We start from the raw sequence: 56,787 nt of genomic DNA, 5'->3' as shown, positions 1-56,787 counted from the left end.
GATGGTCGCCACGTCGCGGCGCATCATCCGCGCGGCGCTGAGCGCGCGGACCCAGCCCACGTCGCGGCCGCTGCGCAGCGTCTCGCCGCGCAGGTGCAGCCGCCAGGTCGAGAAGCTGTAGCCGAACAGCTCGCGCACGATCGTGCTGGCGATCAGAGTCGCGGCGATGGTGACCCCGGTGATGCTGAAGTCGTGGGTCACTTCCAGCACCAGCAGCGACATCGTCATCGGCCCCCCGACCACAGCCACCGCGAGCGCCGCCATGCCGACCACCGCCGCATCGTCAGGCGCGAGATGGTGGAGGCCGGGAATCTCGGCCAGCGTCAGCTGGTAGAAGCGCCCGATCAGCGCGCCGAGGAACAGCGAGGCGAAGAACAGCCCGCCGCGAAAGCCGAAGCCGAGCGACACCGCCGAACCGAGCAGCTTGAGCAGGATCACCACGCCGAGCGAAGCGAGCGTCGCAGATGCGGCGAGGTTGATGTCCAGCGCGCCGTGGCCGCTCGACAGCACCTGCGGGGATAGCAGGGCGAGCGGCATCATTAGCACGCCGCCGATCAGCGGCGTCCAAGGCGGCGTGATCGGGCTGCGGCGCACCGCCGCCTCGACCAGCGATACCAGCCGCATCAGCGCGATGCCGAAGCCGGCGCAGAGTACCCCGAGCACCGCGTAGAGCAGATAGTCGGCGGTGCCGATCGCATGCGCCCCGCCCGCGCTGATCACATATGGGTGGATGCCAAGCGTGCGCGCGATGGTCGCGGCGGTCAGCGAGGCGAGTACCACCGGCGCGACGATCGCAGGCGTGTAGGCGCCCAGCACGATCTCGAAGGCATAGAAGGCGCCGGTGAGCGGCGCGCCGAACGCCGCGCCCAGGCCTGCGCCCGCGCCGGCTGCCATCAGCGTGCGCAGGTCCGCGCGGCGCAGTTTCAGCCGCTGGCCAAGCAGCGAGGCGAGCCCGCCGCCCGCCTGCGCATAGGCCGCCTCCAGCCCCACCGAGGCGCCGAAGCCGTTGGAGAGCAACGTTTGGCCCACAACGGTGGCCGTATCCCGCGCCGGGATGCGGCCGCCGTGCAGCGCATTGGCCTCGACCACGTCGATGGTCTTGCGACGACGAAGCAGCCACAGCGTTAGGCCGAGCAGTGCACCGCCGATGGGCAGTGCCAGCAACCGCAAGGGCGCGATATGGCTCGCGGCGCTCAGATGCTCGCCGAGCGCCAGCCCGAACAGCACGCGCTGCATCCCGCGCGCGCTTTGTCCGATTGCAATGGCGGCAAGGCTCGCCGCCGCGCCGACGCCGATCGCCAGCAGCAGGAACAGCAGCGTGTTCGAGCGGATCTGCCGGCGCAGTCCGTTCGCCGCGCGCACCGCGTGGAAGGTGGCCGGGTGGCGCGGCAGGCCCATCGCGCGATCAGCCTTCCGGCGGGACGGGCGCGTCCTCGGGCTTCTCCAGCTGCAGGCCGTGGCGGAGCAGCATCGGAATATTGGCGATGGCGAACACCAGCGTCAGCGGGATCACCACCCAGGTCTTGAAGGTCACCCAGCGGTCCCAGTCGAGCATGTGGCGCATGACTTCGTTGAGCACGGCCATCGCGACGAAGAAGATCGTCCAGTTGATCGTCAGCAGCCGCCAGCCCTTGGCGCTGAGCCCCGGATAGGCGGATTCGAGCATCGTCTGGAGCAGCGGCTTGTTGGTGATCAGGCCATAGCCGAGGATCACCGCGAACATCGCATAGACGATGGTCGGCTTGACCTGGATGAAGGTCTGGTCGTGATAATAGAGGGTCAGCCCGCCGAACACGAGCACCAGCACGCCGGTGATCCACAGCATCGGCGAGACGTGGCGGGTCTTCCACCACGACACCGCGATTGCCGCCGCCATCGCGATCATGAAGGCGAGGGTGGCGGTGAAGATGCGCTGGAGCTGGACGCCCGGCGCGAGGCTGTTGACCGCGAAGAACACGATCAGCGGGCCGTAATCCAGCGCCATGCGCAGGCCGGCAGAGGCCTTGGGGCGGGCGGCTGAATCAGCCATGGGTCAGTTCCTCCACGCCGGCGATGATGCGGGCGACCTCGACCGGATCGAAGCCGCGCAAATCGTCGACCTTCTCGCCGACTCCGATCGCGTGGATCGGCAGGCCGTATTTCTCCGCCGCCGCGACGAGCACGCCGCCGCGCGCGGTGCCGTCGAGCTTGGTCATGACCAGGCCGGTGACGCCCGCCACTTCCTTGAACACCTCGATCTGGTTGAGCGCGTTCTGGCCGGTGGTGGCGTCGAGCACCAGCACCACGTCGTGCGGCGCAGCTGGATTGAGGCGGCCGAGCACGCGGCGGACCTTGGCCAGCTCGTCCATCAGCTCGCGCTTGTTCTGCAGGCGGCCGGCGGTGTCGACGATCAGCACGTCGGTGCCGATCTCGGTCGCGCGCTTGACCGCCTCGAACACGATGCCCGCCGCATCGCCGCCCTCTGCGCCCGAGACGATCGGCACGCCGATCCGATCGGCCCAGGTCTTGAGCTGGCCGATCGCGGCGGCGCGGAAGGTGTCGCCGGCCGCGACCATCACGCTGTAATCCTGCTCGAGCAACTGGTTGGCGAGCTTGGCGATCGTCGTCGTCTTGCCCGAACCGTTGACGCCGATGACGAGGATCACCTGCGGGCGCGGGAACGCCTCGATCTCCAGCGGCTTGGCGACCGGCTCCAGCACCTTGGCGACTTCCTCGGCGACGATCACGCGGATGCCGAGTTCTTCGAGGTTGCGCTCGAACTGCCCCTCGGCAAGCCGCGCGCGCACCTTGGCGGCGGTGGCGGGGCCGAGATCCGAGGCGATCAGCGCCTCCTCGATCTCGTCCAGCGTTGCCTCGTCCAGCCGGGCGAGCGACAGGCCGGCGAGGTTGCCGAGCAGCCGATCCGACGTCTTGCGAAAGCCGCCGAGCAGCTTTTCATGCCAGCCGGGCCCGCTCATGCGACCAGCTTTCCGTCTTCGACGCGTGCAATCGTCACGTTCACCGTTTCTCCAGTCTGCCGAGGGGCGGTCAGCCGCACCTCGGCGAAATTCTCTGCATGGCCGCGGTCGCCCGGGCGCTCGACCAGCACCTGCTGGCGGCTGCCGACCAGGGTTTCCAGCCAGCTTGCCCGCTGCTCGGCCGCCGCCGCGCGCAGCCGGGCGGCGCGGTCGCGGATCGTGGCGGGGGCCACCTGCGGCATGCGCGCGGCGGGCGTGCCGGCGCGCGGGCTATAGGGGAAGATGTGTGCATGCACCACGCCGCAATCGCCAATAAGGGCGAGGGTGTTGGCGAACATTGTCTCGTCTTCGGTCGGAAAACCTGCGATCAGATCGGCGCCGATGGCGATCTCGGGCCGTGCGGCGCGGAGACGTTCGGCCAGCACCACCGACTGCGCCCGGGCATGGCGGCGCTTCATCCGCTTGAGGATCATGTCGTCGCCCGCCTGGAGCGAGAGATGGACGTGCGGCATCACGCGCGGTTCCTGGGTAAGAAGCGCGAACAGCCGGTCGTCGACTTCGATTCCGTCGAGCGAGGAGAGCCGCAGCCGCTGAAGGCGGGGTACGTGGCGGAGGATGCGCTCGACCAGCGAGCCCAGCGTCGGGCTGCCCGGCAGGTCGTGGCCGTAGCTGGTGAGATCGACGCCGGTCAGCACGACTTCGCCATGCGCCTCGGCGAGCATCGCGATCCGGTCGATCACCGCGCCCGCCGGCACCGAGCGGCTGTTCCCGCGACCATAGGGGATCGCGCAGAAGGTGCAGCGATGGTCGCAGCCATTCTGCACCTCCACGAAGGCGCGCGCATGGGTGGAGAAGCTGGCGGCGAGGTGCGGCGCGGTCTCGCGCACGGCGAGGATATCCTGCACCTGCACCTTCGCCTCGGACGCCCAGGCTTGCGGAAGCAGCTTCTCGGCATTGCCGATCACCCGGTCCACCTCGGGCATCGCCGCAAAGGCTGCGGGGTCGATCTGCGCCGCGCAGCCGGTGACGACCAGTTCCGCCTCGGGGCGTTCGCGGCGCGCGCGGCGGATCGCCTGGCGGGTCTGCTTCACCGCTTCGTTGGTCACGGCGCAGCTGTTCACCACGATCGCGTCTCGCCCCGTCAGCAGGGCACGGATCGACTCACCTTCGGCTAGGTTCAGCCGGCAACCCATGTTAAGGATGAGAGGCGAGGAGAGGGACATTGGCCAGCGATCTAAGGACGCCGACCGCAGAAGTCCAACACCAGGCGGGCCAAGTGCTGGCCTTCTGGTTCGATGCGCTGCTGCCCGAACAATGGTTCCTGAAGTCCGAGGGCGTGGACCGCGAGATCGCCGACTTGTTCGGAGATCTTCGCGATCGCGTGCTGGCGAGCGACGCGGCGGGCTGGGGCGAGGATCCCGAAACGCTGCTCGCCGCCACCCTTCTGCTCGACCAGTTCTCGCGCAACATCCACCGCGGGCAGGCCGAGGCGTTCGCGGGCGATCCGCTCGCGCAGCAGCTGGCGTCGTCGGCGGTCGAACGCGGTTGGGATCGCCGCATGACCAAGGAGCAGCGCCAGTTCCTGTACCTGCCGTTCGAGCATGCCGAGGATGCCGAGCTCCAGGAACTCAGCCTGCGCTGCTTCGCCAGCCTCGAAGACGACGAACTGATGGCTTATGCCCGCGATCATGCCGAGGTCTTTCACCGCTTTGGCCGCTTCCCGGGCCGCAACGAGGCGCTGGGGCGGATCTCGACGCCCGATGAGCTCGACTATCTCAGCCAGCCTGGAGCTGGCTGGTAGCGTCGCCGCCCTCCAGCCGCGGGCCGGGCTGGAGGATCAGCCGCCGTTCGGCAAGCAGGCGCCGCGCACCCGCGATCGACAGCGGCTTGCCATAGAGCCAGCCCTGCGCCTTGGCGCAGCCGATCGCGCGCAGCCGCTCCTCGATCGCCGCATCTTCCACGCCCTCGGCGGTGATCGGTAGGTTGAGGCTCTCGCCCAGCCGCAGGATGGTGTTGACGATTGCGGCGGAGTCCGCGCTCTGATTGAGCGAAAGAATGAAGCTCTTGTCGATCTTGATCCGGTCGAACGGCAGCGCACGAAGATGGGCGAGTGACGAATAGCCGGTGCCGAAATCGTCGAGCGCCAGCCGTACCCCCTGGTTCTTGAGGCTGCCGACGATCGACTGGGCGAGCGCGAGATTGTCGAACAACGCGCTTTCGGTGATCTCCACTTCCAGCCGGTGGGCGGGGAAGCCGGTCTCGGTCAGCACCTTGATGATCTTCTGCGCCAGCCAGGCATCGCGCAGCTGCACCGGCGAGATGTTGACCGACAAGCTGAGCCCCGGATCCCAATCCCGCGCGGCGTGGAAGGCCTGGCGCATGATCGACAGTGACAGGTCGCCGATCAGGCCGGCGTCCTCGGCGACGGGAATGAACCGGTCGGGCGGGATCATGCCGTGGATCGGATGCTCCCAGCGCGCCAGCACCTCGAAGCCGTGGAGCCGGCCGCTGGCGAGATCGACCTGCTGCTCGAAATAGGGGGTGATCTCCTCGCGCGGGATCGCGACGCGCAACCCGCTTTCGAGCACGCTGCGCACCTGCAGCGCGCGCTCCATCGCCGGATCGAACCAGGCGAAGCGGTTCTTCCCCGCTTTCTGCGCCTGGTGCATCGCGATGTCGGCGGTGCGCAGCAGCGCGTCGATGCTCGGGCAGTCGAAGTCCGAGCGGGCGATGCCGAGCGAGCAGCTGATGTGCAGCACATGGCCCTCCACCTCGAACGGCTCTGCCATTCGGGTGACGATCCGCTCGGCGATGCGCTCGACGATGGCCGGCTCGCGCGGATCAAAGGCGAAGGCGCAGGCGAACTCGTCGACTCCGATTCGCCCGGCCAGTGCCATCTGCGGCAGGGCCTGGGCGATTTCCTGCGCTACGGTGCGGATCAGCGCGTCGCCCACGGCATGGCCGTGCAGGTCATTGATCGCCTTGAACCGGTCGAGATCGAACACCAGCATCGCCACGGCCTGGCTGCGGCGGTGGGCGCGGGCGAACATCGCGGCGCCTTTCTCGGTCAGGCTGTTGCGGTGGAGGAAGCCGGTCAGCGGATCGCGGCTGGCGACGCTCTGTGCGCGTTCGCCGCTGGTGCGGCGCTTTGGGGGCATGACGAGGCGGCGACCGCAGAGGAAAATGAGGACGAGGTTCACGGCCTGCGCCACGAGTAGCCAGCCGCCCGGCACGATCTGTTCGACATAGTCGAATGTCAGTCCCGCGCCGATCGCGAGCGCGAGCAGCGTGGAGGCGACGCACAAGGCGTTGAAGATCGTCGCGGTGCGATCCTTCCGCTCGTTTTGCCGGTCCTGATGCTGCTGCCGCGTCATCGACGCACTACGCCCCTCGTACTAACGAAGCGGTGTTTTCCCATGCAAGGCGTGTAGATCGGGTTAAATCCGTAGAGGTTGCTTTCCGCCGCCACTGCGGTTAAGGGGACCCACCGTTCCTCCGTGGACGCGCAACATTGCCACCCCAAGGGGTGACGCCGGCCGACGAGGTTTCGTCCGCCGGCGTGTTTTGCGTTTGGCGGGACATGGACTGATTTGGAGTGATCTGGACATCATGTTCGAGAGTTTGAGCGATCGGCTGGGCGGCGTCTTCGAGCGCCTGCGCGGACGTGGCGCGCTCGCCGAGGCCGATGTCCGGACCGCGATGCGCGAAGTACGCGTGGCGCTGCTGGAAGCGGACGTCGCGCTGCCCGTCGCCCGCGAATTCGTCGACAAGGTAACCGAGCAGGCCGTCGGCCAGCAGGTGCTGCGCTCGGTCACGCCGGGCCAGCAGGTCGTCAAGATCGTCCATGACGCGCTGGTCGACATGCTCGGCGCCGACACGGCCGAGCTTCACATCGACGTCACCCCGCCGGCCGTGATCATGCTCGTGGGTCTGCAGGGCTCGGGCAAGACCACCACCACCGCCAAGCTTGCCAAGCTGCTGAAGAAGCAGGGCAAGAAGGTGATGATGGCATCGCTGGACGTGAACCGTCCGGCCGCGCAGGAACAGCTGGCGGTTCTCGGCACGCAGACCGAAGTGGCGACGCTGCCGATCGTCACCGGCCAGCAGCCTGTCGAGATCGCGCGCCGTGCGCTCCAGTCGGCGAAGCTCCAGGGCTTCGACGTGGTGATGCTCGACACCGCCGGCCGTCTCCACGTCGACCAGGCGCTGATGGACGAGATGAAGGCGGTCGCCGACATCTCGAAGCCGCAGGAAATCCTGCTCGTCGTCGACTCGCTCACCGGCCAGGACGCGGTGAACGTCGCCAGCAACTTCTCGGCGCAGGTGCCGCTGACCGGCGTGATCCTCACCCGCATGGACGGCGATGCACGCGGTGGCGCGGCGCTGTCGATGCGCGCGGTCACCGGCCAGCCGATCAAGTTCGCCGGCATGGGCGAGAAGCTCGACCAGATCGAGCCCTTCCACCCGAAGCGCGTCGCCGGCCGCATCCTCGGCATGGGCGACGTGGTCAGCCTGGTCGAGAAGGCTGCTGCGTCGATCGAGCAGGAAGACGCCGAGCGCATGGCGAACCGGCTCGCCAAGGGCCAGTTCGACATGAACGACCTGCGCGCGCAGCTGGCGCAGATGCGCAAGATGGGCGGCATCGGCGCGCTGGCGGGGATGATCCCCGGCATGAAGAAGGCGCAGGCCGCGGTCGACCAGGTCGGCGGCGACAAGGTGCTGATCCGCATGGACGCGATCATCGGCTCGATGACGCCCAAGGAGCGCGCCAAACCCGAACTGCTCAACGCCAAGCGCAAGATCCGCATCGCCAAGGGCAGCGGGCTGACCGTGCAGGACGTCAACAAGCTCATTAAGATGCATCAGGAGATGCAGACCGCGATGAAGCGCCTGAAGAAGATGGGCGGCCTGAAGGGCATGCTGGGCATGCTCGCCAAGGGCGGCCCGGGCGGCGGCATGGGCGGAATCGGCAATGCCCTGGGCGGCGCCGAGATGGGCGAGATGATGGACAAGGTGGGCGCCGGCCTGCCGGGTCTGCCGGGCGGCGCCAAGCTGCCGCCGGGCTTCGAGAATTTGCTGAAGAAGAAGTAACTTAACCCAATTTTTTTCAATCGTATCTCTAGAAGGAAGTGAAGTAGAATGGCTCTCTCCATGCGTCTGTCGCGCGGCGGCTCCAAGAAGCGCCCGTACTACCGGATCGTCGTTGCCGACGCCCGTGCGCCCCGCGACGGCAAGTTCATCGAGAAGATCGGCACCTACAACCCGCTGCTCGCCAAGGATTCGCCCGAGCGCGTGAAGCTCGACAACGAGCGCGCGACCTACTGGCTGGGCGTCGGCGCGCAGCCGACCGATCGCGTCCTCCGCTTCCTCGACGCCGCCGGCGTCAAGGAGCGTGCGGCCCGCAACAACCCGAAGAAGGCGGAGCCGGGCGAGAAGGCCAAGGAGCGCGCCGAGGAGCGTGCCGAGAAGGCCAAGGCAGCCGCCGAAGCCGCTGCCGCACCGGCCGAAGAGGCTGCCGAGGCCTGAGGCTGAACATCCCTCCCGCACGCTGGTGCGGGAGGGATGGCTCGTGCGTCGCTGCATCCCATCATGGCAGAACCTTCCGCTCCCTCGACCCGCGGCGATCGCCCGGTGACGCTTGCCGCCGTGATCGGCGCGCACGGCATCGCCGGCGAGGTGCGGCTGAAGGTGTTTGCCGAGGATCTGGCGGCGCACAAGAGCTTCAACGGCGGCAAACTGACGCTCAGGTCGGTGCGCGGGGGATCCAATGGCGTGATCGCCCGCTTCGCCGAAGTGGCCGACCGCAATGCCGCCGAGGCACTGCGCGGCACCGAACTGACCGTGCCGCGTTCCGCCCTCCCGCCGCTGGGCGAAGGCGAATATTACCATATCGACCTGCTCGACCTGCCGGTGACGGGCGAGGACGGGGAGCCGATCGGTCGTGTCGTCGCGATCGACGACTATGGCGCGGGCGACGTGATCGAAATCGAGCGCCCCGACGGCAAACGCTTCATGGTGCCGATGCGGCCCGAAGCGGTGCCTGCTTGGGATGACGAGAAGCTCGTCGTCGCGAGCACCTTCCTGGAAGTCTGACCAGGCTGATCCTGGCGATATGCATGGCTAGTATGGGCCGCGCATCTCTCCCTGCGATCCGCTGAGCGTCGCATTCACTCCCTGAATCGGGGAAATCGTCACCGATATCATGTCGTGCAGCCGGCCCGGCGCACGCTGTTCCACGCCGCGCGGCACATACCAATGCTGGGTGGTGACCGCTCCATGCGCCGTCTCGTCCGGCCGGCCGAACCGCTGCGCCATCGCGGCGGCGAAGCGCCGTCCTTGCGCCAGGTTGCGGTCGCGATCGGCAAGCGGGGATGACCGGTCGTTCAACGCCATCCAGCCCAAGGTCCGGTGCGGCTGCCTGCCGTCGAACTGGAGCATCACCATCCAGCGATCGTGCCGCAGATAGCAGAGGAGGGCGGAAGGGTCTTCGCTTCGGGTATCCTCGGCATCGCTCGCCGTGGTGCATGTCGTCCGCTGGTACCCACGCCGCACCAGCGCCGCGTCGACTGCCGCCTCGGGCATGCGCGGGGCGATACCCTCGATCGCATAGCCACCCCATTCCGCGGCCGAGCCGTGGATCTGCCCGTGGCTGGGATCGGCCGCGCGCGTGTTGCATCCTCCCAGCAGGAGCAGCGGCAAGGCGAGGCAGGGCAGCTTCATCGGCGTCCGGCGCTATCGCACGAAGAGTAGTTCGGCGAGCATAACGCGACCAAGGGCAGTCGGCGAACGATCAACGCCAGAGCGGTGCTTCGGCGTTCAGCATATTCCGGATCGTCGTCGCAGCGACGCCGGCTTCGCCCATCGCATGGCTGATCTGGTCGAGGCCCTTGGCGACATCGCCGGCGGCGAAAAGGGCGGGGAGCGAGGTGCGCTGGTGGTCGTCCACTTCCAGGCATCCGCTGGCGTCGGCGCGGGCACCCGCCTCGACGGCAAGCTCCGAGCGGATGTGGGAGCCGAGCGCGGGATAGAGGCTGTCGAAAGCAAGGTGACCCGCCGCCGTTGACAGCGCAAGCTGCTCGCCATCGATTGCCCAATCGCGCGCCGGGCCGTCGACCAGCGCGATGTCGGCTGCGGTGAGCTGGGCGAGTTGCTTCGGCGGCAGGTCGTGGCGATCGGGGGCGATCAGTGTCACGTCCCTGGTGAAGCTGCGGATGAAGAGTGCCTCGCGTGCGCCATGCTCGCCGGTGCCGTAGACCGCGACGCGCTTGTCGGTGACCTCGTAGCCGTCGCATACGGGGCAGTAGCGGATCTGCCCGTTCGCCAGCGCCGCGTCGTGCAACGCGTCGGGCATCGGTGGGCGATGGTTGATCACGCCGGTGGCCAGCAGCACCGATCGGGCGCGCACCTCGCGCTCGCCGATCCGCGCCGCGAACCCGCCTTCGATCGAGCGCAGGCTCGTTACCTTCGCCGCCTCGCGCACCGTGCCGTATTTCTCGGCCTGGGCGCGCATCGCGGCGAGCAGGTCGAGGCCGGAAATGCCTTGGGGGTAGCCTGCATGGTTGTGCGTGCAGGGGATCAGCGCAGCACGGCTCGATCCGCAATCGAACAAGCGGATCTTCAGATGGTAGCGGCTGAGATAGATGGCCGCGGTGAGCCCCGCCGGGCCGCCGCCGATGATGATGCAATCGTCCATCGCGCGCCAGCGCGTCAGGGCGCGACAGGTTCCGCCGCCCATTGTAGGGCAGGGCATGACCACGCCCGACTTTCTGCTCGATACCTGCGTCTGCATCCGTCTGTTGCGGGGCGGTGGGGCGCCGATCGCGCGGCGGATCGCCGCGACCGAGCCTGGGGGCATTGCGATTTCGGCGATCAGCCTTGCGGAACTGATGGAAGGGGCAGGGCGGGGCAGCGCCGCCGTGGATGCGCTGCTCGAACAGCTGCCGGTGCTGGCCTTCGATGCCTTGGCCGCACGTGCCTTTCCCGCGGCTCGGGCCGCTCACGGTCGGCATGACCGGCTGATCGCGGCGCATGCGCTCGCGCTGGGTGCGACGCTGGTCACCCGTAATGGCCGCGACTTTCGCGCGGTGCCGGGGCTGCGGATCGAAGACTGGTTCTGAGCGCGTTGCACTTCGGCGCAAATGTATATACACCCCGTATATACGGAGGCGATGCATGGGCGAGGAATATCGCGCCAGGATCTTCAAGTCGGGCAATTCGCTGGCGCTGCGCCTGCCCAAGGCGCTGGGTCTGAAGGAAGGCGCCGAAGTGGTGTTGCGCGAGGAACGTCGCGGCTTCTCGGTAGAGCCGCTGGACGGCGAGGAGAAGATCGACCTTGGCGGCATCGCCGGCGCGCTGCCGTGGCTGAAGCCGATCCCTCCGGAGGATCGCGAGATCGAGGAGCGCGAGCTCGATTGGGAAGGGCGCAGGCTGCGGGACGATGGCTGAGCCCCGCTTTCTTCTCGACACGAACATCTGCATCTACATCCTCAGCGACGCGCACGCACCGGCTGCGCTCGCGGTGGAGGCGCAGGCCAAGGGCAGCGTGGTCAGTTCCACGATCGTGCTAGCGGAGGTGCTGAGAGGGGTGCCCGAGAGCCATGCGGACGGACGGCTGGTTGTCGAGCGGTTCTTTCGGCTCGTCGAGCCGCTTCCGTTCGACGCCGCCGCCGCCGAAGCCTATGCCCGGCTGCCCTTCCGCCGCGCGCGGCTGGATCGGCTGATCGCGGCGCAGGCGCTGGCGGCCGGGCTGACGCTGATCACCAATAACGAACGGGATTTCGCCGACATCCCGGACCTCAAGCTCGAGAACTGGACGCTGTGACCTTCGCTGCAACCATCCTGACGCTGTACCCCGAGATGTTTCCCGGGCCGCTGGGCATCTCGCTGGCCGGACGCGGTCTGCGCGAGGGGCTGTGGTCGCTGGAAACGGTGCAGATCCGCGACTTCGCCACCGACAAGCATCGCTCGGTGGACGATACGCCGGCCGGGGGCGGGGCAGGGATGGTGCTGCGCGCCGATGTGCTGGCAGCGGCAATCGACAGCGTTGCCCGCGAAGGGCGCCCGCTCCTGGCCATGACGCCGCGCGGGCGGACGCTGACGCAGGACCGCGTGCGCGAGCTCGCGACAGGTCCAGGTGCGATCGTGCTGTGCGGCCGTTTCGAAGGTTTCGACGAACGCATCTTTGAAGCGCGCAACATCGAGGAAGTCTCGATCGGCGATTACATCCTCTCCGGCGGTGAAATGGCGGCGCTGACATTGCTCGATGCTTGCATTCGGCTCGTTCCCGGCGTAATGGGCGCGGCTTCCAGCGGCATGGACGAGAGCTTCGAAACGGGGCTGCTCGAATATCCGCAATATACCCGACCTGTCGAATGGGAAGGGCGCACGATCCCCGAAGTGCTGCGATCGGGGGATCATGCGAGGATCGAAGCCTGGCGACGCGCCATGGCGGAGACCGATACACGGCTAAGGAGGCCAGACCTTTGGGAACGCCATGAGGGCGTTCGGGTCCAGTCTCCCTCTGGCGCGCGGCGAAAACATGGGACTGACTGAGATGAACCTCATCCAGACGCTCGAAGCCGAGCAGATTGCCAAGTTCAACGAAGCCAAGAAGATTCCGGAATTCCGCCCGGGCGACACCGTCCGCATCGGCGTGAAGGTCGTCGAAGGCGAGCGTACCCGCGTGCAGAACTTCGAAGGCGTGTGCATCGCGCGCGCCAACAAGGGCATGGGTTCGAACTTCACCGTCCGCAAGATCTCGTTCGGTGAAGGTGTGGAGCGCGTGTTCCCGCTCTATTCGCCGAACATCGATTCGATCGAGGTCGTGCGTCGCGGTGTCGTGCGTCGTGCGAAGCTCTACTATCTGCGTGGTCGTACCGGCAAGTCGGCGCGTATCGCCGAGCGCCGTGACACCCGCACCGAGGCGCAGGCCGCCGAGTAAGGCTGGCCTTCCCAGAACGCGAAAGGCGTGCGGACCCCCGCGGTTCGCACGCCTTTTTCGTGTTCGGCACCTTGTGCGACGCGCGGCTTTCTCAAGACAAGTGATACAAAAAAGGCGCCGCGGACGGATTTTGTCGCGGCGCCCCCGACTTCGGCGATGGATCGCGCGGATCAGGCGGCGGCGCGGAAGCCGTCGTTCTGGAGGAGCGCCCGGCCGCGCGCGGTGAGCGCCGCATCGCGCACCTCGGGCCCGCCGATGCCGATCAGCAATGCCTCATAGGCGAGCAGGCCGCGATCGCACAGGCCCTGCACGGCGGCGACGAAGGCGTGATGACGGTCGAGCGATGCTCCAAGGTCGAGCGCCGTCGGGGTCAGCGTGGCGCTGCCCGGCCAGCTGCGCTGCAGCGCATCGGCGATCGCGACAATGCAGCGCGAATCGAGGGCGCCCAGCGCCTCACGATTTTCCCCGCTCACCGACATCAGGTCCTCCTCAGCAACATGGTCCGCATGCCTTTGTGCAACCCGAGGGGCCGTAGCGAACCCACCGAACTCGTGCTCAAAATTGCATTATCAGAACCACGCCATCGACCCTCGGCCGGTTCCGCAACATTCCTATGCACACATACGCCGAATCGGTTTTTTCCGTTCCCGGAGTCGTGCTGTGACGCAGCATTTACGCCACTAGGCAATTTCTGCCTAGACGTGGATTGCATCCGAAACGAATTTACCAGTTGATAACTCCTATCTTCGTCTCGTTCTGAAACATCGACCAAGGCGCTGCCCGGTAGATGTGCCGCTGGTAAAACTCCGTACTGCCCGGAACTGCGCGAGTCGCCTACGATACAACCGTTTTCATCAGGGTGTGGTCATGTCGGATTGGGGCGTTGCAGCGTTGGGACTGGAGAGTCGATTCGGACAGGGTATCGCAGGCGAGATGATGCCCGAGGAAAGCCGGATCGTGCGCGCAGCGGTGCTGTTGCTCCGCGGCGAGGTTGCGGTTCTCCGGACCGGATCGCGGGCCGTGCTTGCCGCCGCGGACGGCGTCGAGGCCGTCGATTCCGCGCGGCGACTGTCCGATCCCCTCGAAGCAATGGTGCTCGGCTATCGCAGCCAGTTATCGGTGCCCTTGTGGCGGGACGGTCGCCGCGTCGGGGCGCTTGCCGTGCTCGGTCGCGACGAGCGCCGTTTCGGGGACGCGGACATCGCGTTGCTGCAGGCGCTTGCCAGTCGCATGGACCGCGCGCATCGCAGCATCCACTGATCGGCGGCGCTACCAGAGTCGGCGCGCCGGCGGGAAGGAAGCGCGCTCAGTTTGCCCGGTTTGCCTCGCTTGCCAGCATGGCGCGCCCGCGCGCGGTGAGGGTGGCATCGACCAGCATCGGGCCGTCGCTGTTGAATACCAGCGCCTCATAGGCGAGGAACCCGGCGTCGCTGAGTGACTCAACCATGCCCAGAAATTCGGCGACCGCAGTTTCCCGGTCGCCCAGTCCGATATCGGCGGGCGTGAGAAGCGTCGAGCGCGGCCAGTTCTTCTCCAGCAAGCGCGTGGCGCATTCTACCGAAACATCCGAACCTATCCTGCCAAGACGGTCCACCGACATGCGGTTCTACTCCTGATCGATCGAGCGCGCCCCGCTTCGCGGCTCCACCGCGGCTGCCGTGTTCCCGGCAACTTGTGTGATCCAGACTTTACCATAATCCGCTCGCGCGTCGAGTATATTCATTCCGAAAATTGAATATGTTTAATTGTGTTTGCCTTTCACTAGCCTTCTAAACGACTTGTTCATGACTTTGCGGACGTGCGCGAACGTTGGCGCAGGCGTGGCAAGGGGGGCGGCTCGGGTCTGTTGCCTCTTTACGCCTCGGCCCGGGTCGATACACCAGCCGCCGCCGGCCATCGGGTGCCGGCAGGCGGAGTGTTGGATGCGCAAATGGATGCTGGGCGTTGCCGGGATGGCGATCGCGATGGGGGTGAGCATGGCTGATGCCGCGGCGCAGGCGCAAACGGGCCAGCCGCTGACGTTGCAACGGATTTTCGGCAGTCCTTCGCTGGACGGCCCGGCACCGCGCGCCGTACAGCTCTCGCCCGACGGCAGGTATCTCACCCTGTTGCGCAACCGCGACGACGATCGCGAGCGCTACGACCTGTGGGCGCTGGATACCGCCAAGGGCCAGTGGCGGATGCTGGTCGATTCGAAGACGCTCGGCTCGGGCGCCGAACTGTCCGAAGCCGAGAAGATGCAGCGCGAACGCGCCCGCATCGGCGGCACCAAGGGCATCGTTTCCTATGACTGGGCGCCCGACGGCCAGTCGATCCTGGTGCCGCTGGATGGCGAGTTGTTCCGAGCGCGCCTGAACGGTCAGGTCGACAAGCTGCCCGCCGCGGCCGGCGCGAAGCTCAACGCGGCACTGAGCCCGGCGGGCCGGTTCGCCAGCTATGTGCAGGACCAGAATCTGGTCGTCATGGACCTGGCCAGCGGCAAGGCCATCCGCGTCACACAGGACGGCGCGGGGACGGTGCATTGGGGCGAGGCCGAATTCGTCGCGCAGGAGGAAATGGCGCGCCGCGACGGCTATTGGTGGGCGCCTAACGACGCCTATGTCGCGGTCGAGCGCTTCGACGAGGCACCCGTCGGAATCGTCACCCGCGCCGCGATCGGTGCCGAGGGGACCAGCATCGTCCAGCAACGCTATCCGAAGGCGGGTACGCCGAACGCGCTGGTAGAGCTTTACGTGCTCGATCCGCGGGGCCAGAAACGGGTGAAGGTGGATCTCGGCGCCGATCCCGACATCTATCTCGCCCGCGTCGATTGGGCGGCGGACGGCAAGACGCTGTACGTCCAGCGCCAGAACCGTGCGCAGACCCAGCTCGACCTGCTCGCGGTCGACCCCGCCACCGGCGCCGCGCGCGTGCTGTTCAGCGAGAAGGCGCCGCCGAAGAGCTGGATCAACCTCAGCTTCGGCCTCAAGCCGCTCGACGATGGCAGTCTGATCTGGTGGTCCGAGCGCGACGGCCACGGCCATCTCTATCGCTGGCAGGCGGGCACCTTTACCCAGCTGACTAAGGGCGCATGGGAAGTGGCGCCCGACGGGATCAGCGTCGATCAGAAGCGCGGGCGCCTCTACTTCCAGGGCAACAAGGACGATCCGCTCGAACGGCATCTCTACTGGATCGACTATCGCAAGCCTGGCGCGATCACCCGGCTGACCGAGCGCGGCTGGTGGAACGCCGCCAGCATGGATGCCAGCGGCACCCGCGCGATCGTCAGCCGATCGAACCCCAGCCAGCCGCGCCAGGTCTATCTCGCCGATGCCGATGGCAAGCGGATCGCCTGGGTGCAGGAAAACGCGGTCGGCGATGCCGGCCACCCCTACCATCCATACCTCGCGGCGCATCGCGAGCGGACCTTCGGCACGATCAAGGGCCCGGACGGCACCGAGCTGCACTGGGAGATGATCACCCCCAAGCTGGAGCCCGGCAAGCGCTACCCGGTATTCTTCCAGCATTATGGCGGCCCGCATGTGCAGACGGTCAGCCGCGCCTGGGGCGGTTCGCTCCAGCAATATCTGGTGCAGCGCGGCTATATCTGGTTCCAGATCGACAATCGCGGCTCGGCCAATCGCGGCGTCGCCTTCGAAAGCGCGATCTGGCAGGCGATGGGCAGTGTGGAAGTCCAGGACCAGCTGGCGGGTGCCGCCTATCTGAAGTCGCTGCCCTTCGTCGATCCGAAGCGCATCGCCACCTATGGCTGGTCCTATGGCGGCTACATGACGCTGAAGATGCTGGAGGCCGCGCCCGGCACTTTCGCGGCAGGCGTCTCGGGTGCACCGGTGACCAAATGGGAACTCTACGACACCCATTACACCGAGCGCTACATGGGCGATCCGCGCCAAGTGCCGAAGGCGTACAAGGCCGCCAGCACCTTGGGCGACGCGGCGAAGATCGCCGATCCGCTGCTGATGATCCACGGCATGTCGGACGACAATGTCGTACTGGAGAACGGCACTGCAATGTACGCCGCGCTCCAGCAGCAAAAAGTGCCGTTCGAGATGATGCTCTATCCTGGACAGACCCACCGCGTCGGCGGGGCGGGGATCAGCGAGCATCTATGGAATACTATCCTGAACTTCCTTGATCGCGCATTGACCAAGTAACGATCCAATAATTCAATAGGATACGTAAAAATCCGGGGGCAGGTCGCGGCAATGCGGCACGCTCATCTTCTATAATGCGCAGGTGGGATATCTGCGCGCCTCCGGGCCGCGCCTTGGAGGAAATGAGCGTGCAATTCCTGGCAAATCTCAAAATACAGTTCAAGATCATGATGATGCTTGGCTTGCTTGGCATCGTTACCCTGGGCGTCGCCTGGTATGGCGGGCGAGTCATGCAGTCGATCGACAATGGCTATTCGCAGCTGACCGACGTGAAGATGCCGGACACCGCCAAGCTGATCCGCGTCAATCGCCTCGGCTTCGCGATGATGTACAGCGGCTACAAGACGCTCGCCTATGACGGCGCCTCGTCGCAGGCGAAGAAGGCGGCAGCGGACGAGCTCGACGCGTACAAGCAGGCGAAACAGTATCTGAACGAAGTGGCCGCCACCGAAAAAGATGCAGCCGCCGACGTTCAGGCGATCGAAGCGGTGCTGGACGAGCTCCAGTCGCAGGTCTTGCCGGCCGTCGAGATGGGCCTTGCCAACAACAACGCGGCTGCGCAGGTGCAGCTCGCCAAGGCCGATCGTCTGGCGGAAGCGCTCACCAACAAAACGCGGGCGTACAATGATCGCCGCGTTGCGGACGGCAAGGCGCAGTCCGATGCCATGAGCGCGACCGTTGCCGGTGCGGTGTGGATGCTGCTGGGCGTCGCCCTGGTCGCGGTCCTCGGCGCGATGGGTCTGGCGGTCTTCGTGACCCGAGGGCAGATCTCGGGTCCGCTGGAGCGGCTGCAGGACTCGATGCGGGGTCTTGCAGGCGGCAACAATCATGTCGAGGTGCCCGGCACCGAGCGCGGCGACGAGGTCGGCAGGATGGCCAAGTCGGTGCTCGTCTTCAAGGAAGCCGCGCTGCGCCAGGAAGAGCTGGCCGAGGCCAAGAAGCGTGCCGATGCCGCGCAGCAGATCGTCGTCGAGACGCTCGAGGATCGCCTGGGCAAGCTCGCCGGCGGCGACCTGACCGCGTCGATCGAAACGCGCTTCGATCCCGAATATGAAGGGCTGAAGCAGAACTTCAACGCCGCCGTCAACTCGCTGCGCGAACTGATCACCGCAGTGATCGAGAGCGCCGAGACGATCTCGACCGGTTCGGCCGAGATCGCCCAGGCCAGCGAGGATCTCGCGCGTCGTACCGAAGGTGCTGCGGCCAGCCTCGAGGAAACTTCGGCCGCCGTCCACGAGATGGACCAGCGCATCAAGGCAACCGCCGCCGCCTCGACCAAGACCGTCGAGCGCGCCACCGGTGCGATCGGCGTGGTCGACTCCGGCCGCAGCGTGGCGGACGAGGCGATGCAGGCAATGAGCCGCGTGTCGGAAAGCGCCAAGGGCATCGACAACGTCATCGAAGGCCTCGACAAGATCGCCTTCCAGACCCGCGTTCTCGCGATGAACGCGGCGGTGGAAGCCGGCCGGGCAGGCGAAGCGGGCCGCGGCTTCGCGGTCGTCGCCGACCTCGTCTCCGCCCTGGCGATGCGTGCCGAGGAGGAAGCCGGCCGCGCCCGCGACCAGCTGACCGCGACGCAGACCGACATCAATGCGGCGGTCGACATGGTTCGCCGTGTGGACAGCGCGCTCGGCGCGATCGTCGGCGACGTCAACGAGGTCCACTCGCTGCTCGAGACCATGGCTCAGGACAACCAGGTCCAGGCCACCGCGGTCACTCAGGTGGCGACAGCGGTCAACAGCATCGACCAGACCACCCAGCAGAACGCCGCGATGGTGGAAGAGACCTCGGCTGCCGCGCGCAACCTCAGCTCGGAAGTCCGCTCGCTGACCGAGCAGGCCTCGCGCTTCAATGCGGGTGACCGCAGCCACCGCAAGCCGGTCCGCTCGAAGGTACATGCGCTGCCGGTGGCTTCCAACCCGGCGCATGCCGCAAGCGTCACCACCGTGCGCTCGACCGGCGCCGAAGTGGAGGAGTGGGCGAGCTTCTAAGCCTCCCTTCTTTGCACTCGACGCGCAGTTGACCACAGTCTAGGCTCGCTTTCGTCTTGGGACGGGGGCGAGCCATGGCGTTGGAGGGGGTGGCTCAACTCGCGCCCGTACAGGGCGGGGCGCGGATCGACGTGCTCGATATCTTGCGTGGACTCGCCATCCTCGGCATCTTTTTCATGAACATTCCATTCGAAGGCCAGACGGCGGTGACGATGCTGCTCGGCCCGCAGATCATCGGCTGGACGCCGCTCGACCGATGGAGCTGGACCTTCGTCGAGGTGGTGCTGGAGGGCACCCAGCGCGGGGTGCTCGAGATCCTGTTCGGCTGCGGCCTGATGGTGCTGGCGGCGCGGGCGATGCGGCCGGACGGGCCGGTGGCGGTGGCCGACCTCTATTGGCGGCGCAACCTGTGGCTGCTCGGCTTCGGGTTGCTCGACATCTTCGTGTTCCTGTGGACCGGCGACATCCTCCACATCTACGCGCTGGCCGCCTTGTTCCTCTTCCCGTTCCGCCTGCTGGGGCCGCGCGTGCTGCTGGCGCTGGGATCGCTGTTCGCGCTGGGCATGGCGGTGACCGGCGCGTCAACCTATGCCGAGCGGGCCGCACTGGTCGCGGCGGTGCCGGTCATCGAGCAGAAGCTGGCCGCCCACCAGCCGCTGACCCAGGACGAGCAGGCCAAGCGGAAGGAGTGGCAGACGCTGCTCGCGCGGCGGGCGACCGGCGGCGAAGAGGTCAAGAAGGTTCGGGAGATGGAGAAGCGGGGCCATGGCGGCGGCTTCCTCGCCTACGCCGCGATGAACATCGGCTTTTATGTCGAGTTCATGCTGCCCGAGCTGGGTCTGGCGATTGCCGAGGCCTTTTGCATGATGCTGGTCGGCATCGCGCTGTGGAAGTGGCGAGTGGTGCAGGGCGGTCGCAGCACCCGCTTCTATGCGATCCTGATGCTGTGTTGCTACGTGCCGGGCATGCTCGCACGCGGGATCGGGGCGCAGGAGATGCTGTCGCCGGTGCCGATCGTCCACACAGCCTGGATCACCGAGGAGCCGGCGCGGATCCTGGCGTCGATCGGCCATGTCGCGCTGGTCAATCTGATCGTGCGCAGCGGGGTGGGGCAGGCGGTGCTCGCGCCGTTCAAGGCGGCGGGCCGGACGGCCTTCTCGCTCTATTTCCTCCAGCAGTTCATCGCCATCTACATCCTGTTCGCGCCCTGGGGGCCGGGGCTGTTCGGCAAGCTCGGCTGGAGCGGGCTGTACGGCGTGGCGCTGGCGGTGCTGGCGTTCGAGGTGGTGCTCGCCAATCTCTGGCTGCGGGCGTTCGCGATGGGGCCGATGGAATGGGCGTGGCGGTCGCTTGCCTATGTCCAGCGGCAGCCCTTCCGCCGGCCGCGCCCGGGGGCGGGGGATGGCGTGCTCGCCGCGGCATGAAGTTGCGCGAAATTGGGCTCGCCACGCAGCTTTCTTTCTGCTAGCGGAAGCCGCGATGCTTCGAAAATGCGCCAAATCCACGCGAATTACACCGCGCCCGTAATCCGGGCGCGATAGCTGCGCTTTATGCAGCGAAGCAGCGGAATGCTGGTGCATTCCACCCTCCATCCCCACTAAAGAGCCTCCACGCCGCAGGTGTCGGCGCGGGCAAGAAAGAGGTACAAATGGGTTACCGTGTCGTCGTCGCAGGCGCCACCGGCAATGTCGGTCGCGAAATGCTCAACATCCTGGCCGAGCGGGAATTCCCGATCGACGAGCTCGCCGTGCTGGCGTCGTCGCGCTCGACCGGCGACATGGTCGATTATGGCGAGACCGGCAAACAGTATAAGGTCCAGAACATCGAGCATTTCGATCCCACCGGCTGGGACATGGCGCTGTTTGCGATCGGCTCCGAAGGCAGCGCCAAGTACGCGCCGAAGTTCGCCGCCGCCGGCTGCACGGTGATCGACAATGCCTCGCTCTACCGCATGGACCCGGACGTGCCGCTGATCGTGCCCGAGGTGAACCCTGAGGCGATCGACGGCTACAAGGCGCGCAACATCATCGCCAACCCGAACTGCTCGACCGCGCAGATGGTGGTGGCGCTCAAGCCGCTGCACGACGCTGCCAAGATCAAGCGCGTGGTGGTCGCGACCTATCAGTCGGTCTCGGGCGCGGGCAAGGCGGGGATGGACGAGCTGTTCAACCAGAGCCGCGCGATCTTCGTCGGCGACCAGGTGGAGCCGGCCAAGTTCACCAAGCAGATCGCGTTCAACGTGATCCCGCACATCGACAGCTTCCTCGACGACGGCTCGACCAAGGAAGAGTGGAAGATGGTGGTCGAGACCAAGAAGATCCTCGATCCCAAGATCAAGGTGACCGCCACCTGCGTGCGCGTGCCGGTGTTCGTCGGCCATTCGGAAGCGATCAACCTCGAGTTCGAGGGCGAGCTGTCGGCGGAGGACGCGCAGAAGATCCTGCGCGAGGCGCCGGGCATCATGCTGGTCGATAAGCGCGAGAATGGCGGCTATGTCACGCCGATCGAAAGCGTCGGCGAGTACGCCACCTATGTCAGCCGTGTGCGCGAGGATTCGACCGTGGAGAACGGCCTGTCGCTGTGGTGCGTGTCGGACAATCTCCGCAAGGGCGCGGCGCTGAACGCGGTGCAGATCGCGGAACTGCTCGGCCGGCGGCACCTGCAGAAGGCCTGATCTTTAGCGTTTCCTCCCCCGCTTGCGCGGGGGAGGAAACGCTCAGTTCAAAGCCGCGGCAGGGTTACCCCGCGCTGGCCCATGTACTTGCCCGCCCGGTCGGCATAGCTCGTCTCGCAGGGCTGCTCGCCCTTGAGGAACAGGAACTGGCAGGCGCCTTCATTGGCGTAGATCTTGGCCGGCAGCGGGGTGGTGTTGGAGAACTCCAGCGTCACATGGCCCTCCCATTCGGGCTCCAGCGGCGTGACGTTCACGATGATCCCGCAGCGCGCATAGGTCGACTTGCCGAGGCAGATCACCAGCGTGTCGCGCGGTACCCGGAAATACTCCACCGTCCGCGCCAGCGCGAAGCTGTTGGGCGGGATCACGCAGACATCGGTCTTGCGGTCGACGAAGCTGTTCGCGTCGAAATTCTTCGGGTCGACCACCGCGCTGTCGACATTGGTGAAGATCTTGAACTCGTCGGCGACGCGGGCGTCATAGCCGTAGGAGGAGAGACCGTAGCTGATGCAGCCTTCGCGGCGCTGGCTCTCGACGAAGGGCTCGATCATGCCGTGGTTGAGCGCCTGCTCGCGAATCCAGCGGTCGGATAATATGGACATGGGCGCGGGTAGTGCGGGGCGGGGCGGCCCCCGTCAAGCGGACCGCCGCGCAAACCGGTTCTCCTCCCCGCGGCCGCAGGGAGGGGAGGGATCGATCAGAGTTTGCTCAGCACATATTCCGCCGAGCTGACTTCGAACGCGCCCGGCGCCTCGACGAACAACTGCTCGACGACGCCGTCGTTGACGATCATCGCGAAGCGCTGGCCGCGCGTGCCCAGGCCGAAGGCCGAGCCGTCCAGCGTGAGGCCCAGCGCCTCGGCGAAGGCGCCATTGCCGTCGGCGAGCATCGTCACCTTGTCGGCCACGCCATTGGCCTCGCCCCAGGCCTTCATTACGAAGAAGTCGTTGACTGCGGTGCAGGCGATCTCGTCGACGCCCTTGGCCTTGATCGCCTCGGCCTTCTCGACGAAGCCCGGCAGGTGCTTGGCCGAGCAGGTGGGGGTGAAGGCACCGGGCACCGAGAACAGCGCGACCTTGCGGCCGGCGAAATAGGCGGGGGCCTGGACCTGGTCCGGACCCTCGGCGGTGACCTTGACGAGCGTGGCGTCGGGGATGCGATCGCCGGTCTGGATCGTCATGCTGTTCTCTCCTTGTACGAATCCTGCGACCGCACGGCCGCGCCGCCTCCATCGCATCCCGCGCAACAAATTCAAGCGTGGCCCGTAGGGAGGGCGAACGATATGGTGGATAGCATGGATTCGACGCCTTCCCTTACCGGCCAGTTCCTGCTGGCCATGCCCGGCATTGGCGACCCGCGCTTCGAGCGCGCGGTGATCGCGATGTGCGCCCATGATACCGAGGGCGCGCTGGGCATCGGCATCGGCGCGACGATCGAGGGGCTGGGGCTGCACGATCTGCTCGAACAGTTCGAGATCGATCCGGGCGACGTGCCCGACGTGCCGGTGCATTTCGGCGGCCCGGTCGAGCCGCGCCGCGGCTTCGTGCTCCACTCGGCCGATTGGAGCGGGCAGGACACGATCGACGTCGCGGGGCGCTGGCAGCTCTCCGGCACGATCGACGTGCTGCGCGCCATCGCCGAAGGAAAGGGCCCCAGCCGCTGGCTGGTCGCGCTCGGCTATGCCGGCTGGGGCGAGGGGCAGCTGGAGACCGAGCTGACCCGCCATGGCTGGTTCAACACGCCCGCCAATCTGGCGCTGCTCTACGACACCGATGTGTACGAGCGCTGGGCCGAAGGCTTTGTCGGCGCGGGTATCGATCCGCGGCTGCTGGCAAATAGCACGGGTACCGCTTGAATTTGGCCGAACGGCATATAAAGATATCTTTATATTAACATTGCGCGCCTGACCCGAAGGGGCTAGGGGGCGCACCCATGCGGCCGGGAGGAATCCCGGTGCGCCAGCATTTGCCTGCAACTGGAGAAGCAGCCCGTGGCTAAGAACGACTATGTCATCAAGGACATCGCCCTCGCCGATTTCGGCCGCGCCGAAATCAACATCGCCGAGACCGAGATGCCCGGCCTGATGGCGCTCCGCAAGGAATTCGGCGCATCGCAGCCGCTCAAGGGCGCGCGCATCACGGGTTCGCTGCACATGACGATCCAGACCGCCGTGCTGATCGAGACGCTGACCGCGCTCGGCGCGCAGGTCCGCTGGGCCACCTGCAACATCTTCTCGACGCAGGACCACGCCGCCGCCGCGATCGCCGCGACCGGCGTTCCGGTGTTCGCAGTGAAGGGCGAGAGCCTGGCCGACTATTGGGACTATGTCGGCGACATCTTCAACTGGGGCGCCGATGGTGACGGTACCACCGCCAACATCATCCTCGACGACGGCGGCGACGCCACCATGTTCGCGCTGTGGGGCGCCAAGCTCGAGGCCGGCGCGACGCTGGGCGAGCCGGAGAATGACGAGGAAGTCGAGTTCCAGCGCGCGCTGAAGGCGTTCGTCGCCAAGTATCCGGGCTATCTCACCAAGACCGTGCAGAACCTGAAGGGCGTTTCGGAAGAGACCACCACCGGCGTGCACCGCCTGTACGAGATCGCCAAGAAGGGCGAACTGCCGTTCCCGGCGATCAACGTCAACGACAGCGTCACCAAGTCGAAGTTCGACAACCTCTATGGCTGCAAGGAATCGCTGGTCGACGCGATCCGTCGCGCCACCGACGTGATGCTCGCCGGCAAGGTTGCCGCGGTCGCCGGCTTCGGTGACGTGGGCAAGGGCTCGGCCCAGTCGCTGCGCAACGGCGGCGCCCGCGTGCTCGTGACCGAAATCGATCCGATCTGCGCGCTGCAGGCGGCGATGGAAGGCTTCGAGGTCGTCACCATGGACGAGGCCGTCAAGCGCGCCGACATCTTCGTGACCGCCACCGGCAACGCCGACGTGATCACCGCCGATCACATGAAGGCGATGAAGCCGATGTCGATCGTCTGCAACATCGGCCACTTCGACAGCGAGATCCAGATCTCGGCGCTGTCGAACTACAAGTGGACCGAAGTGAAGCCCGGCACCGACCTGGTCGAGTTCCCGGACGGCAAGCAGATAATCGTGCTCGCCAAGGGCCGCCTGGTGAACCTGGGCTGCGCCACCGGCCACCCGAGCTTCGTGATGTCGGCCAGCTTCACCAACCAGACGCTGGCGCAGATCGAGCTCTGGACCAAGGGCGAGAACTACAAGAACCAAGTCTACGTCCTGCCGAAGCACCTCGACGAGAAGGTCGCCGCGCTCCACCTCGAGAAGCTGGGCGTGCACCTGTCGAAGCTGAGCGAGAAGCAGGCGGCGTATATCGGCGTGCCGGTCGAAGGCCCGTTCAAGCCGGACCATTACCGCTACTGATCGACGCGAAAGCGCCGCTTTTCCGGAAGGTCGTTCCCGCAAGGGAGCGGCCTTTCGCCGTTCCAGGGGTGTTACAATTGTGTGGCAGAACGGCAACGCTATCCGGAGAACCGTGCATATTGTGTCCGTGGCGGCCACGGACGGGGGGAGTTGCGCGTTGCTGGAAATGATTCTGCAAAATCGGTAATATCCCAGATGCTTCGATGGGCTGGACCGGCAGCAGAACCGTACCAAAGTGTACTGGGAAAAGGGGTTCGTTCATGCGTTTCAAGGTTTTCGGCCGGAGTCTCGGCCTGCGTCTCACCGCTTCCGTCGCCGCGATTACGCTCGCGCAGCTTGCCACCCCCGCGCTCGCGCAGACCGATGCGCCTGCCGGCCAGGACGACAGCGGCGCCCAGGCGCAGGAGCCGGCCGAGATCGTCGTCACCGGCTCGCGCATCGCGCGTCCAGAGTTCGATACGGTCCAGCCTACCCAGGTGGTCGGCGCCGCGCAGATCGAATCGCGCGGCTACACTAATGTCGGGCAGGCGCTGCGCGAGATCCCCGCCTTCGGCCCGCCTGGCAACAGCTCGGTCGGCGCGCAGTCGTCGTTCGGCCCGTCGCAGACCTTCGTCGACTTCTTCGGTCTCGGCAGCCAGCGTACGCTGGTGCTGGTGAACGGCCGCCGCTTCGTCTCGTCGAACACCGCCAGCATCTTCGGCCCGGTGAACCCGGGTACCCAGGTCGACCTCAACAACATCCCGACGACGCTGGTCCAGCGCATCGAGACCGTGGCGATCGGCGGCGCGCCGATTTACGGCTCGGATGCGATCGCGGGCACCGTCAACATCATCCTCAAGAAGGATTATCAGGGCCTGGAGGTCGGCGGCCAGTATGGCGTGTCCGAGCGCGGCGACGCGCCCGAAGCACGGCTGAACTTCCTAGCCGGCAAGAACTTCGCCGAGGGCCGTGGCAACATCGTGGTGTCGGGCGAATACAACCACACCAGCGGCCTAGTCGCCAATGATCGCGCGATCACCGCGCGCGGTAATTTCTTCGGTACGCCGCCGGCGTCGGCTGGCTCGCCGTTCGCGCGCCTGCTCTACCCGCAGCAGCGCTATTCGGCGTTCACCTCGGGCGGCGTGCCTTTCGTGGATGACGACTATTCGGTGCAGCGCTCCGGCCTCCAGAACGCCGCTGGCCAGTATCTGCAGTTCGGCCCCAACGGCACGCTGGTGCCGCTCGACCTCGGCACCGTGCTGCGCCAGGGTTACATCAGCAGCGGCGGCAATGGCTTCAACCTGCCGGCGCAGAACAACCTGCTGACCAGCTCGGAACGCTACATCGCCAGCGCCCAGCTCAACTATGCCTTCACCGATCATATCCGCTTCTTCGGCGAAGGCTGGTACACGCACACCAAGGGCGTGAACCTGATCGATCAGCCCAACTATAACACGGCGCTGTTCGACGCTGCCGGTACCCCCGACGGCAACCTGATCGTCTCGCTCGACAATCCGTATCTGAACGCCGCGGACCGAGCGACGATCGCCTCGCAGCTGCCGGCTGGCCAGAACGAGTTCTATGTCGGCCGTGCGCTGAACGACCTCACCACCGGTCGCGCGGAAGCGCGGATCGAGACCTATCGCTTTGTCGGTGGCCTCGCGGGCGACTTCGGTATCGGCGACCGCAACTTCACCTGGGAAGCGTCGGTCAACTATGGCCGTTCGCAGACCCGCGGCCGTAACTACGAGCTCGACAACCAAAACTTCTTCAACGCGATCGACGCGGTCGCGGACGCCAGCGGCAACATCACCTGCCGCCCCGGCGTGACCAACTCCACTGCCGACACCATCAGCAAGACCTGCGCGCCGCTGAACGTCCTGGGCTCGGGCCAGGCGAGCCAGGCCGCGCGCGACTATATCTTCGCGATCGCGCGTCCGGTCTCGACCAACGAGCAGCTGGTGTTCAACGCCAACGTGACCGGCGCCGTGGCCAAGCTGTTCGGCAACGACGTGAGCATCTCGGCGGGCTATGAGCATCGCCGCGAGAAGACCTCGTTCGATCCGGGCAGCTTCTATTACGGCCAGGACAATGGCGACGGCACCCGCACCCAATATGGGCGCAGCATCCCGATCGACCCGATCAGCGGCCGCTTCCACACCAACGAAGCGTTCGGCGAGCTCGTCGTTCCGTTCGTCACCGCACAGAACGGGATCAACTGGCTGAAGACCGTCGAGTTCGACGGCGCGGCGCGCTATGTCGACAACTCGCTGTCCGGCGGCGACTGGGCCTGGACCGCAGGCGGCCGTCTCGGCTTCATCTCGGACCTGACCTTCCGCGGCAACTACACGCGCTCGATCCGCTCGCCCGCGATCACCGAGGCGTTCAACCCGACCTCGCGTGCGTTCGACAACGGTCGCGATCCGTGCGACGCGAATTATTCGACCAGCGGCCCGAACCCGTCGGTGCGCCAGGCAAACTGCCGCGCCGCCGGCATCGACCCGACCACCTTCGTGTCGAACTACAGCAACTTCACCATTCCGGTGACGGTGTCGGGCAATCCCGGGCTGCGCAACGAAGTGGCGAACAGCTGGACCGTCGGCGCGATCGTGCAGCCGCGCTTCGCAAAGAGCCTGACGGTGGCGGTCGACTGGATCAACATCAAGCTGAAGGACGCGATCGTCTCGCTGGGCGGTGACGACATCCTCAACGCCTGTTATGATTCATCCTCCTATCCGAACAGCTTCTGCGGCCTCGTCACGCGTGACGTGAACGGCCAGATCACCGGCATCCAGGAAGGCTATTACAACGCGTCGTCTTACGAGACGACGGGCCTGACGGTCACGGCCGCCTATCGCCTGCCGCTGTCGCGGCTCGGCATGTCGAGCAACGGCGTCGCCGGGCTGTCGGTGAACTATTTCTACCGCGACAAGCTGCAGCAGCGCGTCGGCATCGGCGACATCAACCATCTCGCGGGCGAGATCGGCTATCCGCATCATTCGGGTACCGCCAACCTCACCTATGAAGGCGATCGGTTCAACGGCCTGATCCAAGCCCAGTACATCGGCAAGGGCGCCTATGACGTCGACGAGGCGGCGAACGCCCGCAATATCATGGGCGTGAGCGACTGGTGGGTGTTCAACGCGACGTTGGGCGTGCGCGTGAACCAGCAGTTCGGCATGAAGCTGATCGTCGACAATGTGTTCGACGTGAAGCCGCCGTTCCCGGCGCCGGCCGGTGCCGGCACGACCACCTACTTCTCGGGCATCCTCGGTCGCTACGCGCGTGTGGCGGCGAGCGTGAAGTTCTGAGTCACGGCCAGAAAACAGGTGCAGAAGGGGTCCGGCATCGCCGGGCCCCTTTTCGTATGGGGGTGCGATCGCCTAAGGGTGGAACGATGGCTTGCCGGCGTCTTCCCCGATGATCGTAGTTTCGCAGAGTGGCGCGGCCATCGTCGGCGCGGTGCTGGCGTTCGTGCTGATCGCGGCGGTGTGGGCGCTCTACGCCGGGCTCGCGGCCCGCGCCGCAGCACGCACCGCCTATGAGCAGAACCGCCGGCTGCTGCGCTTCTCCCGCACCTCGCCGGCGCTGCCCATGCTCATTCGCGCCGATGGCCGCATTGAAATGTCGCCACGCCTCGCCGCCTGGCTCGGACTTGAGAGGCCGGTCGAATCGCTCGCACGGCTGTCGCAGAAGGATGCGGGGCTCGATCCCGAGGATGTCGCCTTGCTCGGCGAGCAGGTGGAGGCGGCGCAGCGCGCGGGACAATCCTTCCGCCTGTCGCTGCCGGTGCGCGGCTCCGAGCGGATGCTGCTGGTGCTCGGCGAGCGCGCCTCCGAAGCGGTGGAGACACCGGGCAGCGTGCTGCTCTGGGTGCTCGATGCGACCGACAGCCAGGCCGAGGTCGGATCCCTCGAACGCGAGGCCGATCGGCTGCGCGCCGCCTTCGACGCGCTGACTGCGCTGATCGAGGCCGCGCCGATGCCGATGTGGTATCGCGGGCCCGATCTGCGGCTGCTGATGGTCAACACCGCCTATGTCCGCGCGGTCGAGGGCCGCGACGCCGAGGACGTGGTGTCGCGCGGGGTGGAACTGGTCGATGGCGCGGGGCTGGGCGGGCCGCTCGCCAACGCCGCGATCGCGCGCGATACGCAGGAGCCGCAATCGGCGGCGATGCCCGCGACGATCGCCGGCGCGCGGCGGATGCTCCGCCTCCACGACGTGCCGCTGCCGACCGGCGGCATCGCCGGCTTCGCGGTCGACATCGAGGAGCTGGAGCGCGCCCGCGGCGGCCTCAAGCGCTTCGCCGAGGCGCAGCGGGCGATGCTCGACCGCATGTCCGCCGGCGTCGCCCAGTTCGGCTCGGACCGCAGCCTGGTCTTCTGCAACCAGCCCTTCCGCCGCCTGTTCGCGATGAAGAACGAGTGGCTGGCCGATCGCCCCGAATTCGACCGCGTGCTCGAGCGGATGCGCGAGGCGCGCAAGCTGCCCGATGTGCGCGACTTCCCGCACTGGAAGGCCGAGCGCCGCGAATGGTTCACGTCGCCCGAGGCGGTGGAGGAAAGCTGGAGCATCGGGACCACCCATCTGCGCGTCGTCGCGCAGCCGCTGCCCGAGGGCGGGCTGCTGCTGATCTTCGAGGATCAGACCCAGCAGCTCGAACTCCAGCGCGAGCATGGCGAGATGCAGCAGGTCCGCACCGCGACGCTGGACAGCCTGGCCGAGGCGGTCGCGGTGTTCGGCAAGGGGCGGCTGCAGCTGTGGAACCGCAAGTTCCGCCAGGTCTGGGGCTTCGAGGACGGCTTTCTCGACGGCCACCCGCAGATCGCCACGATCGTCAAGGCGGCGGGCGGCAAGCTGGTCAACGCGGCGCGGGCGGAGATCATCGGCGACCTGATCCGGCTCGCCGCCAAGGACCGCCAGCAGCGCGGCTCCAGCATCACCTTCGCCAATGGCCGCCATTTCGACATCGCCGCGGTGCCGCTGCCCGACGGCAATGCGCTGGTGACGATGCTCGACACCACCGATCGCCAGCGGGTGGAGCGCGCGCTGCGCGACCGCAACGAGGCACTGGAGGCCGCCGACCGCGTCCGCACCGCCTTCGTCGCGAACATGAGCTATGAGCTGCGCACGCCGCTCACCTCGATCAAGGGGTTCGGCGAAATGCTGCAGGGCGGGTTCGCCGGCAAGCTGAGCGCCGACGGCAAGGAATATGTCGAGGCCATCCTGATGTCGGTCGATCGGCTGGGCGGGCTGATCGACGACGTGCTCGACCTGACGCAAAGCGAAGGCCAGCCGATCGAACGCGAGACGGTGGATGTGGAACTGGCGGCGACCAGCGCGGCGGACGTCATCGCGCCGCTTGCCAAGGGCAAGGCGATCGAGCTGGTAATCGAGGATGCCGGCACCGCCGGCGTGGTGCAGGGCGATGCGCGCCGCATCCGCCAGACCGTCGAGCATCTGCTGCGCCATGCCGTCTCGCACACGCCCGAGGGCGGCCGAGTGCTGCTCCATCTCGACGGCAATGCACGGGTGGCGCGGGTGATCGTCAGCGATGACGGTCCCGGCATGGCCCCGGAGGCGGTGGCGCGGGCGTTCGATCGGTTCGCACAGGTCGGTACCTCGCGCGGGGGCGACCGTGCGCTCGGGCTGGGGCTGCCGCTCGCGAAGCAGTTCGTCGAGGCGCATGGCGGGCGGATCGAGCTGATCTCCGAGCCGGGGCAGGGGACGCTCGTCACGGTGGAGTTGCCGCGCGGATGACCAAGAACAGGATCGTGCTCGCCTCGCTGGAGGAGGCGCTGGCACTGGGCGCCAGGCTGGCGGCGGTAGCGGGCCCGGGCGACGTCATTGCCCTGTCCGGCCCCCTGGGCGCCGGCAAGACGAGCATCGCGCGTGGGCTGCTCGCGGCACTGGGGCTGGAGGGCGAGGCGCCGTCGCCGAGCTTCGCGATCGTCCAGCCCTATGACGTGCCCGAGGTGCGGCTGCCGGTGCTGCACGTCGATCTCTACCGGATCGAGGACCCGGACGAGGCCGAAGAATTGGGGCTCGACGATGCGCGCACCGACTCGCTACTGCTGGTCGAATGGCCCGAGCGGCTGCCCGCATCGGCATGGCACGATGCCCTGTGGCTGACGCTCGCGGTCGCGGCGGACGGCACCCGCGCCTTGACAGCGCGCGTGCCGGCGGCATGGGAAGGCCGATGGCCGTTGACATGACTCCGCCGCCTGCGGCGCCCGCTTTTCTCGCTTCTGCCGGTTGGGCAGGGGCCGACATCCTCCCCGTCGCCGGCGATGCCTCGTTCCGCCGCTATTTCCGCGTGGTCGAGGGGCACCGCAGCGCGATCCTGATGGATGCACCGCCCCCGCACGAGGACCCGCGTCCGTTCCTGGCGGTGGCGCGTTGGCTGACCGAGCATGGCTTTGCCGCGCCTGCGATCCTGCACGAGGATCTGGCGCAGGGCCTGGTGCTGCTCGAGGATTTCGGCGACGTCCGGCTGCGCGAGACCGTCGATGCCGAGCCCGCGCGTGAGCTTGGCCTCTACGGCGCCGCGGTGGATCTGCTGGTGCGGCTCCACGATACGCCGGCCGGCGTGGAGGCGCCCTATGATCTCGCCGTCTACCAGCGCGAGGCGGCGCTGTTCGTCGAATGGTATTGCCCGGCCGTCGGGCTGGAGGTCGATGCCGCGGGCTATCGCGACGCCTGGGATGCGGTGCTGGCACCGCTGCTCGATGGTCATCGCCCCGTCACGGTGCTGCGCGACTACCATGCCGAGAATCTGATGCTGATCGATGGTGGCGAAGGCTTGGGACTGCTCGACTTCCAAGATGCGCTGGCCGGGCACCCCGCCTACGACCTCGTCTCGCTGCTTCAGGACGCGCGCCGTGACGTGCCGCAAGCGACCGAGGCGGCGATGCTGGCCCGCTACCGCGACGCGACCGGCGCGGGGGAGGCGTTCGACATCGCCTATCACGTGCTCGGCGCGCAGCGGAACGCCAAGATCCTCGGCATCTTCACCCGGCTGTGGAAGCGCGATGGCAAGCCGCGCTACCCAACGCTCTGCCCCCGCGTCTGGGCCTATCTCGACCGCGACCTCGCCCATCCGGCGCTCAAGCCCGTGGCCGACTGGTTCGCGGCCAACGTCCCGCCCGAGAAGCGCGGCGATCCGATGCAGGTGGCGGCATGACGATCTATTCGCTCCGCCCGCAACCGGCGGCGCCCGTGCCCAAGACCGCGATGGTGATGGCCGCCGGCCTCGGCAAGCGGATGCGCCCGCTCACGGTCACCCGGCCCAAGCCGCTGATCGACGTGGCCGGCAAGCCGCTGATCGACCATGTCTTCGATCGCCTCTCGGCCGCGGGGGTCGAGCGGGCGGTGGTCAACGTCCATTACCTCGCCGACCAGCTCGAGGCACATCTGCGCGCACGGGTGAAGGGCATCGAGCTCACGATCTCGGACGAGCGCAAGCAGTTGCTGGAGACCGGCGGCGGCCTCGTCCAGGCGCGCGCGATGCTGGGCGATGCGCCCTTCCTGTGCGTCAACAGCGACAATCTGTGGGTCGACGGCCCCAGCGACGCGATCCGTCTGCTCGCATCGCAATGGGACGATGCCAAGATGGACGCGCTGCTGCTGCTGGTGCCGCTGGCACGCGCGACCTGCCATCGGGGGCAGGGCGACTTCCGGCTCGATGCCTTCGGACGGATCACCGAGCGGCGCAAGCCCGGCCGGCTGGCGCCCTTCGTGTTCACCGGGATCCAGATCCTGTCGCCGCGCGTGATCCGCGACTGGCCCGAGGGGCCGTTCTCGACCAATTTGTTCTGGAATCGCGCGATGGAAGCCGGGCGGCTCTGGGGCGCGGTGCATCAGGGGCTGTGGTTCGACGTCGGTTCCCCCAAGGCGATTCGCGCGACCGAGCTGGCGCTCGCCGAGCTTTGAGGCCGCCATCGCCACCTCCGCCCCGGGGGCGGTGACGGGCTCCCCGTCGCGGCTGGTCAGGTTCGGCGGCGCTTCACGGCTCGAGCGTCAGGAGCGCCGTCACTCCCGCCGCGACCGCCAGCCCCGCGCACACCAGCGCCGCGACGTGGAAGCCGCCGACCAGCGCCGCGCCGGTCTGCGACAGCACCGCACCAGCCAGCGCGGTCGCGACCAGCCCGCCGGTGCGCGCGATCGCGCTGTTGAAGCCCGAGGCGGTCCCCGTGAAGCGATCGTCGACCGAGGCGAGGACTGCCGTGGTCAGCGGCGCCACCGCGCCCGCCATGCCCAGCGAGAGCACCAGCATACCCGGCAGGATGCTCGTCCAATAGCTTGCCTGCGGATCGGCACCCGAGAGTAGCCAGAATCCGAGGCCGGTAACGATCGGCCCAATCGAGAGCGGCCAGCGCCCGCCGATCCGCGCCGCCAGCCGCCCGGCGAAGCGCGAGGAGACGCCGATCACGATCGAGAAGGGGAGCAGCGCGAGCCCCGCCTGCGCGGGCGGATAGCCGCCGCCGACGATCAGCAGATAGGGCAGCAGCAGGATAAGCCCGCCCAGCGCGCCGTAGAGCAGCAGCGTCAGCACGGTCAAACCGACGAAGGGCAGCGATCCGAACAGCGCCAGCGGCATCATCGCCCGCTCGCCCAGCCGGTGCTGGTGGAGCACGAAGCCGCCGAGCAGCGCCACGCCGCCGATGAGGCCGACGGTCGACGGGGTGGAGACCGCATGGCTGCTCGACCAGAGGGTGAGCGCCCAGGTCAGGCTGCCCAGCCCGGCGGTGGCCAGCGCGGCGCCCAGCCAGTCGAGCCCGCCCTTGCCACGCTGGCTCTCCGGCACGAAGCGCCAGGCGATGGCGATCGCAGCGGCCGCGACGGGCAGGTTGAGGTAGAAGATCGCGCGCCAGCCGACCGCGTCGACCAGCCAGCCGCCGAGCGGCGGGCCGACGGCGGAGGCGATCGCCCCGGCCGAGGCCCAGGTGCCGATCGCGCGTCCGCGTGCCTCGCCGTGGAAGCTGCTGCCGAGCAACCCGAGGCTGTTGGGCATCAGGATTGCCGCGCCGATCCCCTGCAGTGCTCGGGAAGCGAGCAGCAGGTCGGTGCCGCTCGACAGCGCGCAGCCGAGCGAGGCCAGGGCGAAGATCGCGACGCCCAGGATCAGCATCCGTCGCCGGCCGAAATAGTCGCCGGTCGCGCCCCCGAACAGCAGCAGCGCGGAGAGCGGCAGGAGATAGGCGTTGATGATCCAGGGCAAGGTCGCCGCGTCGGCGGCGAGCGTCCTGCCGATCGTCGGCAGCGCGACATTGGTCACCGATCCGTCGAGAAAGGCGAGGCTGGAGGCGCACATGCACGCCGCGATGATCCAGCCGCCATTACGCGGGGCGGGCGGGGCGGTGTCGCTCATCGGCGGGTCTGGCGCTGCATGGCGCCGGCTCTAGCGGGGCAGGCGGGCGAGGGCCAGCCGGGCCGACGGTCTCGTGCCCTCGCATGCTAACGGATGACGCCGCCGCAATCGCCCGCTACACCCCGGCCCCCATGTCGATCCACATCCTCCATCTTCATTCGACCTTCGCGCTCGGCGGCAAGGAAGCGCGGGCGGTGCAATTGATGAACGCCTTTGGGGACCGCGCCCGGCACACCATCGTCTCGGCGATGCCCGACCAGCTCGGCGCCCGCGAGGCGATCGACCGCCACATCAAGTATGAAATCGCGCTCGATCCACCGCCGCTCGCCGGCAAGCCCTCGGTCAAGCGCTACGAGCAGATCGCGCGCTTCATGCGCCGCTTCGACCTGGTGCTCACCTATAACTGGGGGGCGATCGACGGGGTGATGGCGGCGCGGGTGTTCGGCAAGGGCCTGCCGCCGATCATCCACCATGAGGACGGGTTCAACGCCGACGAGGCCGAGAAGCTGAGCACCGTGCGCAACATGTATCGCCGCATGGCGCTGCCCGCCGCCAATGCGCTGGTGGTGCCCTCCGAAAAGCTCGAGCAGGTCGCGACCAAGTTCTGGAAACAGCCGGCCGAGCGGCTGGTGCGCATCGCCAATGGCGTGCCGACTGGGCGCTACACCGGCCAGCTCGACTCGTCGCTGCTGCCGATGCTGGACAAGCGCCGCAAGGGCGAAGTGTTCATCGGCTGTCTCGCCGGGCTGCGGCCGGTGAAGGACCTGCCGATGCTGGTCCGCGCCGCGGCGGGGATGTCGTCGCGCTTCAAGCTGGTGATTCTGGGCGAGGGCCCCGAGCGCCAGGCGATCCTCGATCAGGCAGAGGCGATGGCGATCGAGGACCAGGTCTTCCTGCCCGGCTTCATCGCCAATCCGCATCGCTATCTGGGGCTGTTCGACATCTTCGCGCTGTCGTCGAAAAGCGAGCAGGCGCCGGTTTCGGTGCTGGAGGCGATGGCGGCGGGGCTGCCGATTGTCGCGCCGCAGCTAGGGGATATTGCGGCAATGGTGTCCGAACCCAATCACAAGTATCTTTCGGTCGACCGCACCGAAGTGTCGCTGCGCGATCGGCTCGACATCCTGGCGCAGCATCCCGACGAACGGAAGCGGCTGGGCGAGGCGAACCGACTGCGGGCTGCGGCGTTGTACGACGAGGCCGAGATGGTTGCGGCCTATGCGCGGCTCTATTCCCAGGCGATGGGGCGGCCGGGCACGCTGGGCTGAGACGGGGCGGGGTTGATTTGTTACTCGCTTGTCGCAGCCAATCCGGCTAGCGTCGCGCGGCAATTTTTGTGGAGGCAATGTGTTCAAGGGTCTTTCGCCCATCAACTACAACGGTCGTGAAGTATGGCCGCTGGTCGAGGGCGGGAAGGGCGTCGCAGCGACCAACCATGCGAGCGCGGGGGCCTGGGCGGCCGCCGGCGGCATCGGCACGGTCAGCGCGGTCAACGCCGACAGCTATGATGCGGATGGCAAGATCATCCCGCAGATCTATCGTGCCCTCACACGCCGCGAGCGCCATGAAGAGCTGATCCAATACGCGATCGAAGGCGCCGTCCAGCAGGTCAAGCGCGCCTTCGAGATCGCCGGCGGCAAGGGCGCGATCAACATCAACGTGCTCTGGGAAATGGGCGGCGCGCAGCGCGTCCTCCAGGGCGTGCTGGAGCGGACCAAGGGCATGGTGGCGGGCGTCACCTGCGGCGCCGGTATGCCCTACAAGCTCAGCGAGATCGCGGCGCACCACGAGGTTAGCTACCTGCCGATCGTCAGCTCGGGCCGTGCCTTCCGCGCGTTGTGGAAGCGGGCCTATTCGAAGGCGCAGGAATGGCTGGCGGCGGTGGTCTATGAGGATCCCTGGCTCGCTGGCGGGCATAACGGCCTGTCCAACGCCGAGGACCCGCGCGCGCCGCAGGATCCCTATCCGCGCGTCAAGGCGCTGCGCGAGGTGATGCGCGAAGGCGGCCTGCCGGACAGCGTACCGATCGTGATGGCCGGCGGCGTCTGGTATCTGCGCGACTGGAACGACTGGATCGACAATCCCGAGCTGGGCGCGATCGCCTTCCAGTTCGGCACGCGCCCGCTGCTCACCCGGGAAAGCCCGATTCCCGATGGCTGGAAGGCCAAGCTGATGGAGATCGAGGAAGGCGACGTGCTACTGCACCGCTTCTCGCCGACCGGCTTCTATTCGAGCGCGGTGCGCAACCCGTTTCTGCGTCACCTGGAAGCGCGCTCGGAGCGCCAGATTCCCTATTCGACCGAGGCTGCGGGGGATCACACCTTCCAGCTCGACGTCGGCGTGAAGGGCAAGAATTTCTGGGTGACGCGCAACGACCTGCTGCGCGCGCGCGAATGGTTCGGCCTCGGCTTCACCAGCGCGCTCAAGACGCCGGACAACACGCTGGTGTTCGTAACCCCCGAGGACCAGCAGGTGATCCGCAAGGATCAGGCCGACTGCATGGGCTGCCTCAGCCAGTGCCAGTTCTCGTCCTGGGCGGATACCGAGACCAACTCGACCGGCCGCCTGGCAGATCCGCGTAGCTTCTGCATCCAGAAGACGCTGCAGGACATCGCTCATGGCGGCGATACCGACAAGAACCTGATGTTCGCCGGCCACGCCGCGTACAACTTCAAGCGCGATCCGTTCTATTCGAACGGGTTCGTGCCGACGGTGAAGCAGCTGGTGGACCGGATCCTAACCGGGGATTGAGGAAAGCACGTCTACCCCCTCCTCCTTGGACGGGGGGTGGGGTGGAGGGATTCCGGAACGCCTGTTGGTCTCTGTGAGACACAGCCCCACCCCAACCCCTCCCCTGAAGGGGAGGGGCTAAAGTTCAGGTCAAAGCCACCCTTCGAACACTTGGTCTGGCGGGCGGTGCCCGTCGGCCCAGCTGCGGATATTGGCGATGACCTTCATCCCCATCGCCTCGCGTGCCTCGAAGGTCGCCGAGCCGAGGTGCGGCAACAGCACGACATTTTCCAGCGCGATCAGCCGTGGATCGACCCTGGGCTCGTCGACATAGACGTCGAGCCCGGCCCCGGCGATCCGGCGTTCCTGCAGTGCCGTCACCAGCGCGTCTGGCTCGACGATCTCGCCGCGCGCGGTGTTGACCAGCCAGCCATCAGGCCCGAGCAGGTCCAGCCGCCGCGCGCCGATCAGCCCGTTGGTGGTCGCGGTGTGCGGGGTGTGGATGGTCAGGATGTCGACCGCTTCCAGCATCGCGTCGAGATCGTCGTGATAGGTGGCGCCGAGCTGATGCTCGAGCACCTCGTGCACGCGGTGCCGCCCGTGATAATGGATCTGCAGCCCGAAGGCGCGGGCGCGCTGCGCCACTGCCTGGCCGATCCGGCCCATGCCGAGGATGCCGAGCTTGCGCCCGCCGATGCGGTGGCCGCGCATGCTGGTCGGGCTCCAGCCGCGCCAGACGCCGGAGCGGACGAGTTTGTCGCCCTCCACCAGCCGGCGCGGCACGGCGAGGATCAGCGCCATCGTCATGTCGGCGGTGTCGTCGGTCAGCACGCCGGGGGTGTTGGTGACAACGATGCCGCGGGCGCGCGCGGCCTTGAGATCGATATGGCCGACGCCCGCGCCGTAATTGGCGATGAGGCGGAGACGGTCGGGCGCGGCGGCGAGCAGGTCGGCGGTAATGCGGTCAGTGACGGTGGGGACCAGCACGTCCGCATCGGCCATGGCGGCGGCGAGCGCGGAAGCTTCCATCGGCGCGTCGTCGGGGTTTGGGACCGAGTCGAACAGCGCCGCCATCCGCGCTTCGCTGGCGTGCGGCAGCGCGCGGGTGAGGATCACCCGGGGGCGGGACGGTCGCTTGGGATCGGCCATGGCAAAGGATTGGCCGGTGGCGCGGATACAGTCAACGGTTGAAGCGCAGGGCCGGCTGGTCGATAGACGCGGCATGCAGCAGCGGCGTTTCTCGATCGGTATCGCAGCCCTGGCGCTCGTCGCCCTGGCCACCCCCGCACATGCGGAGCGCAAGCCGCCTTATTATGCCTCGCTCAAGGCTAGCAAGGCGCGGATGCGCAGCGGGCCGGGGCGCAACTATCCCACCAACTGGTTCTACCAGCGGCGCGGCCTGCCGGTGAAGGTGCTCGCGAGCTATGGCGCCTGGGTGAAGGTGCGCGATCCTGATGGCGCGGAAGGCTGGATGCAGGCCAATCTGCTCGACGACAAGCGTACGGCGATCGTCGCGGGCGGGATCGCCGAGCTGCACAGCAGCCCGTCCGGCGACTCGCACATCAGCTGGCGCGCAGCGCCGGGCGTGGTCGGCAAGATCAGTGCGTGCAGCGGCGGCTGGTGCTGGTTCGATGCCGCAGGACGTGCCGGCTATGTCGAGCAGGCGCGGATCTGGGGGACCGAGCCGGGCGAAACGGTGCGGTAAATTACGACTCTTAAAGTCCCTCCCCTTCAGGGGAGGGGTTGGGGTGGGGCTGTGCCTCACCGAGACCCATGCACGTTCTGGAAACCCTCCACCCCCAAACCCCTCCTCCCAGGAGGAGGGGCTCAGGAAGAGTGGCTCAATCCATCAGCTCCACCGCCACCGCGGTCGCCTCGCCGCCGCCGATGCACAGCGAGGCGAGGCCGCGCTTTTGGCCCTTGGTTTCCAGCGCGGACAGCAACGTCGCCAACACCCGCGCGCCGCTGGCGCCGATCGGATGGCCGAGCGCACAGGCGCCGCCATGGATGTTCACGGCGTCGTGGCTGAGGCCCAGTTCCTGCATCGCGATCATCGTCACGCAGGCAAAGGCCTCGTTGACCTCGAACAGGTCGACGTTGCCGGTTTCCCAGCCCGCCTTTTCCAGCGCCTTGCGCATTGCGAATACCGGCGCGGTGGTGAAGCGTGCGGGCGCATGGGCATGGGCGGCATGGGAGACGATCCGCGCGATCGGCGTCAGCCCCAGTTTCTCCGCCACCGAGGCGCGGGCCAGCACCAGAGCTGCCGCGCCGTCCGAGATCGACGAGGCATTGGCCGCGGTGATCGTGCCGTCCTTGGCAAAGGCGGGCTTGAGCGTCGGGATCTTGGCCGGATCCGCCTTGGTCGGCTGCTCGTCGAGCCCCACCGTGACCACACCCTTGCGACCCTGCAATTCGACGGGGACGATCTCCCGATCGAAGGCGCCGCTGGCCTGCGCCGCCCTGGCGCGCTCCAGGCTGGCGATGGCAAATTCGTCCTGCGCCTCCCGGGTGAACTGATATTCCTTCGCCGTCTCCTCGGCGAAGCTGCCCATCAGCCGGCCGGGTTCATACGCATCCTCCAGCCCATCGAGGAACATGTGGTCCTTGAGCACGTCATGCCCGATCCGCGCGCCGCTGCGGTGGCGCATCGAGAGATAGGGGGCGTTGGTCATGCTCTCCATGCCGCCGGCGATCAGCAGGTCGACCGAGCCCGCAGCGAGCGCCTCGGCGGCCATGATCGTCGCCTGCATGCCCGATCCGCACATCTTGTTGACCGTGGTCGCTTCGATGTGCTGGGGCAGCCCGGCCTTGAGCGCGGCCTGGCGGGCAGGGGCCTGGCCGAGCCCGGCGGGGAGCACGCAGCCCATATAGATGCGCTCGATCGCCTCACCTTTCAGCCCGGCGCGCTCGACCGCGGCGCCCACCGCGGTGGCGCCGAGATCGGTGGCGGACGCCTCGGCGAGGCTCCCCTGGAAGCTCCCCATCGGCGTGCGGGCATAGGACAGGATGACGATGGGATCGGCGGACATGCAGGTTCCTCTCAGAGTGTTTGGCGCCGATCTAGGGCCTCGGCGGCAGGTTTGCAAAAGCCCGGGCGTTCCCGCAGGAAGGCCACGTGCGTACCGATTGCCGACCCCTTCAGACGCGACGCGCCGACAGGCGCTGGGCCGCCGCATGACACCGATGGAACTATGGGGATGGCCGATCCTGCTCGGCGTGCTGGGCGCGGTGTTCGGCAGCTTCATCGCCACGATCGCGATCCGCTGGCCGGAGGGGCGGGGCGTCGCCCGCGGGCGCTCGGCCTGCGATTCCTGCGGCATCCCCCTGGGCGCAGCCGAACTGGTGCCGGTGCTCAGCTATCTCGTGCAGCGGGGACGGTGCCGCCATTGCGCGGCGCGCATCGCGCCGAGCCACTGGTGGACCGAGGTCGTGGGGCTGGCGATCGGCGGGATCGCGGGGCTCGCCGCGCCGGGCGTCGAGGGGGCTGCAGGGGCGGTGTTCGGGTGGCTGCTGCTGGCGCTGGCGGCGCTGGATCTTGCGGCCTTCTGGCTGCCGAACGGGCTAAATGCGGCGCTCGCCGTCGTCGGGCTTGGCGTCGGCGCGGCGGGCATTGGCGCGCCGCTGGCCGAGCGCGTGCTCGGCGGGGTTGCCGGCTTTGCGGTGCTGTGGCTGGTGGCGCGAGGCTACAGGGCGCTGCGCGGTCGGCAGGGACTGGGCGGAGGAGACCCCAAGCTGTTCGGGGCGATCGGCTGTTGGCTCGGCTGGGAAAATCTGCCGGTGGTGCTGCTCGCCGCCAGCCTGATCGGGCTAGCGGCGGTGCTGGCGATGCTGGTGGTGGGGCGGCGGGTCCGGGCAAGCGACCGGCTCCCCTTCGGGGTGATGCTGGCGCTGGGGGCCTGGATGGTGTGGCTTGTCCCGCAGTTGCTGCCGCCGCCGGCCCCGCCGGGGGAGGTGATGACATGGCAGCTCGCGCCGATCGACCATTGATCGCCGGCCTGCTGCAGGCCAAAAAAAAGGCCGCCCCGGAGGACGGCCTTTGAAAGTCTTAGGAGAGGATGCCTGAAAGGCCCGATCTTTCTGCATCGCGAGGGCATCTGCTGCAAGTGCGAACTGTTACCGGTATCATTGCAAAATTTGCAACCTGCCAGCGTTGTCACATGCGTAAAGGTTAATCACACCTTAGGGGGCTAGATGACTGCATTGAAATTGAACGACTTTCTTCCGTATCGAATGTCGATTGCCTCCAATGCGGTGTCGGATGCGGTGGCCACCGCCTATCGGAACCTCTTCGGCTTGCGCATTCCCGAATGGCGTCTCGTCGCAGTGCTGGCCGAGGGCGGGGCGATGAGCCAGCAGGCGCTGTGCGGCCGAACCCGCATGGACAAGGTGACGGTGAGTCGCGCCGCGATCGGCCTGGTCGAGCGGGGGCTGATCGCACGTGCGGCAAATCCGATCGACCAGCGCTCGCATCTGGTCGCGCTCACACCCGAGGGCTGGCAGCTGTACGAGCAGGTCGCGCCCAAGGCGCTCGAGCTGGAGCGGCGCCTCTTCGCCAGCTTCTCCGAGGAGGAGAAGACGCAACTGGCGGCGATGCTCGCGCGGATCGAAGACGCGGCTACGGCATTCGACGGGGGTTGATCGCGCCGCCCGGCCTCGCGTAAGCAGGGAGGGCCCTCCCCAGGCGTGTAGCGAAGAACCGCAAGGAGGACTCCGTTGACTGACTATGCCGATCGCGCCGGACTGCAGGTTGCCACGACGCTGGCGCGTTTCGTCGAGGACGCGGTGCTGCCGCCGCTCGGCATGGATGCGGACGGGTTCTGGGCCGGCGCCGCGAAGATCTTCGCCGAGCATGCACCGGTAAACCGCAACCTGCTGGCCAGGCGCGACGCGCTGCAGGCCGCGATCGATGCGCGGTTGGCGAGCGGCGCGGCGGCCGACGAGGCGTTCCTGCGGGAGATCGGCTATCTGGTTCCTGAACCGGTGCCGTTCGCCATCGCGACCGAGCATGTCGATGCGGAGATCGCGACGCTGGCCGGGCCGCAGTTGGTGGTGCCGGCGCTCAATGCCCGCTTCGTGCTCAACGCGGCCAATGCGCGCTGGGGCAGCCTGTACGACGCGCTGTACGGCACCGATGCGATCCCGGGCACGGCAGGCCCCGGCGGCTATGATGCGGCGCGCGGCGCGCAGGTGATCGCCTGGGCACGGGCATTCCTCGACCAGGTGCTGCTGCCCTCCGCCACCGAGATCGGCAGCACGGCGGAAGGCGCGCGACAGACCATCTATTATCGCGGCGCCAACGGCCTGCACTTCGCGATCGTGCGCGATTCCGGCCACCCGATCGGTCGCAACGATCCCGAGCATGTCGCCGATGTCCTGCTCGAATCGGCGCTGACCGCGATCGTCGATCTCGAGGATTCGGTCGCCGCGGTCGACGCCGAGGACAAGGTTCAGGGCTATGCCAATTGGCTGGGGCTGATGCGCGGCGATCTGGCCGAGACGTTCGCGAAGAACGGCCGCAGCCTCACCCGCACGCTGGCGCCCGATCGGGAACTGGCCGAAGGCATCACGCTGCCCGGGCGCGCGGTGCTGCTCGTCCGCAATGTCGGTCATCTGATGACGACGCCGGCGGTGCTGCTGCCCGATGGCAGCGAGGTGCCCGAGGGCATTCTCGACGCGATCGTCACCGGCGCGATCGGACTACATGACCTCAGGGGCCTCGGGCGCTTCCGCAACAGCCGGGCGGGCTCGATCTATGTCGTCAAGCCGAAGATGCACGGGCCGGACGAATGCGCCTTTGCCGATCGGCTGTACGGCGCGGTGGAGGGGCTGCTCGGCCTCGCGCCCAACACGATCAAGATCGGTCTGATGGACGAGGAGCGGCGCACCTCGGCCAATCTCGCCGCCTGCATCCACGCGCTGAAGGACCGGCTGTTCTTCATCAATACGGGCTTCCTCGATCGCACCGGCGACGAGATCCACACCAGCATGCGCGCGGGCGCGATGGTGCCCAAAGACGAGATGAAGGTCGCGCGCTGGATCGCCGCCTATGAGGCGCGCAACGTCCGCATCGGTCTCGACTGCGGGCTGGCCGGGCGCGCGCAGATCGGCAAGGGCATGTGGGCCGCCCCCGATCGCATGGCCGACATGCTCGCGCAAAAGATCGCGCACCCGAAGAGCGGCGCCACCACCGCCTGGGTGCCGAGCCCCACCGCCGCGACGCTGCACGCGACGCATTACCATCAGGTCGACGTCACCGCCTGCCAGCGGGCGCTCTCGTCCGAGGTGCCGCCGCTCGCCGATCTGCTGACGGTACCGCTCGCCGAAGGACGCAACTGGAGCGCCGAGGAAATCGAGCGCGAGTTGGACAACAATGCCCAGGGCATCCTCGGCTATGTCGTGCGCTGGATCGACCAGGGCGTCGGCTGCTCCAAGGTGCCCGACATCCATGATGTCGGGCTGATGGAGGATCGCGCGACGCTGCGCATCTCCTCGCAGCACATTGCCAACTGGTTGCTTCACGGCGTCGCCACGCCCGAGCAGGTCGACGCTGCGCTGCATCGCATGGCGGCGAAGGTCGATGCGCAGAATGCCGGCGATGCGCTGTACCAGCCGATGGCGGGGCGGGAGGCGCAGCGCCTCGCCTTCCAGGCGGCGCGGGCGCTGATCTTCGAGGGCGTCGACCAGCCGAGCGGCTATACCGAGCCGTTGCTGCACCTCTATCGGGCACGCGCCAAGGCGCTCGAACCTTGCGTTTGATCGCAAGCGTTGCTTGGAACGACGGAAGCGGGGAGCCAAATCGGCAACGGACCGTTACGGAAGCGGGAGGGCCGGATGCAGTCGCGGCTCCCGAAGGAGGCGCGTGGGTAAAGGGGTTCGGGTGGTTTGGGTCGCGGCGCTGGCCGGGGCGGGGTTCGTGCCAGCAGTTGCGCATGCCCAGCTGAACGATCCCAAGCCGGGGCAGGGTGCGCCGCAATCTGCTCCGCAAGCCCCGCAGGATGCGACCGCCAGCGATCCGCAGCAGGCTGCGCCGATCGTCACCGACAAGGCGTTCGAGGAAGCCCTGCCCAAGCTGAGCGACGACATCAACGCGCCGCTGGAGCCGCTCGGCGGTTTCCAGAAGCCGGCGGCGACGCCGAATGCCGCCCCCTCCGCCGCGCCGACCGCGCCCGCCACCCCGGTGCTGCAGGCTCCGGCGGTCGTCGATGAGCAGGGCTTTGCCGCGGCAGGCCCCGAGGCGCCCGAAATGGCCGCACCCTTGCCGCCCCTCGCCGAATTCAAGGTGGCGCCGGTCGCCGACACCGCCGACGACAGCGACAAGGCGCCCACCATCCGCTACACCACCGAAGTCGACGGCCTCGCCGAACTGCGGCTCGACGACGAGTTCCGTAGCCTTTCCGCGCTCCAGCACGGCAAGGGCAAGGCGGCCAATGCGGCGATGGTCTCGGCCCGCGCCCGCGAAGACGAGAAGCTGGCGCTGCGGCTGATGAAGTCGCTCGGCTATTATGACGGCACCGCATCGTCCTCGATCGCGCAGAACCCGCCCAACTCGGGCAACCTCCGCGCGACGATCGTCGCCTCGCCCGGCAAGCTCTACCGCCTGGGATCGGTGCGGATCAAGAGCGATCCGACGAATCCGCCGGGGCTGCTCGACCGCGAGCTCAACCTCAACCCGGGTGACCCGATCCAGGCCGATCGCGTGCTCGGCGCCGAGGCCAATGTGTCGCTGCGGATGCCGCAACAGGGCTATCCGTTCATCGAGCTGGGCCAGCGCGACATCGTGCTCGACGATGCCACCCACAAGGGGGACTATACGCTACCGGTGACGCTGGGCCCGCGTGCGAGCTTCGGCGAGATCCAGACGGCGGGGCGCCGGCAGGTGTTCACGCCCGAGCACATCAACATCTTCCGCCGCTATCGCGAGGGTCAGATCTACGACAGCCGCAAAATCGACGACCTGCGCCAGGCGCTGATCGCGACGGGGCTGTTTTCCACCGTCTCGGTCGAGCCGCAGCGCACCGGCAAGCCGGGTCCGGACGGTACCGAGCAGGTCGACCTGCTGGTGCGCCAGGTTGCGGGCAAGGCCCGCACGCTGGCGGGCGAACTGGGCTACAGCACCGGCCAGGGCATCAAGGCCCAGGCGAGCTGGGCGCACCGCAACCTGTTCCCACCCGAAGGCGCGCTCACCGTCAGCAGCATCCTCGGCACGCAGGAACAGGCGCTGACCACCACCTTCCGTCGCTCCAATGCCGGCAAGCGCGACCGCACCTTCCTGCTCACCGCGTCGCTCAACCACCAGGATTACGACGCGTTCGAGGCCTTCACCACCACGCTATCGGCCCGCATCTCGCGCGATTCCACGCCGATCTGGCAGAAGCGCTGGACCTATTACTACGGCGCCGAGCTCGTCGGCTCGAACGAAGACCGCTACAATTACAGCCTCGGCAAGCGCGATCGCGGAACCTGGCTGATCGCGGCGATCCCGACCTTCCTCGGCTATGACACCTCGGACGACCTGCTCAACCCGACGCGGGGCTATCGCATCAAGGGCAATCTGAGCGCGGAGACCTCGGTGCGCGGATCGGTGCGCCCCTATGCGCGGGGGATGCTGGAGGTGGACGGCTATTACCCGGTCACCAGCAGCATCGTGCTTGCCGGCCGAGTCCGCGCCGGATCGATCACCGGCGTGTCGCGCGACGACCTGCCGCCTTCGCGGCGCTATTATGGCGGTGGCGGCGGCTCGGTGCGCGGCTTTGGCTATCAGGAACTCGGGCCCCGATCGCCCGACGACAAGCCGGTCGGCGGCCGTTCGTTCAACGAGTTCGGGATCGAGGCGCGCTACCGCTTCGGCAATTACGGCATCGTGCCGTTCCTCGACGCCGGCCAGGTCTATGAGGGCACCATGCCCACGGGCCGCAACCTGCGCTTCGGCGCGGGCATCGGCGGCCGGCTCTACACCAATTTCGGGCCGCTACGCATCGACGTGGCGACCCCGATCGCGCGCAAGCCGGGTGAATCCAAGATCGCGCTCTATATTTCGATCGGACAGGCATTCTGATGGTGGACGACGTGCCTGAAACCGAGACCGTCACGGTCGTGCGCGCCGGCAAGCCGCTCTGGGTGAAGGTCGCCCAGTGGGTGGCGCTGGGGCTGGTGTCGCTTGCGGCGCTGGCGGGGTTGGCGGTGCTGGGGCTCGATACCCAGCCGGGGCGGCGGCTGATTGCGGATCAACTCGCCCGGCTCAAGCTCGAGTCCGGCCTCGGCTTCCGCGTAGGGCGGATCGACGGCTCGATCTATGGCGGCATGGTGCTGCGCGACGTGCGCGTGAGCGACACCAGGGGCGTGTTCGCCACCGCCCAGGAGATCAGGCTCGACTGGCGGCCGCTCTCCTATCTCAACAACCGGATCGACATCCGCAACCTGGAGAGCCCGGAAATCCGGCTCGCGCGGCTGCCCGAACTCAAGCCTTCGGGTGATCCGAACGCCCCGCTGCTGCCCGATCTCAACATCGACGTCGCGCGGCTGAACGTCGCGCGGATCGACATCGCGCCGGCGGTGGACGGCCAGCGGCACATCGCGCGGCTCAGCGGATCGGCGCATCTGTCGGACGGGCGTGCGCAGTTGGTCGCTGATGCGGGCACGATCGCGGCGCGCGGCGTGGCCGGCGGCGACCGCGTGACGCTCAAGCTCGACGCGGTGCCGGCAGCCAATCGGCTCGACATCGACCTGCGGCTGCATGCTCCCAAGGGCGGCCTCGTCGCCGGTCTCGCCAAGCTGCGGGCGCCGCTGGTGGCGACCGTCCAGGGCGCGGGCGACTGGAAGCATTGGGCCGGCAAGGGCGTCGCGACGCTCGGCGGCAGTCTCGCCGATCTCGACGTGACCGCCGATAGCGGCCGCTTCCAGATCCGCGGCATGACGCATCCGGGCCTGTACCTGCAGGGCCCGGTCGAGCGCCTGACTGCGCCGGGGCTGCGGCTCGACACCGACTTCCGCTGGGCCGACCGCAAGGCCGACGGCGTGATCAAGCTCAAGTCCGATGCGCTGTCCGCGCAGGCCCAGGGGCTTGTCGATCTCGGCAACAACCAGTTCCGCGGCGTGCATGTCGACGCACTGCTGCTCAAGCCGGGGACGATCGCACCCAAGCTGGTCGGCCGCTCGGTGCGTGCCTCGCTGGCACTGGAAGGCGCCTTCGCGACCCCCATGGTCGACTACAAGCTCTCCGCCGGCGCGATCGGCTTTGGCGAGACGGTGGTCGAGCAGCTCTATGCCGAAGGCCGCGCCCGCGTCGATTCGGATCGCATCCTGGTGCCCGTGCGTGCGCGGGCCGCCCGGGTTTCCGGCCTGAATGCCGCTGCTGGCGGGCTCGTAACCAACGTGACGGTGAATGGTGACATCGCCATCTCGGGCAGTCGCATCCTTTCGGACAACCTCCGGCTCAAGTCGGACAAGATCGACGCCACCGCAATCGTCGCCGCCGACATGGCCACCGGCCGCTATGCCGGCGCGCTCAAGGGCCGGATCAACGACTATACCATCGCCGGGGTCGGCGTGGTCGACCTCAACACCGATGCCGAGCTCTACACCGCCCCTGGCGGCGGCTGGGGCATTCGCGGCAAGGTCGCGGGGCGGTCGCGCAAGCTGTTCAACGAAGGCGTCCGCAACTTCCTGGGCGGCAACACCGTCGCCTCGGCGCGATTGAACCTCGATCCCAAGGGCGTGATCGGCATCGCCGATGTCCGTCTGAAGGCGCCGCAGTTCCGCGTGCTGCGCGGGCAGGGGAGCTATGATCCCGCGGGCGCGATCCGGCTCACGGCGGACGCCGTCTCCGATCAGTACGGCCCGCTCAGCGCCCGCGTGACCGGCACGCTCAACGCGCCGCAGCTGCTGCTGCGTGCCGAAAAGCCTGGGCTGGGCGTGGGGCTCGCCAAGGTCGAGGCCAAGGTCGTCGGCCGCGGTGACGCCTATGCGGTGACCGCCACCGGCGAGAGCAATTACGGGCCGTTCAACGCCGATGTGCTGGTCCGCACCGGCACGGCACTGGCGATCCAGGTCAATGCCGCGCGCTTCGCCGGCATGGATATTGCCGGCCAGCTTCAGCAGACCTCGGCCGGGCCCTTCGCTGGCCAGCTGACCTTCCGCGGATCGGGCGTGAACGGCCTCGCCACGCTGGGCGCCGAGGGCAAGTTCCAGCGCGCCGACGTGCGGGCGACCGCGGCCAATGCCGCGATCCCCGGCGTCGCCGAGCTGACCATCGGCCGGGCCATCGCCAATGCCAGCATCGTGCTGGCGGACCAGCCGCAGGTCGTCGCAGACGTGCAGATCGCCAACCTCAAGCGCGGCGAGTTCCTGCTGCGCACCGCGCGCGCCAAGATCGATTATCGCGGCGGCAATGGCACCGTGCAGGCGGTTGCCAGCGGCTCGTCGGGCGTGGCGTTCGACGTCGCGCTCAACGGACGGATGACCCCGGCGCTGTGGACGGCCGCGCTCCAAGGCCAGGCGAGCGGGGTCAAGTTCCGGACGCTGCAGGCTGCACGGATCGCGATCGAGAACGGCACCTATCGCCTGCTGCCGACCCAGATCGATTTCGACCAGGGCAGCCTGCGCCTTGCCGGCCGCTATGGCGACGGCACGGTGCTGCAGGCGCGGCTCGACAAGCTCGACTTGGCGATCATCAACGCCTTCGTGCCTGATCTCGGCATCGGCGGGACTGCCACCGGCAGCCTCGACTTCGCCCAGACCTCGGCGGACGCGTTCCCCAGCGCCGACATGCGGCTGGAGATCGACGATCTGACCCGCTCCAGCCTCGTCCGCGTCTCGGCGCCGGCGCATATCAGCATGGTCGGCAAGCTGCTCCCCGACGGTGGCGACCTGCGCGCGCTGATCCGGCGGGGCGACGCGACGATCGGTCGCGTTGTCACGACGTTGCGCCCGCTGGGACCGGGTGCGGGCAGCTGGACCGAGCGGCTGATGGCGGCCCCGCTTTCCGGCGGCATTCGCTATAACGGCCCGGCAGCCTTGCCTTTCGCCTTTGCAGGGTTGCCCAACCAGCAGCTCACCGGCGCGATCGGCATGGCGGCGGACTTCACCGGCCGGGTCGATCGCCCGCAGCTCAACGGCGTCGTCCGCGCCGACAACCTGACCTATGACAATGAAGGTACCGGCACCCGCCTGACCAACCTCAAGATCGACGGCCAGTTCTCCAACGACGCCTTCGTGCTCAATCAGGCGAACGCGCGCGCCGGTGACGGCAGCGTGAGCGCCAGCGGGCGGGTCGGTCTCTCCTCGGCGGACGGCTTCCCGATGGCGATCAACGTCAAGCTCGACAACGCCCGACTGGCGCGCAGCGAGGCGTTGGGCGCGACGGCGAGCGGCACGCTCACCATCACCAAGAGCGTCGACGTCCAGAAGATCGAGGGGCAGATCAACATCCCCGAGGCGAACTATCAGATCATCCGCCAGGGCGCGGCCGAGATCCCGGAGCTCAGCGGCGTGCGGCGCAAGGGCGATATCGATCCGAACCAGCAGGCGCAGGCGAAGAAGCCGGCGCGCGCCTTCGGCAATTTCGACCTCGCGATCCGCGTGCGAGCCGACAATCGCCTGATGGTGAGCGGCATGGGGCTCGAGTCCGAATGGCAGGCGAACATCACCATCGGCGGTACGACGCTCGCCCCGCAGATCCGCGGCACGATGGAAGTGGTGCGCGGCACCTACAGCTTCGCCAGCCGCCGCTTCGAGCTGACCAAGGGCATCATCAGCTTCCAGGGCGCGGAGCTGACCAACCCGACGATCGACATCTCGGCGAACACCACGGCGGAGGGCGTGGCGGCGATCCTCAACATCACCGGCACCGCGCAGAAGCCGCAGATCGCCTTCACCTCCAACCCGGCGCTGCCGCAGGACGAGGTGCTGTCGCGGCTGTTCTTCGGCACCAACGTGACCAACCTGTCCGCCACCGAGGCGATCCAGCTGGCCGCGGCGCTCAACTCGCTGCGCGCCACCGGCGGCGGGCTCAACCCGCTCGGGCAGCTCAAGTCCGCAACGGGCATCGATCGGCTGCGCGTACTTGGCGCCGACGATACCACCGGGCGGGGGACCTCGCTCGCGGCGGGCAAGTACATCACGAACAACATCTATATCGAGATCATCACCGACGCTCGGGGCTTCACCGCAACGCAGCTGGAGGTGTCGCTGTCGCGGGCGCTGAGCGTGCTTTCGCAGACGAGTTCGTTCGGCGGATCGGGTGCGACGCTGCGCTACTCGCGGGATTATTGAGGTGGCGCGGGCCCGATAGTCGTGCAACCATGCCTCGCGGAGAGGCAGAAAAGATGCGCGAACATTTCGACGTGCTCGTCGTCGGCGCGGGGATATCGGGGATCGGCGCGGGCTATCACCTGCAGACGCAGAGCCCCGGCCGCACCTATGCGATCCTCGAGGCGCGCGAGCGGATGGGGGGCACCTGGGACCTGTTCCGCTACCCCGGCATCCGTTCGGATTCCGACATGTACACGCTCGGCTTTCCGTTCCGGCCTTGGACCGATGCCAAGGCGATCGCCGATGGCGACGCGATCCTGCGCTACCTGGTCGACACCGCCCGTGAATTTGGGATCGATCGGCATGTTCGCTATCGCCACAGGGTCGTCGGTGCCGCCTGGTCGAGCGTGGAGGCGCTGTGGACGGTCACCGTCGAGGCGGGCGGGCGGACCCGCCTGTTCAGCTGCAGCTTCCTGTTCCTCTGCGCGGGCTATTACAACTACGAGCGCGGCCATCTGCCGGACTTCCCAGGGCGCGAGGCGTTTCACGGTCGTATCGTTCATCCGCAATTCTGGACGCCCGATATCGATTATGCGGGCAAGCGCGTCGTCGTGATCGGTAGCGGGGCGACGGCGATGACGCTGGTCCCAGAACTCGCGCGGGAGGCGGCGCATGTCACCATGCTGCAGCGCTCGCCCAGTTACGTCGTGGCGCGGCCCTCGCAGGACCGCATCGCAAACTGGCTGCGGCGTATCCTTCCTGCCAAGGCGGCCTATGGTCTGACGCGATGGAAAAACGTACTGATCGGCCAGTATTTCTATGGGCTGGCGCGCAAGCATCCGGCCAAGGCGAAGGCGCGGCTGGTCGAGATGGTCCGTGGTGAGCTCGACCCAGGCTATGATGTCGCCACCCACTTCACGCCCAGCTACGATCCGTGGGACCAGCGGCTGTGCTTGGTCCCCGACGCCGACCTTTTCGCCGCAATCCGCAAGGGCAAAGCCGATGTCGTCACCGATCGGATCGATCGGTTCACTGCCGACGGGCTCAAGCTGCAATCCGGTCGCGAACTGCCTGCCGATCTCGTGGTCACCGCGACGGGGTTGGAAGTTCAGCTGATGGGCGGCGTGCCGGTGACGGTGGACGGCACGGCGGTCGATTGGTCGCAGCGGCTGACCTACAAGGGGATGATGTTCGCCGGCGTGCCGAACTTCGCCATCGCTTTCGGGTACACCAATGCCAGCTGGACGCTGAAGGCCGACCTCACTGCGCGCTATGTCACCCGCCTGCTGGCCGCGATGGCGAAGCGCGGCATGCGGCAGGTGACCCCGCAGCCTTCCGCGCCGGTAGAGCCGCAGCCCTTCCTCGATTTCACCTCGGGCTATGTCCAGCGCGCGATCCACCTGCTGCCACGCCAGGGCCATCGCAAGCCTTGGCGGGTGCACCAGAGTTACACTCGTGACCTGCTGGCGCTAAAATATGGCGGGATCGACGACGACATGGTCTTCTCCAACCCCGAGCCTGCCAAGCGCAGCGCTGCCTAGCCGAGCAGCGCGCGGGCGGCGGTGACGCCGGTCTTGTAGGCGCCGTGCGCGGTGGAGAACTCGGTAGCCGAGCACGCCTCGCCCGCGAAGCGAATGCGCGGATCGATCGGGGTGCTGAGCACCTGCCGGGCCGAGGCGCGGCCGGGGAGGGCATGGCTGTAGCTGCCGCGGATATGCGTCTCGCGACTCCATGCCGAGCCCGCGAGCAGCCGCAGCCGCTTCCGCCACTGGCCGCCGAGCAACGCGCACAATTCCTCGATCGCGAAGTCGGCAGCGCCCTGCAGCCCGCGCGCGGCCAGTTCGCGCGCACCCTCGCCACCGAACATCGCCTCGACGATCGGGCGTCCGAAGGGGCGAAGGGTATAGGTGCCGGTGATGACGCTGCGCGGATCGCCGAGCAGATGCGCATTGGCCTCCAGTTCGTCGGCGCCCTGGTCGATCGCGAGGAACAGCTTGTCGGCCAGGCCCAGCGGCAGGGCGGCCGCGGCATGGAGCAGGTCGTCATGGCCCGCGAGCATGATGTCGCCGCGCGCCAGGATGTCGGTGGAGACGGTGACGATGACCTGCGCCGCCTCCAGCGTGCCGCGCGGCGTCTGCAGCTTGAGGCGGATGCTCGAACGGTCGATCGCGGTGATCGGCGTGGCGAGCGCGGTACGCAGGAATCCCGCCTGTGCGGTCACCAGCGCGCCATAGCCGGCGGGCACGCGCCAGTCGGTCTCGGTCGCGGCATCCTCATAGGCGAGATAGTCGGCGATCGAGAGCTTGGCGGTGTCGACGCCGTTGACGAAGCCGCTGATCGCATCGATCCAGGCGCTCCAGGGACTATCCGGCACCAGCGCTGCGCCCGCGCGATCGCCCGGCGGCGGATCCTTGCGCAGCCGGGTCTCGAACGCATCATAGGCCCGGGCGGCGTCGCGCTGCTCGGCCTGCGAGAAGCCGAGTTCGCGCCATTGCTCGCGCCAGCGGGGCGGCGTCTGGTCGAGTTCAAAGCCGTGCAGCGCGGCGATCTCGACCCAGGGGTTGTGCTCGGCCGAATGGAGCCAGCCCGCCCCCAGGTCGAGCGCCATGCCGTCGACATGCTCGGTCCGCGCCCGCCCGCCGAGGCGGGTGTCGGCCTCGACCAGCAGCACCTCCTTGCCGGCATCGGCCAGCGTGCGGGCGGCCCCAATGCCGGCGGCGCCGCCGCCGACTACGATCACGTCAAACTGTTGCATCCCCTGCCGAACGCGCGTCAGGCCGAACGGCTGCGCAGCAAGGCCGATCGCAGGCATTCGCACACCAGCTCGTCACGCTGGTTGTGCATCTGGTGCCGCCAGGTGACGATGCCCTGGCCTGGGCGCGACTTGCTGGCACGCAGTTCGACCACCTCGGAACTGGCGCGCAGCGTGTCCCCGAGGAACACCGGCTTGGGCATCACCAGCTTGTCATAGCCGAGATTGGCGACCAGCGAGCCGGCGGTGGTGTCCGCCACGGTGACGCCGATCATCAGGCTGAACGTATAGGTGCCGTTGACCAGGATCTGCCCGAACTCGGAGGCGCGCGCCGCCTCGGCATCGAGGTGCAGCGGCTGGGTGTTGTGGGTGAGGGCGGTGAACAGGAGATTGTCGGTCTCCGTCACCGTGCGGCGCAACGCGTGCTCGATGCGGTCGCCCAGCTGCCATTCGTCGAAGAAGCGTGCCATTCAGCCTTCGTCCTGATCGAGCTTCAGCTTGAAGCCGGCATGGCTCTTGGTCCAGCCGAGCTTCTCATAGAAGCGGTGCGCATCGGTGCGGTCGTTCTTGGAGGTCAGCTGCACCATCCGGCAGCCGCGGGCGCGGCTTTCTGCTACCGCCCATTCTATCATTTGGCTGCCAAGTCCTTGGCCACGAACGGAAGACGCGATGCGCACCGCCTCGATCTGGCCGCGCCAGGCGCCGCGAAAGGCGATGCCGGGAAGGAAGCTCAGCTGCATCGTGCCGATCACCGCGCCGTCGCGTTCGGCGACGATCAGCCGCTGGTTGGGGTCGCGATCGATATCGGTGAACGCCATCTCGTAGCGCGGATCGAGCGGCAGCGAGGCGTCCTCGCGGCCACGGCTGAGCGCGTCATCGTCGAGCATCGCGACGATGGCGGGGAGGTCGGCGAGCGTGGCGTCGCGGAAGATCATGCCGCCTTCTCCACCCGCACGAGCAGCGAGCCTTCGGTGACCTGCCCGCCGGCGGCGACGGGGAGTTCGGCAACGGTGCCGTCGAACGGCGCGGTGAGCGCATGTTCCATCTTCATCGCCTCCAGCGTGACGAGCCGCTGGCCCTTGGTGACCTGCGCGCCGGCCGCGACGTCCACCGCGGTGATGCGGCCCGGCATGGGGGCGAGCAGGGCGCCGTCGGCGGCTGTGCCGGAAGCGCCACCCGAATATCGATCGCGTTCAAATAGGAAGCTCTGGCCCATGTCAGCCACTAGCACCTTGTCGTCCTTTACAATCGTGCTGAGTTGCGCCGGTTTTTCGACGAGATGATCGAGCGTGTAGCGCTCATTCTCATGCCGAAGTGCAATGTGGATGCGGGGCGCCGCATTCAGGCGGAAGCCGACAATGTCTCTCCATGTTGCGCCAGCCACGGGCTGCGGCTCCCGTCGGCTTTCGTGGCGCCATAGCTGTACGGCTTCGCCATCGCCCATCTCGTCGTGAAGGACCGCCATTGCGGCGGCTTCGATCACGGCCTGACTGGGCGAGGAAGACCCGATCAGATCGGCTTCATTCCTTGCGATGAACCCGGTGTCGAGCGTGCCTTCGATGAAGTCCTTGTGCCGAAGGCACCGCCAGAGGAACGCCGCGTTCGTCTTCACAGGCGCCACGATCGTGTTGTGACACGCCGCGGCGAGCTGTGATCGCGCCCGCTCGCGGGTCGACCCCGAGCTGACCACCTTCGCGATCATCGGATCGTAGAAGGGGGAGATGCTGGTCCCGAGACCGACCCCGGTTTCGATCCGGACGATGTGGCTTTCTCCAATGCCGAAGAAGTCCAGCCTCCCCACGCTGGGCAGGAACCCCTTGGCCGGATCCTCCGCATAGAGCCGCGCCTCCATCGCCCAGCCGTTGATGGAGAGCTCCTCCTGCCGCCTGGGCAGCGGCTCGCCGCTCGCGACGCGGAGCTGCCACTCCACGAGATCCTGCCCGGTGATCTCCTCGGTCACCGGATGCTCGACCTGGAGCCGGGTGTTCATTTCCATGAACCAGATCCGGTCGGCGCGCAGGCCTTCGCTGGCGTCGGCGATGAACTCGATCGTGCCTGCGCCGACATAGTCGACCGCCTTGGCCGCGCGCACAGCCGCCGCGCAGATCGCTTCGCGCGTCTCGGCGTCCATGCCGGGGGCGGGGGCTTCCTCGATCACCTTCTGGTGGCGGCGCTGGAGCGAGCAGTCGCGTTCGAAGAGGTGGACGACATTGCCGTGCGTGTCGCCGAACACCTGCACTTCGATGTGCCGGGGGCTGAGGATGTACTTTTCCAGCAGCACCCGATCGTCGCCGAACGAGGAGGCGGCCTCGCGCTTGCAGCTGGCGAGTGCGTCGGCGAACTCGGCGGCGCTCTCGACCCGCCGCATGCCCTTGCCGCCGCCGCCGGCGACCGCCTTGATCAGCACCGGATAGCCGATCGCATCGGCCTCGGCCCGGAGCCGCTCGGGCGACTGGTCCTCGCCGAGATAGCCGGGCGTGACCGGCACCCCCGCCGCGATCATCCGCGCCTTGGCGGCGTCCTTGAGGCCCATCGCGCGGATGCTCTCCGGCTTCGGCCCGACCCAGACCAGCCCGGCGGCGAGCACCGCCTCGGCGAAGTCGGCATTCTCGGAAAGGAAGCCATAGCCGGGGTGTATCGCCTCGGCGCCGGTTGCCTTGGCCGCGGCGATGATCTTCTCAGCCACCAAATAGCTTTCGCGCGCCGGCGAGGGGCCGATATGCACGGCCTCGTCGGCCTGGCGGACGTGGAGTGCGTTCGAGTCGGCGTCCGAATAGACCGCGATCGTGCGCAAACCCATCGCGCGGGCGGTGCGGATGATCCGGCAGGCAATTTCGCCGCGATTGGCGATGAGCAGCGATTTCAGCATGATAGGCGCTCCCGAACCGCACGAACTTCACGAAGTTCGCACATGTCGATCAAGAAAATAACAGCGGTTTGCGGTTCGCTAGCCATGGCCAAGCCTAGGCAGATTCCGCGCGTGTAGGACAGCCCCTCACGGGTGGCGCTCCGGAAAGCCGTGGCGGGTGTGGAGCGCGGCGAGCACGCCCTCGATGTCGTTCGCTAAGCCGCCCTCCGCAAAGGCGAGCGCGGGGAGGTTCTGGTTTTCCTCGCCCAGCCGCGCCACCACCGCCGTGCGGGGGCGGGGCCAGGGGACGCGCACTACCTCGATGTTCGCAGCGCGCTCCGGGAAGGCGGCGAGCAGGCCCTCCACGGTGATGCAGTCCTTGCAGTAGAAGCGGCGCGTGCCGCCATAGGCCGGGTCGGCCCAGTCGGCGTCGAGGACGAACAGCGTGTCGCGGCTCATGCCGGGCATCCCGTGGTGCGCGAGGTCCAGGCGAGGCTGGCGATCTTCCAGGCGCCGTTTTCACGGACGAGGCTGAAATGATCGGTGCCGCAGTGATGCACCTTGCCGTTCAGCCGGAACACATAGGGCGCCCACACCATCGCAAGGTCGCCGTCGATCTCGACCGCGGGGCCGGAAATGCGCTCGTCGAACGTCTCCGGGCCCGGCCGGAAGCGGGCGAGCAGTTCGGCGTTGGTCAGAGTGCGGACCGTCGTGGCGCCGTTCTCCGCTTCCGTGACGACGGTGGCGCCGCCC

At 67.6% G+C, this 56,787-nt stretch carries 49 protein-coding genes and 1 pseudogene (1 of these 50 only partly in view); 30 read left to right on the top strand and 20 right to left on the bottom strand.

From position 1 onward, the window contains the following. The 4 genes in view from CA234_RS06205 to mtaB are tightly spaced (at most 7 nt apart) and all read right to left on the bottom strand, a layout consistent with a single transcriptional unit that may run on beyond the window. On the bottom strand, positions 1 to 1,398 hold the 5' portion of the coding sequence (locus CA234_RS06205) for a chloride channel protein (protein ID WP_125973420.1). 360 nt of this gene lie to the left of the window's left edge; only the first 1,398 of its 1,758 coding nucleotides appear in the window; the start codon lies at positions 1,396 to 1,398; its stop codon lies beyond the left edge, outside the window. A 7-nt stretch (positions 1,399 to 1,405) separates the two neighbouring features. Then, entirely contained in the window at positions 1,406 to 2,029 is a 624-nt protein-coding gene (locus CA234_RS06200; RefSeq protein WP_125973418.1) for a septation protein A, read from the bottom strand. After that, positions 2,022 to 2,957 carry a signal recognition particle-docking protein FtsY gene (gene ftsY / locus CA234_RS06195; RefSeq protein ID WP_125973416.1) on the bottom strand — a complete coding sequence of 312 codons (936 nt, stop codon included), beginning with the start codon at positions 2,955 to 2,957 and terminating at the stop codon, positions 2,022 to 2,024. Before ftsY ends, CA234_RS06200 begins: the two co-directional genes overlap by 8 nt. Continuing rightward, entirely contained in the window at positions 2,954 to 4,180 is a 1,227-nt protein-coding gene (gene mtaB, locus CA234_RS06190) for a tRNA (N(6)-L-threonylcarbamoyladenosine(37)-C(2))-methylthiotransferase MtaB (protein WP_125973414.1), read from the bottom strand. The genes ftsY and mtaB overlap by 4 nt, the downstream gene beginning before the upstream one ends. On the opposite strand from mtaB, the gene CA234_RS06185 reads away from it, so the two are divergent. Beyond that, complete coding sequence (locus tag CA234_RS06185; protein ID WP_126001148.1) at positions 4,180 to 4,758, top strand: DUF924 family protein; 579 nt, start codon at positions 4,180 to 4,182, stop codon at positions 4,756 to 4,758. The two genes, mtaB and CA234_RS06185, sit on opposite strands and share 1 nt — an antisense overlap. Here the strand turns inward: CA234_RS06185 and CA234_RS06180 are convergent. Then, entirely contained in the window at positions 4,733 to 6,331 is a 1,599-nt protein-coding gene (locus tag CA234_RS06180; protein ID WP_126001147.1) for an EAL domain-containing protein, read from the bottom strand. The genes CA234_RS06185 and CA234_RS06180 overlap by 26 nt on opposite strands. Positions 6,332 to 6,566: 235 nt before the next feature. On the opposite strand from CA234_RS06180, the gene ffh reads away from it, so the two are divergent. The 3 genes from ffh (at position 6,567) to rimM (ending at position 9,050) form a co-directional block, all read left to right on the top strand. After that, on the top strand, positions 6,567 to 8,048 hold the full coding sequence (gene ffh, locus CA234_RS06175) for a signal recognition particle protein (protein WP_126001146.1): 1,482 nt from the start codon (positions 6,567 to 6,569) through the stop codon (positions 8,046 to 8,048). A 48-nt stretch (positions 8,049 to 8,096) separates the two neighbouring features. Continuing rightward, positions 8,097 to 8,483 carry a 30S ribosomal protein S16 gene (gene rpsP / locus CA234_RS06170; RefSeq protein ID WP_206431099.1) on the top strand — a complete coding sequence of 129 codons (387 nt, stop codon included), beginning with the start codon at positions 8,097 to 8,099 and terminating at the stop codon, positions 8,481 to 8,483. A 63-nt stretch (positions 8,484 to 8,546) separates the two neighbouring features. Continuing rightward, positions 8,547 to 9,050, top strand: coding sequence for a ribosome maturation factor RimM (gene rimM, locus CA234_RS06165; RefSeq protein WP_125973406.1), 504 nt, complete (start codon positions 8,547 to 8,549; stop codon positions 9,048 to 9,050). A gap of 27 nt (positions 9,051 to 9,077) precedes the next feature. Here rimM and CA234_RS06160 read toward each other — a convergent pair whose 3' ends face one another. After that, on the bottom strand, positions 9,078 to 9,677 hold the full coding sequence (locus tag CA234_RS06160; protein WP_126001145.1) for a hypothetical protein: 600 nt from the start codon (positions 9,675 to 9,677) through the stop codon (positions 9,078 to 9,080). 70 nt (positions 9,678 to 9,747) lie between these two features. Continuing rightward, the gene (locus tag CA234_RS06155) at positions 9,748 to 10,650 is read right to left on the bottom strand and encodes an NAD(P)/FAD-dependent oxidoreductase (RefSeq protein WP_126001184.1); all 903 of its coding nucleotides are present in this window, start codon (positions 10,648 to 10,650) and stop codon (positions 9,748 to 9,750) included. 55 nt (positions 10,651 to 10,705) lie between these two features. Between CA234_RS06155 and CA234_RS06150 the strand changes: the two genes are divergently transcribed. Genes CA234_RS06150 through rplS form a run of 5 tightly spaced genes read left to right on the top strand, consistent with a single transcriptional unit; the run spans position 10,706 to position 12,897 of the window. Continuing rightward, positions 10,706 to 11,074, top strand: coding sequence for a type II toxin-antitoxin system VapC family toxin (locus CA234_RS06150; protein WP_126001144.1), 369 nt, complete (start codon positions 10,706 to 10,708; stop codon positions 11,072 to 11,074). Positions 11,075 to 11,129: 55 nt separating this feature from the next. After that, positions 11,130 to 11,402: an AbrB/MazE/SpoVT family DNA-binding domain-containing protein gene (locus CA234_RS06145; protein WP_125973398.1), complete on the top strand. Its 273-nt coding sequence runs from the start codon at positions 11,130 to 11,132 to the stop codon at positions 11,400 to 11,402. After that, positions 11,395 to 11,778, top strand: coding sequence for a type II toxin-antitoxin system VapC family toxin (locus tag CA234_RS06140; protein ID WP_126001143.1), 384 nt, complete (start codon positions 11,395 to 11,397; stop codon positions 11,776 to 11,778). Before CA234_RS06145 ends, CA234_RS06140 begins: the two co-directional genes overlap by 8 nt. Then, positions 11,775 to 12,509 carry a tRNA (guanosine(37)-N1)-methyltransferase TrmD gene (trmD, locus tag CA234_RS06135; protein WP_125973394.1) on the top strand — a complete coding sequence of 245 codons (735 nt, stop codon included), beginning with the start codon at positions 11,775 to 11,777 and terminating at the stop codon, positions 12,507 to 12,509. The genes CA234_RS06140 and trmD overlap by 4 nt, the downstream gene beginning before the upstream one ends. Position 12,510: 1 nt before the next feature. Then, positions 12,511 to 12,897, top strand: coding sequence for a 50S ribosomal protein L19 (gene rplS, locus CA234_RS06130; RefSeq protein WP_064309669.1), 387 nt, complete (start codon positions 12,511 to 12,513; stop codon positions 12,895 to 12,897). Between the two features lie 170 nt (positions 12,898 to 13,067). On the opposite strand, the gene CA234_RS06125 is transcribed toward rplS, so the two are convergent. After that, on the bottom strand, positions 13,068 to 13,376 hold the full coding sequence (locus tag CA234_RS06125; protein WP_241213281.1) for a hypothetical protein: 309 nt from the start codon (positions 13,374 to 13,376) through the stop codon (positions 13,068 to 13,070). A 388-nt stretch (positions 13,377 to 13,764) separates the two neighbouring features. On the opposite strand from CA234_RS06125, the gene CA234_RS06120 reads away from it, so the two are divergent. Continuing rightward, positions 13,765 to 14,157, top strand: coding sequence for a GAF domain-containing protein (locus CA234_RS06120; RefSeq protein WP_125973390.1), 393 nt, complete (start codon positions 13,765 to 13,767; stop codon positions 14,155 to 14,157). Positions 14,158 to 14,203: 46 nt separating this feature from the next. Here the strand turns inward: CA234_RS06120 and CA234_RS06115 are convergent, their stop codons facing one another. Further along, positions 14,204 to 14,497 (bottom strand): hypothetical protein, encoded by a 294-nt coding sequence (locus CA234_RS06115; RefSeq protein WP_125973388.1) that lies wholly within the window; start codon positions 14,495 to 14,497, stop codon positions 14,204 to 14,206. Between the two features lie 376 nt (positions 14,498 to 14,873). Here CA234_RS06115 and CA234_RS06110 point away from each other — a divergent pair, with 376 nt between their 5' ends. The 4 genes from CA234_RS06110 to CA234_RS06095 all read left to right on the top strand — a co-directional run bounded on the left by CA234_RS06110 (position 14,874) and on the right by CA234_RS06095 (position 21,716). Then, complete coding sequence (locus CA234_RS06110; RefSeq protein ID WP_241213312.1) at positions 14,874 to 17,051, top strand: S9 family peptidase; 2,178 nt, start codon at positions 14,874 to 14,876, stop codon at positions 17,049 to 17,051. A gap of 122 nt (positions 17,052 to 17,173) precedes the next feature. Further along, on the top strand, positions 17,174 to 19,042 hold the full coding sequence (locus CA234_RS06105; protein ID WP_125973384.1) for a methyl-accepting chemotaxis protein: 1,869 nt from the start codon (positions 17,174 to 17,176) through the stop codon (positions 19,040 to 19,042). A 74-nt stretch (positions 19,043 to 19,116) separates the two neighbouring features. Then, positions 19,117 to 20,466 (top strand): DUF418 domain-containing protein, encoded by a 1,350-nt coding sequence (locus CA234_RS06100; protein WP_126001140.1) that lies wholly within the window; start codon positions 19,117 to 19,119, stop codon positions 20,464 to 20,466. Positions 20,467 to 20,690: 224 nt separating this feature from the next. Further along, complete coding sequence (locus CA234_RS06095; protein WP_125973380.1) at positions 20,691 to 21,716, top strand: aspartate-semialdehyde dehydrogenase; 1,026 nt, start codon at positions 20,691 to 20,693, stop codon at positions 21,714 to 21,716. 47 nt (positions 21,717 to 21,763) lie between these two features. Here the strand turns inward: CA234_RS06095 and dcd are convergent, their stop codons facing one another. Beyond that, complete coding sequence (gene dcd, locus CA234_RS06090; RefSeq protein ID WP_010543264.1) at positions 21,764 to 22,318, bottom strand: dCTP deaminase; 555 nt, start codon at positions 22,316 to 22,318, stop codon at positions 21,764 to 21,766. 95 nt (positions 22,319 to 22,413) lie between these two features. After that, positions 22,414 to 22,896 carry a peroxiredoxin gene (locus tag CA234_RS06085; protein ID WP_125973378.1) on the bottom strand — a complete coding sequence of 161 codons (483 nt, stop codon included), beginning with the start codon at positions 22,894 to 22,896 and terminating at the stop codon, positions 22,414 to 22,416. Between the two features lie 114 nt (positions 22,897 to 23,010). Between CA234_RS06085 and CA234_RS06080 the strand changes: the two genes are divergently transcribed. From CA234_RS06080 to CA234_RS06050, 7 genes are all read left to right on the top strand, one after another. Further along, entirely contained in the window at positions 23,011 to 23,571 is a 561-nt protein-coding gene (locus tag CA234_RS06080) for a YqgE/AlgH family protein (protein WP_126001139.1), read from the top strand. 120 nt (positions 23,572 to 23,691) lie between these two features. Beyond that, entirely contained in the window at positions 23,692 to 25,110 is a 1,419-nt protein-coding gene (ahcY, locus tag CA234_RS06075; protein WP_125973374.1) for an adenosylhomocysteinase, read from the top strand. Between the two features lie 260 nt (positions 25,111 to 25,370). Beyond that, positions 25,371 to 28,400: a TonB-dependent receptor gene (locus CA234_RS06070; protein WP_125973372.1), complete on the top strand. Its 3,030-nt coding sequence runs from the start codon at positions 25,371 to 25,373 to the stop codon at positions 28,398 to 28,400. A 109-nt stretch (positions 28,401 to 28,509) separates the two neighbouring features. Continuing rightward, complete coding sequence (locus CA234_RS06065) at positions 28,510 to 30,849, top strand: PAS domain-containing sensor histidine kinase (protein WP_125973370.1); 2,340 nt, start codon at positions 28,510 to 28,512, stop codon at positions 30,847 to 30,849. Beyond that, positions 30,846 to 31,304: a tRNA (adenosine(37)-N6)-threonylcarbamoyltransferase complex ATPase subunit type 1 TsaE gene (tsaE, locus tag CA234_RS06060; protein WP_125973368.1), complete on the top strand. Its 459-nt coding sequence runs from the start codon at positions 30,846 to 30,848 to the stop codon at positions 31,302 to 31,304. Before CA234_RS06065 ends, tsaE begins: the two co-directional genes overlap by 4 nt. Further along, positions 31,301 to 32,272 (top strand): phosphotransferase, encoded by a 972-nt coding sequence (locus CA234_RS06055; protein ID WP_206431098.1) that lies wholly within the window; start codon positions 31,301 to 31,303, stop codon positions 32,270 to 32,272. Before tsaE ends, CA234_RS06055 begins: the two co-directional genes overlap by 4 nt. Beyond that, a complete protein-coding gene (locus CA234_RS06050; protein ID WP_125973364.1) occupies positions 32,269 to 33,021 on the top strand; it encodes a nucleotidyltransferase family protein in 753 nt (250 codons plus the stop codon). The genes CA234_RS06055 and CA234_RS06050 overlap by 4 nt, the downstream gene beginning before the upstream one ends. A gap of 73 nt (positions 33,022 to 33,094) precedes the next feature. On the opposite strand, the gene CA234_RS06045 is transcribed toward CA234_RS06050, so the two are convergent. Then, complete coding sequence (locus CA234_RS06045) at positions 33,095 to 34,459, bottom strand: MFS transporter (RefSeq protein ID WP_241213279.1); 1,365 nt, start codon at positions 34,457 to 34,459, stop codon at positions 33,095 to 33,097. Positions 34,460 to 34,590: 131 nt separating this feature from the next. On the opposite strand from CA234_RS06045, the gene CA234_RS06040 reads away from it, so the two are divergent. Together CA234_RS06040 and CA234_RS06035 are read left to right on the top strand one after the other, a co-directional pair. Then, positions 34,591 to 35,724, top strand: a complete 1,134-nt coding sequence (locus tag CA234_RS06040) for a glycosyltransferase (RefSeq protein WP_125973362.1) — start codon at positions 34,591 to 34,593, stop codon at positions 35,722 to 35,724. A gap of 79 nt (positions 35,725 to 35,803) precedes the next feature. Beyond that, positions 35,804 to 37,207, top strand: coding sequence for a nitronate monooxygenase (locus CA234_RS06035; protein ID WP_125973360.1), 1,404 nt, complete (start codon positions 35,804 to 35,806; stop codon positions 37,205 to 37,207). Between the two features lie 129 nt (positions 37,208 to 37,336). On the opposite strand, the gene CA234_RS06030 is transcribed toward CA234_RS06035, so the two are convergent. Then, the gene (locus tag CA234_RS06030) at positions 37,337 to 38,335 is read right to left on the bottom strand and encodes a D-glycerate dehydrogenase (protein WP_126001138.1); all 999 of its coding nucleotides are present in this window, start codon (positions 38,333 to 38,335) and stop codon (positions 37,337 to 37,339) included. A gap of 73 nt (positions 38,336 to 38,408) precedes the next feature. Between CA234_RS06030 and CA234_RS06025 the strand changes: the two genes are divergently transcribed. Next, positions 38,409 to 38,891, top strand: a complete 483-nt coding sequence (locus CA234_RS06025) for an SH3 domain-containing protein (RefSeq protein ID WP_125973356.1) — start codon at positions 38,409 to 38,411, stop codon at positions 38,889 to 38,891. A gap of 136 nt (positions 38,892 to 39,027) precedes the next feature. On the opposite strand, the gene CA234_RS06020 is transcribed toward CA234_RS06025, so the two are convergent. Beyond that, complete coding sequence (locus CA234_RS06020) at positions 39,028 to 40,215, bottom strand: acetyl-CoA C-acyltransferase (protein ID WP_126001137.1); 1,188 nt, start codon at positions 40,213 to 40,215, stop codon at positions 39,028 to 39,030. Between the two features lie 145 nt (positions 40,216 to 40,360). On the opposite strand from CA234_RS06020, the gene CA234_RS06015 reads away from it, so the two are divergent. The 6 genes from CA234_RS06015 (at position 40,361) to CA234_RS05990 (ending at position 51,975) form a co-directional block, all read left to right on the top strand. Beyond that, a complete protein-coding gene (locus CA234_RS06015) occupies positions 40,361 to 41,173 on the top strand; it encodes an A24 family peptidase (protein ID WP_206431097.1) in 813 nt (270 codons plus the stop codon). Positions 41,174 to 41,377: 204 nt separating this feature from the next. Continuing rightward, complete coding sequence (locus tag CA234_RS06010) at positions 41,378 to 41,824, top strand: MarR family transcriptional regulator (RefSeq protein WP_125973352.1); 447 nt, start codon at positions 41,378 to 41,380, stop codon at positions 41,822 to 41,824. Positions 41,825 to 41,899: 75 nt separating this feature from the next. Further along, positions 41,900 to 43,942, top strand: a complete 2,043-nt coding sequence (locus tag CA234_RS06005; protein WP_126001136.1) for a malate synthase G — start codon at positions 41,900 to 41,902, stop codon at positions 43,940 to 43,942. Between the two features lie 103 nt (positions 43,943 to 44,045). Then, positions 44,046 to 46,241: a BamA/TamA family outer membrane protein gene (locus tag CA234_RS06000; RefSeq protein WP_241213277.1), complete on the top strand. Its 2,196-nt coding sequence runs from the start codon at positions 44,046 to 44,048 to the stop codon at positions 46,239 to 46,241. Beyond that, entirely contained in the window at positions 46,241 to 50,455 is a 4,215-nt protein-coding gene (locus CA234_RS05995) for a translocation/assembly module TamB domain-containing protein (RefSeq protein WP_126001135.1), read from the top strand. The genes CA234_RS06000 and CA234_RS05995 overlap by 1 nt, the downstream gene beginning before the upstream one ends. A 53-nt stretch (positions 50,456 to 50,508) precedes the next feature. Next, complete coding sequence (locus tag CA234_RS05990; protein WP_126001134.1) at positions 50,509 to 51,975, top strand: NAD(P)/FAD-dependent oxidoreductase; 1,467 nt, start codon at positions 50,509 to 50,511, stop codon at positions 51,973 to 51,975. Here the strand turns inward: CA234_RS05990 and CA234_RS05985 are convergent. From CA234_RS05985 to CA234_RS05960, 6 genes and pseudogenes are all read right to left on the bottom strand, one after another. Beyond that, entirely contained in the window at positions 51,972 to 53,189 is a 1,218-nt protein-coding gene (locus CA234_RS05985; RefSeq protein ID WP_126001133.1) for an FAD-dependent oxidoreductase, read from the bottom strand. The genes CA234_RS05990 and CA234_RS05985 overlap by 4 nt on opposite strands. Before the next feature lie 17 nt (positions 53,190 to 53,206). Then, positions 53,207 to 53,656 (bottom strand): MaoC family dehydratase, encoded by a 450-nt coding sequence (locus CA234_RS05980; protein ID WP_126001132.1) that lies wholly within the window; start codon positions 53,654 to 53,656, stop codon positions 53,207 to 53,209. After that, positions 53,657 to 54,121 carry a GNAT family N-acetyltransferase gene (locus tag CA234_RS05975; protein WP_126001131.1) on the bottom strand — a complete coding sequence of 155 codons (465 nt, stop codon included), beginning with the start codon at positions 54,119 to 54,121 and terminating at the stop codon, positions 53,657 to 53,659. After that, on the bottom strand, positions 54,118 to 56,055 hold the full coding sequence (locus tag CA234_RS05970) for a biotin carboxylase N-terminal domain-containing protein (RefSeq protein WP_126001130.1): 1,938 nt from the start codon (positions 56,053 to 56,055) through the stop codon (positions 54,118 to 54,120). The genes CA234_RS05975 and CA234_RS05970 overlap by 4 nt, the downstream gene beginning before the upstream one ends. A 126-nt stretch (positions 56,056 to 56,181) precedes the next feature. Next, positions 56,182 to 56,493: a DUF3088 family protein gene (locus tag CA234_RS05965; protein ID WP_164521725.1), complete on the bottom strand. Its 312-nt coding sequence runs from the start codon at positions 56,491 to 56,493 to the stop codon at positions 56,182 to 56,184. Continuing rightward, positions 56,490 to 56,787, bottom strand: a pseudogene (locus tag CA234_RS05960) (nuclear transport factor 2 family protein); the annotation flags it as partial. The pseudogene CA234_RS05960 and the gene CA234_RS05965, both read right to left, overlap by 4 nt.

It is taken from the genome of Sphingomonas sp. ABOLE (genome assembly GCF_003950455.1).
Classification (GTDB): domain Bacteria; phylum Pseudomonadota; class Alphaproteobacteria; order Sphingomonadales; family Sphingomonadaceae; genus Sphingomonas; species Sphingomonas trueperi.
The sequence above is the reverse complement of the archived record's forward strand: the minus strand, read 5'-3'. Positions and strand labels throughout refer to the sequence as shown.

Excerpts from the sequence above, each read along its gene's own strand:
- CA234_RS06200 (WP_125973418.1), bottom strand. The coding sequence starts at position 2,029 with ATGGCTGATTCAGCCGCCCGCCCCAAGGCCTCTGCCGGCCTGCGCATG.
- ftsY (WP_125973416.1), bottom strand. The coding sequence starts at position 2,957 with ATGAGCGGGCCCGGCTGGCATGAAAAGCTGCTCGGCGGCTTTCGCAAG.
- mtaB (WP_125973414.1), bottom strand. The coding sequence starts at position 4,180 with ATGTCCCTCTCCTCGCCTCTCATCCTTAACATGGGTTGCCGGCTGAAC.
- CA234_RS06180 (WP_126001147.1), bottom strand. The coding sequence starts at position 6,331 with ATGACGCGGCAGCAGCATCAGGACCGGCAAAACGAGCGGAAGGATCGC.
- ffh (WP_126001146.1), top strand. The coding sequence starts at position 6,567 with ATGTTCGAGAGTTTGAGCGATCGGCTGGGCGGCGTCTTCGAGCGCCTG.
- rpsP (WP_206431099.1), top strand. The coding sequence starts at position 8,097 with ATGGCTCTCTCCATGCGTCTGTCGCGCGGCGGCTCCAAGAAGCGCCCG.
- rimM (WP_125973406.1), top strand. The coding sequence starts at position 8,547 with ATGGCAGAACCTTCCGCTCCCTCGACCCGCGGCGATCGCCCGGTGACG.
- CA234_RS06160 (WP_126001145.1), bottom strand. The coding sequence starts at position 9,677 with ATGAAGCTGCCCTGCCTCGCCTTGCCGCTGCTCCTGCTGGGAGGATGC.
- CA234_RS06155 (WP_126001184.1), bottom strand. The coding sequence starts at position 10,650 with ATGGACGATTGCATCATCATCGGCGGCGGCCCGGCGGGGCTCACCGCG.
- CA234_RS06150 (WP_126001144.1), top strand. The coding sequence starts at position 10,706 with ATGACCACGCCCGACTTTCTGCTCGATACCTGCGTCTGCATCCGTCTG.
- CA234_RS06145 (WP_125973398.1), top strand. The coding sequence starts at position 11,130 with ATGGGCGAGGAATATCGCGCCAGGATCTTCAAGTCGGGCAATTCGCTG.
- CA234_RS06140 (WP_126001143.1), top strand. The coding sequence starts at position 11,395 with ATGGCTGAGCCCCGCTTTCTTCTCGACACGAACATCTGCATCTACATC.
- rplS (WP_064309669.1), top strand. The coding sequence starts at position 12,511 with ATGAACCTCATCCAGACGCTCGAAGCCGAGCAGATTGCCAAGTTCAAC.
- CA234_RS06125 (WP_241213281.1), bottom strand. The coding sequence starts at position 13,376 with ATGTCGGTGAGCGGGGAAAATCGTGAGGCGCTGGGCGCCCTCGATTCG.
- CA234_RS06120 (WP_125973390.1), top strand. The coding sequence starts at position 13,765 with ATGTCGGATTGGGGCGTTGCAGCGTTGGGACTGGAGAGTCGATTCGGA.
- CA234_RS06115 (WP_125973388.1), bottom strand. The coding sequence starts at position 14,497 with ATGTCGGTGGACCGTCTTGGCAGGATAGGTTCGGATGTTTCGGTAGAA.
- CA234_RS06110 (WP_241213312.1), top strand. The coding sequence starts at position 14,874 with ATGGCTGATGCCGCGGCGCAGGCGCAAACGGGCCAGCCGCTGACGTTG.
- CA234_RS06105 (WP_125973384.1), top strand. The coding sequence starts at position 17,174 with ATGAGCGTGCAATTCCTGGCAAATCTCAAAATACAGTTCAAGATCATG.
- CA234_RS06100 (WP_126001140.1), top strand. The coding sequence starts at position 19,117 with ATGGCGTTGGAGGGGGTGGCTCAACTCGCGCCCGTACAGGGCGGGGCG.
- CA234_RS06095 (WP_125973380.1), top strand. The coding sequence starts at position 20,691 with ATGGGTTACCGTGTCGTCGTCGCAGGCGCCACCGGCAATGTCGGTCGC.
- dcd (WP_010543264.1), bottom strand. The coding sequence starts at position 22,318 with ATGTCCATATTATCCGACCGCTGGATTCGCGAGCAGGCGCTCAACCAC.
- CA234_RS06085 (WP_125973378.1), bottom strand. The coding sequence starts at position 22,896 with ATGACGATCCAGACCGGCGATCGCATCCCCGACGCCACGCTCGTCAAG.
- CA234_RS06080 (WP_126001139.1), top strand. The coding sequence starts at position 23,011 with ATGGATTCGACGCCTTCCCTTACCGGCCAGTTCCTGCTGGCCATGCCC.
- CA234_RS06070 (WP_125973372.1), top strand. The coding sequence starts at position 25,371 with ATGCGTTTCAAGGTTTTCGGCCGGAGTCTCGGCCTGCGTCTCACCGCT.
- CA234_RS06065 (WP_125973370.1), top strand. The coding sequence starts at position 28,510 with ATGATCGTAGTTTCGCAGAGTGGCGCGGCCATCGTCGGCGCGGTGCTG.
- tsaE (WP_125973368.1), top strand. The coding sequence starts at position 30,846 with ATGACCAAGAACAGGATCGTGCTCGCCTCGCTGGAGGAGGCGCTGGCA.
- CA234_RS06055 (WP_206431098.1), top strand. The coding sequence starts at position 31,301 with ATGACTCCGCCGCCTGCGGCGCCCGCTTTTCTCGCTTCTGCCGGTTGG.
- CA234_RS06050 (WP_125973364.1), top strand. The coding sequence starts at position 32,269 with ATGACGATCTATTCGCTCCGCCCGCAACCGGCGGCGCCCGTGCCCAAG.
- CA234_RS06045 (WP_241213279.1), bottom strand. The coding sequence starts at position 34,459 with ATGAGCGACACCGCCCCGCCCGCCCCGCGTAATGGCGGCTGGATCATC.
- CA234_RS06040 (WP_125973362.1), top strand. The coding sequence starts at position 34,591 with ATGTCGATCCACATCCTCCATCTTCATTCGACCTTCGCGCTCGGCGGC.
- CA234_RS06030 (WP_126001138.1), bottom strand. The coding sequence starts at position 38,335 with ATGGCCGATCCCAAGCGACCGTCCCGCCCCCGGGTGATCCTCACCCGC.
- CA234_RS06025 (WP_125973356.1), top strand. The coding sequence starts at position 38,409 with ATGCAGCAGCGGCGTTTCTCGATCGGTATCGCAGCCCTGGCGCTCGTC.
- CA234_RS06020 (WP_126001137.1), bottom strand. The coding sequence starts at position 40,215 with ATGTCCGCCGATCCCATCGTCATCCTGTCCTATGCCCGCACGCCGATG.
- CA234_RS06015 (WP_206431097.1), top strand. The coding sequence starts at position 40,361 with ATGACACCGATGGAACTATGGGGATGGCCGATCCTGCTCGGCGTGCTG.
- CA234_RS06010 (WP_125973352.1), top strand. The coding sequence starts at position 41,378 with ATGACTGCATTGAAATTGAACGACTTTCTTCCGTATCGAATGTCGATT.
- CA234_RS05995 (WP_126001135.1), top strand. The coding sequence starts at position 46,241 with ATGGTGGACGACGTGCCTGAAACCGAGACCGTCACGGTCGTGCGCGCC.
- CA234_RS05990 (WP_126001134.1), top strand. The coding sequence starts at position 50,509 with ATGCGCGAACATTTCGACGTGCTCGTCGTCGGCGCGGGGATATCGGGG.
- CA234_RS05985 (WP_126001133.1), bottom strand. The coding sequence starts at position 53,189 with ATGCAACAGTTTGACGTGATCGTAGTCGGCGGCGGCGCCGCCGGCATT.
- CA234_RS05980 (WP_126001132.1), bottom strand. The coding sequence starts at position 53,656 with ATGGCACGCTTCTTCGACGAATGGCAGCTGGGCGACCGCATCGAGCAC.
- CA234_RS05975 (WP_126001131.1), bottom strand. The coding sequence starts at position 54,121 with ATGATCTTCCGCGACGCCACGCTCGCCGACCTCCCCGCCATCGTCGCG.
- CA234_RS05970 (WP_126001130.1), bottom strand. The coding sequence starts at position 56,055 with ATGCTGAAATCGCTGCTCATCGCCAATCGCGGCGAAATTGCCTGCCGG.
- CA234_RS05965 (WP_164521725.1), bottom strand. The coding sequence starts at position 56,493 with ATGAGCCGCGACACGCTGTTCGTCCTCGACGCCGACTGGGCCGACCCG.